This is a genomic window from Clostridium folliculivorans (genome assembly GCF_024341905.1).
In the GTDB taxonomy this organism is placed as follows: domain Bacteria; phylum Bacillota; class Clostridia; order Clostridiales; family Clostridiaceae; genus Clostridium_AR; species Clostridium_AR folliculivorans.
On record NZ_BQXY01000001.1, the window covers coordinates 906,743 to 964,413 of the forward strand.

At 30.0% G+C, this 57,671-nt stretch carries 59 protein-coding genes, 1 pseudogene and 1 riboswitch (1 of these 61 cut by a window edge); of the genes and pseudogenes, 54 read left to right on the forward strand and 6 right to left on the reverse strand.

What is annotated here, in order from left to right; all coding sequences use genetic code 11:
- From OCU55_RS03980 to scpB, 40 genes are all read left to right on the forward strand, one after another.
- Positions 1–111, forward strand: the 3' end of a protein-coding gene (locus OCU55_RS03980) for a prepilin-type N-terminal cleavage/methylation domain-containing protein (RefSeq protein ID WP_261851007.1). Its footprint begins 378 nt before the window's first position; only the last 111 of its 489 coding nucleotides appear in the window; its start codon lies off the left edge, out of view; it ends in the stop codon at positions 109–111.
- Entirely contained in the window at positions 95–568 is a 474-nt protein-coding gene (locus OCU55_RS03985) for a hypothetical protein (RefSeq protein ID WP_261851008.1), read from the forward strand. Before OCU55_RS03980 ends, OCU55_RS03985 begins: the two co-directional genes overlap by 17 nt.
- The gene (locus tag OCU55_RS03990) at positions 568–1,035 is read left to right on the forward strand and encodes a hypothetical protein (protein WP_261851009.1); all 468 of its coding nucleotides are present in this window, start codon (positions 568–570) and stop codon (positions 1,033–1,035) included. Before OCU55_RS03985 ends, OCU55_RS03990 begins: the two co-directional genes overlap by 1 nt.
- A complete protein-coding gene (locus tag OCU55_RS03995; protein ID WP_261851010.1) occupies positions 1,014–1,184 on the forward strand; it encodes a hypothetical protein in 171 nt (56 codons plus the stop codon). Before OCU55_RS03990 ends, OCU55_RS03995 begins: the two co-directional genes overlap by 22 nt.
- Entirely contained in the window at positions 1,181–1,789 is a 609-nt protein-coding gene (locus OCU55_RS04000) for a hypothetical protein (RefSeq protein WP_261851011.1), read from the forward strand. The genes OCU55_RS03995 and OCU55_RS04000 overlap by 4 nt, the downstream gene beginning before the upstream one ends.
- Positions 1,779–2,219: a hypothetical protein gene (locus OCU55_RS04005; RefSeq protein ID WP_261851012.1), complete on the forward strand. Its 441-nt coding sequence runs from the start codon at positions 1,779–1,781 to the stop codon at positions 2,217–2,219. The genes OCU55_RS04000 and OCU55_RS04005 overlap by 11 nt, the downstream gene beginning before the upstream one ends.
- Positions 2,216–2,629 carry a hypothetical protein gene (locus OCU55_RS04010; protein WP_261851013.1) on the forward strand — a complete coding sequence of 138 codons (414 nt, stop codon included), beginning with the start codon at positions 2,216–2,218 and terminating at the stop codon, positions 2,627–2,629. The genes OCU55_RS04005 and OCU55_RS04010 overlap by 4 nt, the downstream gene beginning before the upstream one ends.
- On the forward strand, positions 2,622–3,140 hold the full coding sequence (locus tag OCU55_RS04015) for a shikimate kinase (protein ID WP_261851014.1): 519 nt from the start codon (positions 2,622–2,624) through the stop codon (positions 3,138–3,140). Before OCU55_RS04010 ends, OCU55_RS04015 begins: the two co-directional genes overlap by 8 nt.
- 249 nt (positions 3,141–3,389) lie before the next feature.
- Positions 3,390–3,947 carry an elongation factor P gene (efp, locus tag OCU55_RS04020; RefSeq protein WP_183278123.1) on the forward strand — a complete coding sequence of 186 codons (558 nt, stop codon included), beginning with the start codon at positions 3,390–3,392 and terminating at the stop codon, positions 3,945–3,947.
- A gap of 154 nt (positions 3,948–4,101) precedes the next feature.
- Positions 4,102–4,467 (forward strand): CD1247 N-terminal domain-containing protein, encoded by a 366-nt coding sequence (locus tag OCU55_RS04025; protein ID WP_261851015.1) that lies wholly within the window; start codon positions 4,102–4,104, stop codon positions 4,465–4,467.
- Between the two features lie 311 nt (positions 4,468–4,778).
- Positions 4,779–5,693 carry a stage III sporulation protein AA gene (gene spoIIIAA, locus OCU55_RS04030; protein WP_261851016.1) on the forward strand — a complete coding sequence of 305 codons (915 nt, stop codon included), beginning with the start codon at positions 4,779–4,781 and terminating at the stop codon, positions 5,691–5,693.
- Positions 5,683–6,204 (forward strand): stage III sporulation protein SpoIIIAB, encoded by a 522-nt coding sequence (spoIIIAB, locus tag OCU55_RS04035; RefSeq protein WP_261851017.1) that lies wholly within the window; start codon positions 5,683–5,685, stop codon positions 6,202–6,204. The genes spoIIIAA and spoIIIAB overlap by 11 nt, the downstream gene beginning before the upstream one ends.
- A 14-nt stretch (positions 6,205–6,218) precedes the next feature.
- The gene (gene spoIIIAC, locus OCU55_RS04040) at positions 6,219–6,416 is read left to right on the forward strand and encodes a stage III sporulation protein AC (RefSeq protein WP_128212850.1); all 198 of its coding nucleotides are present in this window, start codon (positions 6,219–6,221) and stop codon (positions 6,414–6,416) included.
- A gap of 8 nt (positions 6,417–6,424) precedes the next feature.
- Positions 6,425–6,814 carry a stage III sporulation protein AD gene (gene spoIIIAD / locus OCU55_RS04045; RefSeq protein ID WP_261851018.1) on the forward strand — a complete coding sequence of 130 codons (390 nt, stop codon included), beginning with the start codon at positions 6,425–6,427 and terminating at the stop codon, positions 6,812–6,814.
- A 2-nt stretch (positions 6,815–6,816) separates the two neighbouring features.
- Positions 6,817–7,977 (forward strand): stage III sporulation protein AE, encoded by a 1,161-nt coding sequence (spoIIIAE, locus tag OCU55_RS04050; RefSeq protein ID WP_261851019.1) that lies wholly within the window; start codon positions 6,817–6,819, stop codon positions 7,975–7,977.
- Positions 7,978–7,982: 5 nt separating this feature from the next.
- Positions 7,983–8,537 (forward strand): stage III sporulation protein AF, encoded by a 555-nt coding sequence (gene spoIIIAF, locus OCU55_RS04055; protein WP_261851020.1) that lies wholly within the window; start codon positions 7,983–7,985, stop codon positions 8,535–8,537.
- A gap of 7 nt (positions 8,538–8,544) precedes the next feature.
- Positions 8,545–9,141, forward strand: coding sequence for a stage III sporulation protein AG (gene spoIIIAG, locus OCU55_RS04060; RefSeq protein WP_261851021.1), 597 nt, complete (start codon positions 8,545–8,547; stop codon positions 9,139–9,141).
- Between the two features lie 38 nt (positions 9,142–9,179).
- On the forward strand, positions 9,180–9,686 hold the full coding sequence (locus OCU55_RS04065) for a SpoIIIAH-like family protein (RefSeq protein WP_261851022.1): 507 nt from the start codon (positions 9,180–9,182) through the stop codon (positions 9,684–9,686).
- A gap of 85 nt (positions 9,687–9,771) precedes the next feature.
- A complete protein-coding gene (locus OCU55_RS04070; protein ID WP_261851023.1) occupies positions 9,772–10,164 on the forward strand; it encodes an Asp23/Gls24 family envelope stress response protein in 393 nt (130 codons plus the stop codon).
- Positions 10,165–10,697: 533 nt separating this feature from the next.
- Positions 10,698–11,102 carry a transcription antitermination factor NusB gene (gene nusB, locus OCU55_RS04075; RefSeq protein ID WP_261851024.1) on the forward strand — a complete coding sequence of 135 codons (405 nt, stop codon included), beginning with the start codon at positions 10,698–10,700 and terminating at the stop codon, positions 11,100–11,102.
- 26 nt (positions 11,103–11,128) lie between these two features.
- Entirely contained in the window at positions 11,129–12,001 is an 873-nt protein-coding gene (locus OCU55_RS04080) for a bifunctional 5,10-methylenetetrahydrofolate dehydrogenase/5,10-methenyltetrahydrofolate cyclohydrolase (protein WP_261851025.1), read from the forward strand.
- Positions 11,967–13,166: an exodeoxyribonuclease VII large subunit gene (xseA, locus tag OCU55_RS04085; RefSeq protein ID WP_261851026.1), complete on the forward strand. Its 1,200-nt coding sequence runs from the start codon at positions 11,967–11,969 to the stop codon at positions 13,164–13,166. The genes OCU55_RS04080 and xseA overlap by 35 nt, the downstream gene beginning before the upstream one ends.
- Before the next feature lie 8 nt (positions 13,167–13,174).
- A complete protein-coding gene (gene xseB, locus OCU55_RS04090; protein ID WP_261851027.1) occupies positions 13,175–13,396 on the forward strand; it encodes an exodeoxyribonuclease VII small subunit in 222 nt (73 codons plus the stop codon).
- 44 nt (positions 13,397–13,440) lie between these two features.
- On the forward strand, positions 13,441–14,313 hold the full coding sequence (locus tag OCU55_RS04095) for a polyprenyl synthetase family protein (protein ID WP_261851028.1): 873 nt from the start codon (positions 13,441–13,443) through the stop codon (positions 14,311–14,313).
- 22 nt (positions 14,314–14,335) lie between these two features.
- Positions 14,336–16,195, forward strand: a complete 1,860-nt coding sequence (gene dxs / locus OCU55_RS04100; RefSeq protein WP_261851029.1) for a 1-deoxy-D-xylulose-5-phosphate synthase — start codon at positions 14,336–14,338, stop codon at positions 16,193–16,195.
- 206 nt (positions 16,196–16,401) lie between these two features.
- Positions 16,402–17,211 carry a TlyA family RNA methyltransferase gene (locus tag OCU55_RS04105; RefSeq protein WP_261851030.1) on the forward strand — a complete coding sequence of 270 codons (810 nt, stop codon included), beginning with the start codon at positions 16,402–16,404 and terminating at the stop codon, positions 17,209–17,211.
- A gap of 13 nt (positions 17,212–17,224) precedes the next feature.
- Positions 17,225–18,061: an NAD(+)/NADH kinase gene (locus OCU55_RS04110; RefSeq protein WP_261851031.1), complete on the forward strand. Its 837-nt coding sequence runs from the start codon at positions 17,225–17,227 to the stop codon at positions 18,059–18,061.
- A 12-nt stretch (positions 18,062–18,073) separates the two neighbouring features.
- Positions 18,074–18,526: an arginine repressor gene (locus tag OCU55_RS04115; protein WP_261851032.1), complete on the forward strand. Its 453-nt coding sequence runs from the start codon at positions 18,074–18,076 to the stop codon at positions 18,524–18,526.
- 21 nt (positions 18,527–18,547) lie between these two features.
- Positions 18,548–20,245 (forward strand): DNA repair protein RecN, encoded by a 1,698-nt coding sequence (gene recN, locus OCU55_RS04120; protein ID WP_261851033.1) that lies wholly within the window; start codon positions 18,548–18,550, stop codon positions 20,243–20,245.
- Positions 20,246–20,471: 226 nt separating this feature from the next.
- Entirely contained in the window at positions 20,472–21,653 is a 1,182-nt protein-coding gene (gene spoIVB, locus OCU55_RS04125; RefSeq protein ID WP_427847035.1) for a SpoIVB peptidase, read from the forward strand.
- Between the two features lie 162 nt (positions 21,654–21,815).
- Positions 21,816–22,631 carry a sporulation transcription factor Spo0A gene (gene spo0A / locus OCU55_RS04130; RefSeq protein ID WP_183278102.1) on the forward strand — a complete coding sequence of 272 codons (816 nt, stop codon included), beginning with the start codon at positions 21,816–21,818 and terminating at the stop codon, positions 22,629–22,631.
- A gap of 121 nt (positions 22,632–22,752) precedes the next feature.
- Positions 22,753–22,989, forward strand: a complete 237-nt coding sequence (locus OCU55_RS24020; protein ID WP_427847024.1) for a site-specific integrase — start codon at positions 22,753–22,755, stop codon at positions 22,987–22,989.
- Positions 22,990–24,153: 1,164 nt separating this feature from the next.
- Positions 24,154–24,612, forward strand: coding sequence for a MerR family transcriptional regulator (locus OCU55_RS04135; RefSeq protein ID WP_261851035.1), 459 nt, complete (start codon positions 24,154–24,156; stop codon positions 24,610–24,612).
- Positions 24,613–25,547: 935 nt separating this feature from the next.
- Positions 25,548–25,648: riboswitch (SAM riboswitch) on the forward strand.
- A gap of 101 nt (positions 25,649–25,749) precedes the next feature.
- Positions 25,750–26,103 carry a hypothetical protein gene (locus OCU55_RS04140; RefSeq protein WP_261851036.1) on the forward strand — a complete coding sequence of 118 codons (354 nt, stop codon included), beginning with the start codon at positions 25,750–25,752 and terminating at the stop codon, positions 26,101–26,103.
- Between the two features lie 199 nt (positions 26,104–26,302).
- A complete protein-coding gene (locus OCU55_RS04145) occupies positions 26,303–26,827 on the forward strand; it encodes an NUDIX hydrolase (RefSeq protein WP_261851037.1) in 525 nt (174 codons plus the stop codon).
- A 116-nt stretch (positions 26,828–26,943) separates the two neighbouring features.
- Positions 26,944–27,573, forward strand: a complete 630-nt coding sequence (gene spoIIM, locus OCU55_RS04150) for a stage II sporulation protein M (protein ID WP_261851038.1) — start codon at positions 26,944–26,946, stop codon at positions 27,571–27,573.
- A gap of 11 nt (positions 27,574–27,584) precedes the next feature.
- Entirely contained in the window at positions 27,585–28,454 is an 870-nt protein-coding gene (locus tag OCU55_RS04155) for a tyrosine-type recombinase/integrase (RefSeq protein WP_261851039.1), read from the forward strand.
- A 138-nt stretch (positions 28,455–28,592) separates the two neighbouring features.
- Positions 28,593–29,756, forward strand: coding sequence for a D-alanyl-D-alanine carboxypeptidase family protein (locus OCU55_RS04160; RefSeq protein ID WP_261851040.1), 1,164 nt, complete (start codon positions 28,593–28,595; stop codon positions 29,754–29,756).
- A 652-nt stretch (positions 29,757–30,408) separates the two neighbouring features.
- Entirely contained in the window at positions 30,409–31,155 is a 747-nt protein-coding gene (locus OCU55_RS04165) for a segregation/condensation protein A (protein ID WP_261851041.1), read from the forward strand.
- Between the two features lie 46 nt (positions 31,156–31,201).
- Positions 31,202–31,759 carry an SMC-Scp complex subunit ScpB gene (scpB, locus tag OCU55_RS04170; protein ID WP_261851506.1) on the forward strand — a complete coding sequence of 186 codons (558 nt, stop codon included), beginning with the start codon at positions 31,202–31,204 and terminating at the stop codon, positions 31,757–31,759.
- Positions 31,760–31,961: 202 nt separating this feature from the next.
- Here the strand turns inward: scpB and ytfJ are convergent, their stop codons facing one another.
- Both ytfJ and OCU55_RS04180 read right to left on the reverse strand, forming a co-directional pair.
- Positions 31,962–32,375 (reverse strand): GerW family sporulation protein, encoded by a 414-nt coding sequence (ytfJ, locus tag OCU55_RS04175; RefSeq protein WP_261851042.1) that lies wholly within the window; start codon positions 32,373–32,375, stop codon positions 31,962–31,964.
- Positions 32,365–32,940: a DUF2953 domain-containing protein gene (locus tag OCU55_RS04180; protein WP_261851043.1), complete on the reverse strand. Its 576-nt coding sequence runs from the start codon at positions 32,938–32,940 to the stop codon at positions 32,365–32,367. The genes ytfJ and OCU55_RS04180 overlap by 11 nt, the downstream gene beginning before the upstream one ends.
- 284 nt (positions 32,941–33,224) lie before the next feature.
- On the opposite strand from OCU55_RS04180, the pseudogene OCU55_RS04185 reads away from it, so the two are divergent.
- Positions 33,225–34,058: pseudogene (locus OCU55_RS04185) on the forward strand (D-alanyl-D-alanine carboxypeptidase family protein); the annotation flags it as partial.
- Between the two features lie 613 nt (positions 34,059–34,671).
- Here OCU55_RS04185 and OCU55_RS04190 read toward each other — a convergent pair.
- The gene (locus tag OCU55_RS04190) at positions 34,672–36,267 is read right to left on the reverse strand and encodes a recombinase family protein (protein WP_261851045.1); all 1,596 of its coding nucleotides are present in this window, start codon (positions 36,265–36,267) and stop codon (positions 34,672–34,674) included.
- Positions 36,268–36,414: 147 nt separating this feature from the next.
- Between OCU55_RS04190 and OCU55_RS04195 the strand changes: the two genes are divergently transcribed.
- The gene (locus tag OCU55_RS04195; protein ID WP_261851046.1) at positions 36,415–36,570 is read left to right on the forward strand and encodes a hypothetical protein; all 156 of its coding nucleotides are present in this window, start codon (positions 36,415–36,417) and stop codon (positions 36,568–36,570) included.
- Positions 36,571–36,769: 199 nt separating this feature from the next.
- Positions 36,770–37,942, forward strand: coding sequence for a helix-turn-helix domain-containing protein (locus tag OCU55_RS04200; RefSeq protein ID WP_261851047.1), 1,173 nt, complete (start codon positions 36,770–36,772; stop codon positions 37,940–37,942).
- A gap of 442 nt (positions 37,943–38,384) precedes the next feature.
- Here OCU55_RS04200 and OCU55_RS04205 read toward each other — a convergent pair whose 3' ends face one another.
- Complete coding sequence (locus OCU55_RS04205; protein WP_261851048.1) at positions 38,385–39,293, reverse strand: IS1/IS1595 family N-terminal zinc-binding domain-containing protein; 909 nt, start codon at positions 39,291–39,293, stop codon at positions 38,385–38,387.
- Between the two features lie 502 nt (positions 39,294–39,795).
- Between OCU55_RS04205 and OCU55_RS04210 the strand changes: the two genes are divergently transcribed.
- From OCU55_RS04210 to OCU55_RS04230, 5 genes are all read left to right on the forward strand, one after another.
- On the forward strand, positions 39,796–40,686 hold the full coding sequence (locus tag OCU55_RS04210) for a DUF1028 domain-containing protein (protein WP_261851049.1): 891 nt from the start codon (positions 39,796–39,798) through the stop codon (positions 40,684–40,686).
- Positions 40,687–40,900: 214 nt separating this feature from the next.
- The gene (locus OCU55_RS04215) at positions 40,901–42,277 is read left to right on the forward strand and encodes a glycoside hydrolase family 1 protein (RefSeq protein ID WP_261851050.1); all 1,377 of its coding nucleotides are present in this window, start codon (positions 40,901–40,903) and stop codon (positions 42,275–42,277) included.
- Positions 42,278–42,398: 121 nt separating this feature from the next.
- On the forward strand, positions 42,399–42,836 hold the full coding sequence (locus tag OCU55_RS04220) for a YfjL-like protein (protein ID WP_261851051.1): 438 nt from the start codon (positions 42,399–42,401) through the stop codon (positions 42,834–42,836).
- Positions 42,837–42,941: 105 nt separating this feature from the next.
- Positions 42,942–43,391, forward strand: a complete 450-nt coding sequence (locus OCU55_RS04225) for a helix-turn-helix transcriptional regulator (protein ID WP_261851052.1) — start codon at positions 42,942–42,944, stop codon at positions 43,389–43,391.
- A 61-nt stretch (positions 43,392–43,452) separates the two neighbouring features.
- Complete coding sequence (locus OCU55_RS04230) at positions 43,453–43,797, forward strand: hypothetical protein (RefSeq protein ID WP_261851053.1); 345 nt, start codon at positions 43,453–43,455, stop codon at positions 43,795–43,797.
- Between the two features lie 306 nt (positions 43,798–44,103).
- Here OCU55_RS04230 and OCU55_RS04235 read toward each other — a convergent pair whose 3' ends face one another.
- Together OCU55_RS04235 and OCU55_RS04240 are read right to left on the reverse strand one after the other, a co-directional pair.
- Positions 44,104–45,309 (reverse strand): AGE family epimerase/isomerase, encoded by a 1,206-nt coding sequence (locus OCU55_RS04235; protein ID WP_261851054.1) that lies wholly within the window; start codon positions 45,307–45,309, stop codon positions 44,104–44,106.
- Between the two features lie 90 nt (positions 45,310–45,399).
- Complete coding sequence (locus tag OCU55_RS04240) at positions 45,400–47,118, reverse strand: methyl-accepting chemotaxis protein (RefSeq protein WP_261851055.1); 1,719 nt, start codon at positions 47,116–47,118, stop codon at positions 45,400–45,402.
- A gap of 318 nt (positions 47,119–47,436) precedes the next feature.
- Here OCU55_RS04240 and OCU55_RS04245 point away from each other — a divergent pair, with 318 nt between their 5' ends.
- From OCU55_RS04245 to OCU55_RS04270, 6 genes are all read left to right on the forward strand, one after another.
- Positions 47,437–47,730 (forward strand): hypothetical protein, encoded by a 294-nt coding sequence (locus OCU55_RS04245; protein ID WP_261851056.1) that lies wholly within the window; start codon positions 47,437–47,439, stop codon positions 47,728–47,730.
- A gap of 151 nt (positions 47,731–47,881) precedes the next feature.
- Positions 47,882–48,601 (forward strand): phosphatase, encoded by a 720-nt coding sequence (locus tag OCU55_RS04250; protein WP_261851057.1) that lies wholly within the window; start codon positions 47,882–47,884, stop codon positions 48,599–48,601.
- 186 nt (positions 48,602–48,787) lie between these two features.
- A complete protein-coding gene (locus OCU55_RS04255) occupies positions 48,788–49,960 on the forward strand; it encodes an AI-2E family transporter (RefSeq protein WP_427847025.1) in 1,173 nt (390 codons plus the stop codon).
- A gap of 1,150 nt (positions 49,961–51,110) precedes the next feature.
- Positions 51,111–53,279 carry an alpha-amylase family glycosyl hydrolase gene (locus OCU55_RS04260; protein ID WP_261851059.1) on the forward strand — a complete coding sequence of 723 codons (2,169 nt, stop codon included), beginning with the start codon at positions 51,111–51,113 and terminating at the stop codon, positions 53,277–53,279.
- Between the two features lie 225 nt (positions 53,280–53,504).
- Positions 53,505–54,422 carry a LacI family DNA-binding transcriptional regulator gene (locus OCU55_RS04265; RefSeq protein ID WP_261851060.1) on the forward strand — a complete coding sequence of 306 codons (918 nt, stop codon included), beginning with the start codon at positions 53,505–53,507 and terminating at the stop codon, positions 54,420–54,422.
- 717 nt (positions 54,423–55,139) lie between these two features.
- Positions 55,140–57,251, forward strand: a complete 2,112-nt coding sequence (locus OCU55_RS04270) for a sensor histidine kinase (RefSeq protein WP_261851061.1) — start codon at positions 55,140–55,142, stop codon at positions 57,249–57,251.
- Positions 57,252–57,671: the final 420 nt, after the last annotated feature.

Below are 57,671 nucleotides of genomic sequence, written 5' to 3' on the forward strand. Positions count from 1 at the left end.
AACAACAATGGCAAAATTTACACATCAGGAACTATTACAATAAAATGTCCCACAGGGGGGAACATAGCGATGAGCATATCGGTAGATAATTTATATGTTAAGGTTAAATAATAATGAAAAGAAGTTAAAAGTACTTAGGAGAAGTGGCAATATACTAATTGATGCTATAGTTGGAACTGCCATATTACTATCAATTTCTGTAGCAATTTTCTTTACATTAGAAGTTAATGAAAGAAATTATGGTTTAAATAAGCAGAAATCTAAAAATAATCAAGCATTAGATTATGTGATAAAGGAACTGAAATATAACTATACTTACGATCAATTAAAGGTAAAAGCTATAGATCCATTAGGAGTTTATAAATTTAATATAGAGGATTTAACCTTAGATAATCTGAAATCAAAAGAACTTTTTTTGTTATGTAGTCAATGTTCAAGTAATTATATTAGTTTAAAGTTTTCTGATGATTTATATGGAAATCATATAAATATTAATTTAGAACTTAGTAGTTCTCTCAATGGTATCAATTTAAACAAGACATATTCACTGAGAAAGGTTAAAAATTAATGAAGAGAAAAGGCTATCTATTGGCAGAACTTTTACTATATATATCTATAGCTATGATTATTCTAGCAATAACTTTTAATATTTTGATTATATCACTGAAGGATTTTAACAAAGGGAAAAAAGATGAAATATCTTATGATAATATGATTAATCTAGTTAACTATTTAGATAATCAGATTAATGAACCTGGATCCAAGAAATATACTGTAGAGAATAGTAAATTCACTATTTCACTAGATACCTCAGATCATGAGGATAGAATTTTTACAGTATCTTCAGGGGAATTGAAATTTTTAAGAGTGGGATATGTAGTTAATGGAGCAAATAAAATTACTGTATTAAAGGAAAGTAAGATATTATTGGGAGGTATAAAGATTCTGAGCTTTTACCAAAAAAATAATTTGATGTATTTAGATATCAAAGTTGGAGAAGAGGAGGTAAACAAATGTTTAGCACTAAAAAAATAAGAAAAGGATATGTGTCTTTGGAGATACTTATAATTCTATCCGTGGCATTGTCTATAAGTTCCATGTCTCTTTTAAGGACATCCAGAAGCTGCGACCTAACCAACTTAGAAGAACAGGCTACTTTAAATGAAATGAGTGAATTTAAATGAAAAGTAACTTTATAATTATTGATTCGTATAGAGAGACTTATAGCGAAAAATTTAATAAAAAAAGGCCTGCTAGTATTATGATTACAGAAAAAGAATTATTCATTAGAGAATTTGAGTTCTCAAGTAGGAAAGATTTAAAAAAATTCCTGGATGGAGAAATCAAGACTATGTTTGATACCTCAAAGTTTTTGTTTCATCATGAAATAGAAACTCATAAAAAGAAAAAAGTATTAACTATTTACGGGATAAATGCAAATGAAAAAATAGAAATACTTTGTTCAAGTTTCAAGATAAAAAATATTTATCCTATACAGTATTTGGTGGCTAATGCAGTGAAAAAGGCTATTAAAAACAGAAGTTTTATTATTATATATAATTTTGCTAAAACTACATATTTCATTGACGTAGAGGATGGTAGCATAAAACATAATAAATTGTATAAACAAGACTGTGATGTTATTAACTTAGAAGAAATTTTAAATTACAATCATGTCCCTATGCAAAAGAATATATATGTTGTAAGAAAAAGTAATGAAAGCTTTATTTATGATACTACTAAGTATAATGTAGAATATTTAGAAAGAGAGGCTATAAATGTACCATAAAATATACAAAGAATTTTGGCCGGAAAGAGTTATTGAACAAAAGAATAAAACGCTCCTCAGTCAGTTAAATAGGTTAATAGTATACATGATAGTATTCAATTTATGTTTAATCCCATTTTCATACAATAAGTATTTAGATTTAAAACAACAAATTGAAGAAAAGAAAAAAATTCAAATGGAATCTAAATCGGTTGTAGAGGAGGGTAAAGATAAAAAGCAGATAGATTTTTCAGCTATAGAAAAAATATCTAAACTTGTGTCAAACATGAATATAAAAGATTTTAGTTATGAAGATAATACTATAACTTTTATAGGTAATTACGATATGCTTGATTTTTATTTGAAGTATTTCGCCGAAAACAATCTTGAGTTAGTAAATGTGGATAGGCAAAATGAAAAAGATTCGAGATTTGCAGTGAGGATAATATGAGGAAAGTTATTAGTAGAATGCTAGTTATAGTTGCTTTCTTATGTTTGATTTCAATTCAAATATTTTACAATCTAGGGAGAAAACAGTACAATAATGATTTGAGTAATAAATTAGATTATAGAAGTATCCCAAATGTTCATTTGAATAAAAATAATAAAGTTAAAGAATCCCTCTATGATGTCATAAGTAAACTAAAAGAAAGAGAAGAAATAAGTATTAATAACATAACTAAAAAAGATGGATATAAAGAGATTAGTTTTAGTGTTAATACTGATATGACTAAATTGACAAATTTAGTTGATTTTTTTCAAGACAATGATATCATAATTATAAAGTATAGTATCCAACAAAAGGATAATGTACTTAAATGCAATATTTTGGGGCAATATAGGGGGAAAGTAAATGAATAATATTATTTTAGTAGGAATGCCTTGTTCAGGAAAGACTACTGTAGGAAAGGTTTTAGCTGAAAGAAAAAAGGCTGAATATATTGATACAGATCAGTATATAATAGCTAGCGCTTCTAAATCAATTGAAAAAATATTTAGTGAACATGGAGAAGAATATTTCAGACAAATGGAGAGAAGTGTAATATTAGATATAATAGCTAAGTTAGAAAATAGTGTAGTCTCTACTGGTGGCGGAATGCCAGTGAAATCAAATAATATGGAATTATTAAAGAAGTCTGGAACAGTAATTTATCTTAAAACCACCATAAAAAATTTAAGTGATAGACTTGATAGAAAAAATAGACCTTTATTTAAGGATCCGGATGCTATAAGTACCTTAGAAAGCTTACTGAATAGTAGATCTTCTATCTATGAAAAAGCTGATATTATCATAGAATGCAATGATGACACACCACATGAAATCTGCGAAAAAATCATAATGTCCATAAATAGTATAAATACCCATTTTTAATTAAAATAATTGCATTTAATCTCACCTTCTGATAAAATATCATTGTTGTGTGTGAGTGAGGGTTAATTTGTGATGTATTTTAGGCGAGAAATTAAACGGGAATTTGACTTTTTATAGAGAAATTATGCACTACGCTCAATAGCCCATAAAGAATTCTTTTTTGGATTCACAGCTTAATGTTGTTGGTATTAAATTACCTGAACGGGTTATAATATATAATGAATTAATAGATTTTGGAGGGATACCATAATGATATCAGCAGGAGATTTAAGAAAAGGTACAACTTTTGAATTAGATGGACAAGTGTTTACTGTTGTTGATTTCTTACATGTTAAACCAGGTAAGGGAGCAGCATTCGTTAGAACGAAATTAAGATATGTAATGTCAGTTGGAGTTATAGATAGAAACTTTAATCCAACTGAAAAACTTCAAGAAGCTGTTATTGAAAGAAAAGAAATGCAATACTTATATTCAGATGGAGAACTATACTACTTCATGGATCAAGAGACATTTGAACAAATTCCTCTTAACCACGAAAAAGTTGAAGATGCAATAAAGTTCTTAAAAGAGAACATGTTTGCAGTAATTAAGTTCTACAAGGGATCAGCTTTCTCTGTTGAAGCTCCAAACTTTGTTGAACTACAAGTAACTGAAACTGAACCAGGTGTTAAAGGAAATACTGCTACAAACGTTCAAAAACCTGCAACTGTTGAAACTGGTGCAGTAGTAAACGTGCCTATATTTGTAAATGAAGGCGACGTAATAAGAATCGATACAAGATCTGGGGAGTACATGGAAAGAGTATAGGCTGAATATATGCTAAGTTCAATATGAACTTAGCATATTCATTTTATTCTTTGCGTAAGCTCATTAAAGCGTGGGATGATTAACCAATTAATTTCAACACGATGCTTTAACAGCTACTAAAGTTTTTATCCTAACTTAAAGGATGTGTAGAAATATGAAGGAATTAAAAGAAAAAATATCAAAACTTAGTGAATTTCTTAGTGGAGATTCTGGTACGGAAGACAAAGATTTTAAAACTGCTGTAATAGAAATCTTAAGTGATATTAGCGACGAGGTAGAAACTCTTCAAGTCAACCAAGAAAGTTTAGCAGAAAATGTAGAATTTTTAAATAACGATATTTCTGATATACAGGATGATTTATTTGAAGATGTCTCTGTAGATGACTTGGAGTGCGGAGATGAAGAGTATGTTGAGATAATATGTAAGAATTGCGGAAAAGGTATATTCTTTGAGCAGTCTGCATTAGATAATAATACTATAATTCCTTGTCCTTACTGTGGTGCAGAAATCAATAAATAGACTACTTAGTTAGTAGAAAATAAAATTACTTTAGTTATCGTATAAAACTTAATATTTAACGATGCAACCTTAAAAAGAAGCCAGCAAATTATTTTAGCTAATAATTTGCTGGCTTCTTTTTGCTTTTTATGGATATATTTTCTCATTAGAATTTATTTTTTATTATGTTTAAGTGTATTATCGAAATTAATTTCAACACGCTATATTTTAAAATTCTCTCATCAACATAACTTTTTTAAAACAGGTGTAATATTTTTTTACTTAACTTAATAATATTATACAAATAACAAAAGTTGAGAGAGGGGGATTTTATGGATGATTTAAAAAATGTTCTACCGATAAATTTGATAAGGCTTATAGAAGATAGGCCAGATTCAAGTAAATTACAAGAGATAAGACTTAAGTGCAATAAACCAGTGATGTTAAACATAGACAATAGAGAAGTGATCCTAAATTACACTACTAGTCAAAATGAGATTAATAATATCTTTAATAAGATAAGCAATTTCTCTGTTTATGCCTTTGAGGAAGACATAAAGCAAGGTTTTATAACAATTAGAGGTGGTCATAGAATAGGGGTCACAGGTCATTGGGTAAATGATGACGGAGTAATAAAATCATTAAAGTCAGTTTTTTCTATAAATATAAGAATAGCCAGAGAAATAATAGGTTGTTCTAATAGTTTACTACCTCATGTAGCAAAAGGGGACAAGGTGTACAATACCATCTTAGTATCTCCGCCTAAATGTGGTAAGACAACTTTACTTAGAGACCTTGTAAGAAATATTTCAAATGGAAATTTAAAATATAATATAACTGGAAAAAAAGTATGTGTAATAGATGAGAGAAGTGAGATTGCAGCGTGTCATATGGGGATTCCACAGATGGATGTAGGAGTAAGAACAGATATCTATGATAACTGTTTGAAATATGTGGGACTTATGATGGCTATACGGTGCATGTCTCCGGAAGTTATCGTATGTGATGAAATTGGTACAGACAGGGATGTTGAAGCAATTGTTTCCGCATTTAATTGCGGTGTGAATATCATTTCCACTATACATGGAAACAATGAAGATGATCTTTATAGCAGACCAGTTTTTAAAAAGCTGATTGAAAATAAAGTTATCGAAAAAATAATAGTTTTAAGTAATAAAAATGGAGTTGGAACCATAGATAAAATAGTGGACATTAATTCAGATAGGCAGGTGATAAATGTTGGTTAAATATTTACTGCTGCTTATAATAATGGCTTTGTCATCAGCAACTGGGTATGTATATGGAGAAAAGTTTAAGAAGAGGGTGTTTTGCCTCCATGAACTTATAAATGGATATGTAAATCTAGAAAATGAAATGACCTATACCTTTACTCCATTACCAGAAGCCTTTATTAATACTGGAAAAAGACTTAAAGATCCCATAGCACAGTTGTTTAATTCGATAGGAACTAAACTTAAAGATAATGAGGCTGACAACGTGTTTTTGTCTACTAAGGATAGTTTAGAATTCTATAAGGAAAAGATTAATCTTAATGAAGTTGATATAGATATAATCCTAGATTTAGCAAAGTCTTTGGGGACTACTGGTATAGATGGGCAAAGGAAGATATTTTCCATAACCATAGACAGAATAAAGAGCAATACAGAAAAAGCAGAAAAAGAGTGCGATAAATATTCTAAGATGTATAAATCACTAGGTGTATGTGTTGGGTTTATGCTAATTATCTTCTTGATTTAGTAGGAGGCGAGTAAATGTTAGATCTTTCTCTCATTTTTAAAATTGCAGGTGCAGGTATAATTTTGCTTATCATTGATAAGGTATTGAAAGGCAGTGGAAAAGATGATGTTGCTACTATAGCTAATATTGCTGGAATTGTGATAATACTTACAATGGTTATAAATCTAATCAGTAAGTTATTCGATTCAGTAAAGACTATGTTTATGCTTTAGGTGTGGACATGCTTATTGTAAAGATTGTTGGATTTTGTTTTGTATCTTTATTCCTATATCTGCTGCTAAAAGAAAGGAAAAGTGAGATTTCAGTATTCATATCAATAGTCGCTGGAATATTGATATTTCTTGTACTGATTCCACAAATAACTCAAATAATTGATTTTGTAAACAATATGTCAAACAAAGCTAATATAGATACTGCTTATATCGGAATTGTACTAAAAATTGTTGGAATAGCCTATCTTACATCTTTCTGTAGTGAAATATGCAAAGATTCGGGAGCTAATAGTATAGCATCAAAGGTTGAGTTTTCAGGAAAAGTTATGATACTGGTATTATCAATCCCAGTACTTATGGCTGTGCTGGACTCTATATTAAGTATAATGCAGGTGTGATTATGAAAAAATGGTATACGTTACTAATAAGTTTTTTTCTGGTCATTATGACCAGTAAAGTGGTATATGCAAATGATAATATGGACAAGCAACAAATAGATAATAGTAATCAAATACAAAGGTTATATCAGTATATGGATAATATGAAAACAAATGAAGAAATCATGAATGGTATGAGTCCAAGTGAATATGTCAAAAGCTATTTGAAGGATGGAAAAGATCCTCTAAGCTTTGATAGGATCGTTGGAGCTTGTACAAGTGTATTCATTAAAGAAGTGCAGTCCACACTAAAATTAATGATATCAGTAATAGTTCTCGCTATACTTAGTACTCTTTTAAAAAATATACAAGGAGCTTTCTCCAGCGAAAACATAAGTAATATAGCATTTTATGCCTGTTACGCTGTGATGATACTTATACTTAGTAAAAGCTTCTTAATATCAGTAAATTTAGCGAAGGATACTATTAAAGAGCTGACAGACTTTGTTGCTGTGTTATTGCCGGCACTTGTGCTTTTGTTATCAACTGCAGGTGGAATAACTCAGGCAGCTACAATGGATCCTATAGTCCTAGGTGCGGTAAGTTTAACGCCTAGACTATATGTAGACATTATAATTCCATTAATCTTGATGATATTCGTCCTAGGGTTTGTAAACAACATATCAAATGAGCACAAAATTGATGGACTCGTGAAAGTAGGTAAGCAAGCAGTTTTATGGATGCAAGGAATAGTGCTTACGATTTTCATTGGTTTACTTACTGTAAGAGGAATAGCATCAAATACAATAGATGCAGTAACCTTAAAGACAGCAAAATTTGCTGTGGATAACTTTATACCAATAGTTGGAAAGGCACTATCCGATGCCATAGCTACTGTGGCTGGATATTCATTACTACTGAAAAATGCTGTAAGTTCTATTGGACTTATAATTATGATATTCGTAATGCTTTTTCCAATAATAAAGATGGTAGTTATGGTTTTTATCTATAAAATTTCTGCTGCTGTTATAGAGCCAGTAGCAGATAAAAGAATTGTAAGTTGTATAACAACAGCTGCAGATTCTTTAGTTTTAATTACCTCAAGCCTTATAAGCATAACAGTTATGTTCTTTGTTATGACTGCAATAATGTCAAGTGCAGGCAAGTTCATAGTGGGAGGTTAGAGCTTATGGATCTACTTAGAAGCTGGATAATCTCTTTATGTACAACCTTAATATTCATGACTGCAATAGAGTTGTTATTACCTGATAACAGTACAAAAAAATATGTGAAATTTGTTCTAGGTCTTATTTTAATAGCGGTTATTATAAATCCGTTTATAAGGCTATTTACCAAAAACACTATAGACATTAATACTTTTGTAGCAAAGTATGAGAACATTGCAACTTCAAATGCTGATAATAGTAATACAACTAGTGTTACAGAAGAAAGGTTTTTTTCTAATCTAGAAAAAAATTGTGTCCAATTGATAAAAACAAGTTTAAATGACTTAAACTGTGATGTAAAAATTTCAGGTAAGCTTGATGTAAAAGCGACAAGTTTTGATATAAATCATATAGAAGTTTATGTAAAAGATAAAAAGGTAAGTAGTTTAAATAATACAACAGTAAATAATACAAATAAACAGGAATTTAACTCTACTACAAGTAAACAAATCAAAAGCATACTAAGTAAGGAGCTAAATATAGATGAGAAAAAAATATATGTATATAAAGGTGAGTGATTAGAAAGTGGATTTTTCAAAGCTATTCCAAAAACTAAAAAACTCTTCAGAAGGTGCTAAGACCAAAAATTTAATTTTAATATGTTTAACATTTATTTTTATTTATATAGTGTTTACTTTTTTTACAAATAAACCAATGATACCTACATTTTCTTCAAATCAAAATAATACACAACAGAGTGATTCGACAGATAAACAAACAAGACAACAGTACGAGGATGAGCAAAAGAGTCAACTTAAAAATATCTTAAAACAAATAGAGGGGGTTGGGAATGTAGATGTAATGATAACCTTTGAAAGTGATGAAACCAAGGTTCCAGCAGTAGACACAAATTCTCAAAAAAATACTAATGAAACCACTGACAAGGAGGGAGGGAAACAAAGTAACAGTCAAGAGTCAGATTCAAGTAAGGTTGTTATAACTTCCAATAGTAGTGGAAATGAGCCTCTTATAGTGAAAACATATAAGCCAAAAGTGGTTGGAGTAGTTGTTGTAGCTGAAGGTTCAGAAAATAGTAAGATAAAATACGACATTTCAAAAGCGGTGTCGAATTTATATAATTTGCCAATGGATAAAGTTAATGTATATCCGATGAAAAAGTAGCATATAATTCTATGAAAACAGATGGGAGGTTTTTGTAAATGAACAGAAAACAAGCAGGTATAATTTTAACACTACTAGCACTTATAGTATGTGCTGGTATCTTAGCAGCGAGGGTTAATGGACAAGTCGATGATGGGACAGGCAGTAGCTTAAGCTCCTCATTACCATTCACAAACACTGACAAACAAACATCAAACACAAAGGATTATTTCTATGAATCAAGAAATGATAGAGAGCAACAAGACTCTCAAACAATGCAGAACTTAAAATCTATTATAGAGGATAAGAATACATCTGCAAATCAAAAAACTGATGCTCAAAAAGAGCTTACAGCTTTAACAATGGCTAGAGATTATGAAACTAGAATTGAATTAAGTGTAAAAGGTAAAGGATTTGATGATGCACTTTGCCTAATAGAAGGAAACAAAGCTAGAGTAATAGTTAAGTCAAAAAACAGCTTAAATGAAAAGCAAAGCATACAAATTCAAGAATCTGTAGCTAGTGTTTCAAAGATAAAAGATGTTGTAATAGAAGCAAAACAATAACAATTGTATTCACAATAATATTTTGATATAATGTACCTATGATTAACAGGTTTTGCTAATGTAAAGCTTAAGGAGGTAGTGAGCGTTGGAAGAATTAAATAGAGAAGAAACAAACGTTGGAGTTGTAAAGATTTCTGATGAAGTTGTTAGTGTTATAGCTGGTATAGCGGCAGCAGAAATTACTGGAGTAGTAGAAAGTAATCCGGGTGTTACTGGTGGGATAACTCAAATATTTACCGGTAAGAAGAATACTGGAAAAGGTGTAAAGGTATCAATTGAAAATGGAGAAGCACAGATAGAGTTAACTTTAGCAGTACTTTATGGAACAAGAATTCCTGACGTAGTTGTGCAGGTTCAAGATAATGTTAAGAAGACTGTTGAAGCTATGACGGGATTATCTGTTGCAGCAGTTAATATTTTTATACAAAACATAATTGTTCCTAAGATTGACGAAAAGTCAGAAGAAGTTCATGAGTAGTTTTAAACCCTCTGTTTACAGAGGGTATTTCCTTGTGTAGAATTATAAAGTTGAACAAACTGGGTGTATATGAAAACTTAACTCAGGCTCACTGTTTAAGCTTTTTGTTTTACGACTATAATAATAATGTTATACTTCTAAATGTATACTGATAAAATCCATGAATGTTTTTTAATATCTACTATTTTATGTGTTTTAGATCTATTATTACTAGAGGGGATTTGCTAATTTAATTAGTGTACCAATCTAGAATTTGTTATAATAAAAGCACTAGAAGGTATTTATAAAGTATGATGGACTTATTTTACTGTAAAGGAAAGTATGAGATTTTCAAGCTAGCTAAACCTAGAAAGTTCAATAGCTTTACAAGCTCTTTAAGAACGTACAGTAAAAAGATAAAACCTATTCGCCTGTAAGTTTCCGAGTATGCATTCGGAAAGGCAGATGCGTAAAAAAACTCACTGAAGAAATTCGCTTCAGCAAATTTCTTCATTATATAAAATTTTAATACCTTTTAAAGTCTAGGAGGACATATGAACAGAATAAAAACTAGAGAGATTGCAGTACAACTTACATACCAAATGATGATAAATAAGGAAGAGCCATCAGAAGCTATAGAGAGCTTTAAAGAAGCTTTTGAAGGTGACATAACTGAAATAGATGATACATATTTAAATCAAGTTATTAATGGCATAAATGAAAAAAAAGATCAATTAGATGCAATTATAGAAAAGTATCTAGTAAACTGGAAACTTGGGAGAGTATCAAAAGTTAATCTTTCGATTTTGAGAGTAGCGCTTTATGAAATGCTTCACTTTGAGGACATTCCAAATAAAGTAGCTATCAATGAGGCTCTAGAGATTGCTAAGAAATTTTCAGATGAGAAATCAGTTTCTTTCATAAATGGAGTATTAGATAAAGCATTAAAGGACATGTAGTTTTAGTAAGTTTGGGGGCTATGAATATGGGCGAGATAATTGATGGAAAGAAAGTTGCAGCAACGGTGAAGGAAAATATCAAAGAGTTTATAAGAAGTAGGGTTGAAGTGGGAAATAAAGTTCCAACAGTTGCCTCAATTCTTATTGGAGATGATGGTGGTTCAATTTACTATCAAAATAGTCAGTTTAAAATTGCAGCTGATTTGGGGATTGATTACAAGAAGATTAATTTGCCTTCTAGTTGTACTGAGGAGGAAGCAATTAATACTATAAAGCAATTAAATGAAGATAAAGGTATTAATGGCATAATTTTATTACTACCTTTACCAGCTAGTCTTGATGAAAAGAAGATTATAGCTGCTATAGATCCTTCAAAGGACATAGATTGTCTTACTGATGTATCCATAGGAAAGTTTTATAGTGGAAATGATGGGTTTATCCCATGTACACCAAGAAGTGTAATGACTCTTTTAGACTACTATAATATTCCCCTAGAAGGAAAAAAAGCTGTGGTAGTAGGTAGAAGCAATGTTGTAGGGAAGCCTGTTGCACAATTACTTCTTCAAAAGAACTCAACTGTGACAATATGCCATTCAAGAACAAATGATCTAAAGGATGTGTGTAGTGAAGCGGATATTTTAGTTGTAGCAATGGGAAAACCGCATTTTATAGATAAAAGTTACGTAAAGAAGGATGCAGTAGTTATAGATGTAGGGACTTCTTCATTAAATGGAAAAATCACTGGTGATGTTTTGTTTGATGACGTAGTAACAAAGGCAGCAATGATTACTCCAGTACCAGGAGGAGTAGGATCACTTACAACTACCCTTCTATTTTTAAATGTATGTGAGGCGATGGAAGATTATGATTCTAAAGACTCTTTCGGTAACAGAAGTTAATAATTATTTAAAAAAGATAACAGATAATGATTTTATTCTTAACAACCTAAAGGTCAAGGGAGAAGTGTCTAACTTTAAAGTTCATTCAAGTGGACATATTTATTTTTCCTTAAAGGATGAAAATAGCAAGGTGAACTGTGTTATTTTTAAGAGTGATGCTGTAAATGTATCATCAAATATTAAGGATGGGACAAAGGTTGAAATAAGAGGAAGACTTTCAATATACACGAGAGATGGTTCATATCAAGTTTATTGTAAAGAGATAAATGAATATGGAGTAGGGGATTTATATGCTCAATTCGAGCAATTAAAGAAACAGCTATTAAACGAAGGGCTTTTTGATGAAAAATACAAAAAGCCTATTCCATATTTACCAAGAACTGTAGGTGTTATAACATCTGAAACAGGAGCTGCTATAAGGGATATAATAAATGTATTACAAAGAAGAAGCCCTTATTTAGATATAGTTATATATCCGTCCTTAGTTCAAGGTAAAGATGCACCGGCCAGTCTTATTGAGGGAATAAAGTATTTTAATAAAAATAAGAGTGTTGATGTGATAATAATAAGCCGTGGAGGGGGTTCTATTGAAGAACTCTGGGCTTTCAATGATAAAAATTTAGCTTATGAAATATTTAAATCAAAAATCCCTGTAGTTTCTGGAGTAGGGCATGAAATAGACTTTACTATAACTGATTTTGTAAGTGATTTAAGGGCACCTACACCATCTGCAGCTGCAGAAGTTGTAGCTCCGAAGCTTGAAGAAATAAATCACAATTTAATTAGACATAAAGCATATTTGAATCAATTTATTAATAGTAGGATAATCAGCGAAAAAGAAAAAATAAACTATATTAATAGAATATTAGAAAATAATAGTCCAAAAAATTTGATAATTAATAAATATAGAGATGTGGACAGCAAAAAAGAAAAATTGACTGATCTTATAATGAAAAAAATTGAAAATAATAGATCAAATCTAATTAATATAAATAATATGTTAACATTGCTAAATCCAATAAATGTTTTAAACAAAGGTTATGCTATAATAGAGGATAACAATGGAAAATTAGTTCAAGATATAGATACTTTAAGTTCCTTGCAGGAAATTGAAGTAAAGATGAAAGATGGTAGTGGTAATTTTAAAATTGAACCTAAAAGGTGAGGTGTCTTATGGTAAAGAAAAGTGAATCTTATGATGAGATGTTTAATAAACTTGATGACATAGTAAAAGACCTTGAAAGTTCTGAATTAAATTTAGAGGAATCATTAAAGGTTTACGAAGAAGGCGTAAAATTGGTTAATAAACTTTATAAGACTCTTAATGACATGGAAGGAAAGATAAAGATTATTAACGCAAAAGAAGAAATTAAAGATTTTACAATTGAAGGATAGAGGATTAATACTTCAAATTAACGTTAAAATAGAAGGAGTAAGTAATGAGCATTGAAGATATTAAAAGACTGATAGATGAATATCTTAATAATTATTTCATCGCAAGTAATGGAGAAAATAAGTTAATATATGATGCAATGGCTTATAGCTTAAATATAGGTGGAAAAAGAATACGTCCTATAATAATGATGTTAACATATAACTTGTATAAGGAAAACTTTAAAGATATATTGCCTATGGCGGCAGCTTTAGAAATGATACATACATATTCGCTTATACATGATGACTTACCTTGCATGGATAATGATGACTTAAGACGTGGAAAACCTACCAGTCATAAGGTTTTTGGAGAAGCTATGGCAGTTTTAGCTGGTGACGGTCTTTTAAATGAGGCTTTTTCAATTATGATTAATTACTCCATTTCAAACAATAGGCTAGGAGCCTTAGAAGCAACAAAAGTGATAACGGATGCTGCTGGCGGAAACGGGATGATTGGTGGTCAGGTAGTAGACATAATTAACGAAGGTAGATCGATTTCAGAAAGTACCCTTAAATATATGCATGAAAAGAAAACTGGTGAACTGATTAAGGCAGCCATAGTATCTGGAGCAATTTTGGGTGAGGCAACTGAAGAAGATATTGATACTTTAAAGGAATACGGATATAAATTAGGTCTTGCTTTTCAAATAAAAGACGATATTCTAGATGTTTTAGGTAGCACAGAAAAGCTTGGGAAAAAAGTGAAAAGCGATGAAAATAATAATAAAACTAACTTTATTACTGTTTATGGTATAGAAAAATCAGAAGAGCTATGTAAAGAAATTACGGCAGAATGTTTAGCTCTTTTAGAAAAATTAAATAGAGATACAAGTAAACTTAAGGAGTTAACTCTAGAGCTTTTACATAGGGAATCATAATTATATAGAAGGAATGAAAAATATGTATAGATATTTAGATAAAATCAAATGTCCTAATGATGTTAAAAAGTTAAATTCTACTGAAATTTTAGCACTTTCAGGTGAAATAAGAGAGTTCTTGATTGATAATGTATCTAAGACTGGTGGGCATTTAGCATCAAATTTAGGTGTTGTAGAAGTAACTTTAAGTTTATTTAAGGTATTTAATCTAGAAAAAGATAAGATTGTTTGGGATGTAGGGCATCAAAGTTATGTACATAAAATTCTCACAGGAAGAAAAGATAAATTCGAAACATTAAGAAAATATGGTGGAATAAGTGGTTTTCCTAAGCGATGTGAAAGTAAGTATGATTCATTTGATACAGGACATAGCAGTACATCTATATCTGCAGCATTAGGCATGGCAAGAGCGAGAGATATATTGAAAAAAGATAATCATGTGATAGCTGTGATAGGTGATGGTGCTTTAACAGGAGGAATGGCCTTTGAAGCACTAAATGATGTAGGGTATAGTAAAACTAACTTAATAATAATTTTGAATGATAATCAGATGTCTATATCAGATAATGTTGGTGGACTTTCAACTTATTTAAGTAAGGTTAGATTGGATCCAGGTTATAATAGACTAAAGAATGAAATTAATAATACCTTAAACCAAACAACTGTAGGCAAAAATATAGCTACTTCAATAAGCAAGATAAAAGATAGTATAAAGCAGTTAGTTGTGCCAAGTATGCTTTTTGAAGATATGGGATTGAAGTATTTAGGGCCAATCGATGGACATAACATAGATGAAATAAGTGATATGCTTTATAAAGCAAAAAAATCAGATGGACCAGTAATTATACATACAATAACTCAAAAAGGAAAAGGTTATAATTTTGCTGAAGAGAATCCTAACAAATTCCACAGTATAGCGCCTTTCGATAGTTGTAGTGGGAAATTATGTCCATCAAACACAAGGACTTACTCAAATGCCTTTGGAGAAAGCTTAATTGATATTGCAAAAGAGATTGATGAAGTAGTAGCTGTAACTGCAGCTATGCCTGATGGAACTGGACTGAAGAAATTTGCAAAAGAATTTCCACACAGATTTTTCGATGTAGGAATAGCAGAACAGCATGCAACAACATTAGCAGCTGGCATGGCAAAGGAAGGTTTAAAACCAGTATTTGCAGTATACTCAACGTTTTTGCAAAGAGCTTATGACCAGGTGTTGCATGATGTGTGTGTACAAAACCTACCGGTGGTTTTTGCTATAGACAGAGCTGGTATAGTTGGAGAAGATGGGGAAACACATCAAGGAGTATTTGATATATCTTATCTCTCACATATACCTAATCTTAATATAGTGGCACCAAAGTGCCTTGAGGAAGTAAAACCTATACTAAGATGGGCTCTTACACAAAATGAACCTGTAGCCATTAGATATCCAAGAGGTGGAGATCTACCAGGGATAGAATTAAATGCCATTGAAAAAGTAGAAAAAGGTAAGTGGGATTTAATCAGAAAAGGTAAGGATGTAGTTATAATTGCTACTGGCAAGATGGTTCAACATTCAGAAGCAGCTATTAAACTTCTTGGAGAAGAATATAATGTTGGATTAATTAATGCTACATTTATAAAGCCGTTAGATAAAAATCTTTTAGATGATATAGCTAAAGACTACAAGTATATAATTACAATAGAAGATAATGTTATAAGTGGTGGCTTAGGTAGAGAAATATTGAGTTACTTTAATTCGATAGAATACAAAGGTAAGATTGTAAACTTAGGATATGAAGATAAATTTATACAACATGGAGATTTAAGTACTCTGTATAAATTAAATAAACTTGATATAACTTCAATAAGAAATGAAATAGTAAGTATATTAAAATAGAATAATATAAGTTTAATTATAAAGTGGTTCATCTAAAGATGTATCAGTTCGAACGGAAACCTATTTTTAAAACTCTCACGGGTTCTTGTGAGAGGATTTAAAAAATACCAATAATTTATTTAACTATTAATGGTATTTTACTTGATAAATACATTTCATTTGGAACTGGTATATCTATACATAATTGCAGATATAGAGGAGATAAGATGGGAGACAAAAAGGAAAGATTGGACATTCTTCTTGTGGAAAAAGGATTTTTTCAATCTAGAGAAAGAGCTAAGACCAGCATAATGGCTGGAAATGTTTTTATAGATGGAAGAAGAGTAGATAAGTGTGGCGAAAAGGTAAAGGTAGAAGCAGAGATTATAGTAAAAGGTAATGATATTCCATATGTGAGCAGAGGTGGCTTTAAGTTAGAGAAAGCTATAAAATCTTTTGATATTGAGCTAAAAGATACGGTATGCTTAGATATAGGAGCATCAACTGGTGGATTTACTGATTGCATGCTACAAAATGGAGCAAAAAAGGTTTATGCAATAGATGTTGGTTATGGTCAGTTTGCTTGGAAGCTTAGAACTGATGAGAGAGTTGTATGTATGGAAAGAACTAATGTAAGATATGTAACTGAAGATCAATTAGCTGAGAAAGCAGACTTCGCATCAATTGATGTATCATTTATATCACTTACAAAAGTAACCCCTGCAGTAGTAAATCTTCTTCAGGAACAAGGTGAGGTTGTAGCACTAATAAAGCCTCAATTTGAAGCAGGAAGAGAGAAAGTTGGTAAAAAAGGCGTAGTTAGAGATCCGGAAACTCATAAAGAAGTAATAAAGAAGATTGTGGGATTTATACTATCACTAAATTTATCAATTAAAGGTTTAGATTTTTCCCCAATCAAAGGACCTGAAGGGAATATAGAGTATTTAGTATATTTTACTAAAGCGCAATATGAAGCAGACTTTAATATAGATGAAAGAATTGAAAAGGTAGTTCAGGACTCTCATAATAACATATAGCATGGAGGGAACTATGAGAAATATAGGTATTTTTATTAATCCATCTAAAGATAAAGATGGTTCCATAATTAATACAATAATGAAGAAAACACAAGAGTATTTTCAGAATTCATGTGTTTTTAGAGTTCAAAATCATAAAGATATTGAAAATAATAAAGATATAGATTGTCTAATGGTTTTAGGCGGTGATGGAACTATTTTAGGAGCAACAAGAGATCTGGCGGTACCAACTGATGTACCTATATTTGGCATAAACATAGGTAATCTTGGTTTTCTTACAAGTGTTGATATTAAATGCGTTGACTATGCTTTAGAGTGTCTAAGAAATAAAAAGTTTAGATATGAGAAAAGAATGATGCTAAAATGTAATGTTCAATGTGTTAGCGGTACTTATGATAACATAGCATTAAATGATATTGTTATAGCTAAAGGTACTCTTTCCAGAATGGTAAAGTATAAGATTCTTGTTGATAACAGATTTTATTCATCATTTAAAGGTGATGGAGTCATAATATCAACTCCTACTGGATCTACAGCTTATTCATTTTCAGCAGGTGGTCCTCTAATAATGCCATCACTAGAAATTATAACTATAGTTCCTATATGTTCTCATACTCCTACAATGAAGCCTATTGTTATAAATGGTAGCAGTACAGTGGAAATACTAGCTGAAAGCTTTGCAGAGGAAATATTTTTGACTGTGGATGGTCAAAAATCCATTAAATTAAGCAATAATTGCGAGATAATGGTTGGAAAAAATGAAAAACCTTGTAATTTAATACTTTTAGATGAATATGACTATTTTAACGTACTTAGAAAAAAAATCTTAAGCCAAGATGGCGAATGGTAAGGTGAGGGTAACGTGAAATCAAAGAGACATACAAAGATTTTAGAAATAATTAATAACAGATCTGTTGAAACACAAGAGGAACTTGCAGATACATTAAAGAATGAAGGTTTTGATGTGACTCAAGCAACAGTCTCTAGAGATATAAAAACTTTAAAGTTAATAAAAGCACTTGGTTCAGATGGAAAATATAAGTATGCATCTATTAATAACAGCACAAATGATATGAGTGATAAAATGGCCAATATATTTTCTAATACTGTTCTGCATGTAGAAAATGTAGATAAGATGGTTGTGGTGAAAACTTTGTCTGGATCAGCATCTGCTGCTGCGGAAGCAATTGATACTTTACATTTTTCCGATATAGCAGGAACTATAGCTGGTGATAACACAATTTTTATATTAGTTAGAACTATAGATAAGGCTGAAGAATTGGTGTCTAAGATGAGAAGAATGTTAAATACTTAAATTTGAGTAAGGTGGGTTAAGATGTTATTACAACTTACTATTGAGAACTTTGCACTTATAGAAAAAATTTGTTTAAGTTTTGATAAAGGATTTAATATACTATCCGGAGAAACAGGAGCAGGTAAATCAATAATTATTGATGCTATAAATTATGTTCTTGGAGGAAAGTTTAATAAAGATATTATTAGAACTGGTGAAAATAAAACTTTTGTTGAAGCTATATTTGATATTGAAAGCAACAGAACAAAGAATGCACTTGAAGAATTAGAAATAGAAACTGATGACCTTATTATAATATCAAGAGAATCTTTTCAAAATGGAAAATCTGTTATTAAAGTAAATGGTAAAAGTTTAATTATTTCGTCACTTAAAAAACTTACTGAGACCTTGGTGGATATCCATGGTCAGCATGAAAATCAAAATCTTATGAATAAGTCAAGTCATATTAACTATTTAGATAGTTTTGGGGAAGAAAGTATTTCGGAAACTTTATCTGAGTATAGAAAACTTTTTAATGAAGTTTCATTGATAGAAGAAAAGATTAGGGAGCTTAGAGGTAATGAAGATAATGAAAAGCTTGCCAATTATATTAAATATCAGATTGATGATATAGATGAAGGAAAGCTTAAGCCAGAAGAAGAAACTGAACTTAATGAAAAGCTTGCTATATTGTCAAATGCTGAGAAAATAAGTAAAGTTCTTTCTCATACATATAATGACTTAAGAGGGGGAAGTGAAGAGGGATCAATTATTGATAGATTATCTCGTATCTGTTATGATCTTTCCACTATAACTAAATATTCAGAGAAGATAAAAAAGAACTATGAAGATTTAAATGAAATATTTTATAATTTACAAGAAATTTCCAGTGGATTTAGAGACATAAGTGATGAATATGTTTTTGATGATGATGAATTGGACAGGGTTAATAGAAGAATTTATGAAATAGGATTATATAAGAAGAAATATGGAGAAACTATAGAAGCTATTTTAGATTATAGAATGCAACTAGAAGCACAGTATAATCAGATAGTAAACTCCGAGCAAATAATCAGTTCATTAGTAGACGAAAAAAATAAGATTTACCAGAAGATGAGAACTTTAAGCGAGAAGTTGCATAAATTAAGAACTACAATAGGAAAAGATCTTGAAGAGAGAATAAGTTCAGAATTAAGATATGTAGGTTTAGAGAAAAGTAAATTCAAAATAGATATAACTTCTGTGGATGAGTTTAATATATATGGAATGGATAAGGTACTATTCCTGATTTCTACAAATCCAGGAGAACCTTTGAAATCTTTAGAAAAGGTGGTATCCGGAGGAGAACTTTCAAGAATAATGTTATCTTTAAAAACAGTATTTGTTAATAAGGATAAAATACCTACAGTAATATTTGATGAAATAGATACAGGAATAAGTGGCAGAATTGCTCAAGCTGTAGGAGAAAAAATGTACGAAGTTTCTGTTAAACATCAAGTTTTTTGTATAACTCATCTTCCACAGATAGCTTCAATGTCAGATAACCATTTCCTTATATCTAAGCATGTTGATGGAGAAAAAACCTATACTAAGGTTAAAGTAATGAATTCCGATGAGAAGGACTTAGAGGTAGCTAAAATGATTGGTGGAGTTGAAGTAACATCAGCTACTTTAGTAAATGCAAAAGAAATGGTAGAACTCGCAAATATTAAGAAAAACAAAATGAAATCTAATACATAATAAATGAAAATTTAGGAAAAATAGAACTATTAAATATAGTTCTATTTTTTTGTTTCATAGTAAATTAGCGGACTTTTATAAAAAAGTTGAAGTAAAAATTTTATTAAAAGAAGATAAAATTAGTATTATTTTATTTTTATTGTCTTTAATAACAAAGTTCATACAGCATATGCATCTATATTTGTGGGTAACTTAAAGGTAAAGAGAAGGAGGAGATAAAATGAATATGAAGCTTATAAGAAATTTGTTTTGCGTAATAAGTTTATTTATGTTCGTAAGCTTTTACACATTCTCTTCTAATGAATTTACAACCACTAGAAGTTACATGAATATAGTGCAGAAGGGATACAGTAACGTTCTTACATACTTTAATAGAGATACAAGTAGCAAAGAAGTTCAAGCAAAGCCAAAAGCACTAGCAATGGTACCAATGAAATCAGTTTTTTCTCAAAAGACTGAAAATTTAGAAGTATATCCTGGTGGTAGTTGTGTAGGTGTCAAAATACAAACCAAAGGAGTCCTAGTAGTTGGATTTTCAGATGTTGAAACAAATGAAGGAAAAGCTGAAAGCCCAAGTAGAAAAGCAGGGATAGAATTAGGTGATGTAGTTTTAAAAATAAATAATGAAGAAATAGAAAACTCTAAAGACTTAATAAGAAAGCTAAATAATATGACTACTTCTAATGTGACAGTTACTTTAAATCGTAATAATCAATTAGTAGATAAAACTATTAACGGTATAAAGGCTGCAACAGATGAAAAATACAAAATAGGTTTGTGGGTAAGAGATTCTACTGCAGGAGTAGGTACACTAACATTTTATGATGCTAAAACTCAAAAATTTGGCGCTTTAGGGCATCCAATAACAGATAATGACACTAATACTATATTAAGTATAAAAGATGGATCTTTAGTTAATACTTCAATAATTAGTGTGAGAAAAGGTCAAAAAGGAACTCCAGGAGAGTTGAAAGGCGTGTTTGTGGAAGAAGATAATCCTCTAGGATCAATAGTAAATAACACTGTTTGTGGTATATTTGGAACAGCAGATAAGACACTAGGAACTAGAAGCAGCAAACCATTAAAAGTTGGGTTTAGAGATGAAATAAAAGAAGGAAAAGCAAAAATAATAACTACTATTGATGAAAGTGGTCCACAAATGTACGACATCGAAATAGTAAAACTTTTATCTCAAGATAAACCTGGTCCAAAGAGTATGATTATAAAAGTCACAGATCCTAAATTATTAGAAAAAACAGGTGGTATTGTTCAAGGTATGAGTGGAAGTCCGATTATACAAAATAATAAAATAGTTGGAGCTGTAACACATGTTTTGATAAATAAACCTGATGTAGGATATGGTATTTATATAGAATGGATGCTAAAAGATGCTGGTATTATACAGTAACATAAAAGTAAATATTGTGATATAATGAAAAAAGATATCTTAATAAGATATCTTTTTTAAAATAAAAAATTTTTTAAGAAGGAAATAAAGAACTTTTGTCGAATTTATTTAATTGTAATTAATTGTTAATAATTGGAATGATTATGCGAAGGGGAGAATTTTATGCAAGAATCAAAAATATCAGTATTAATAGCAGACGATAATAAGGAATTCTGTAATATATTAAATGATTATCTTCTTAATCAGAGAGATATAATAGTAACTGGGATTGCTAAGGATGGGTTAGAAGCTCTTAAATTAATAGAGGAAAGAAAACCTGATCTAGTTGTATTGGATATAATTATGCCGCATTTAGATGGACTTGGAGTTTTAGAAAAACTTGCTTCCATGAACTTAGATCCATTTCCAAGAATAATTGTACTTTCTGCTGTAGGGCAAGATAAGATTACTCAAAGAGCTATAACTTTAGGTGCAGATTACTATGTTGTTAAGCCATTTGATATGGATGTATTTACAAAGAGAATAAGACAAATGTTTAATGATACAATATCAGGAGATTCTACTAGAAAAACTGTTCCTCTAATGGAAACACCAGAAGTTAAGGTGGAAACTAAGAAAGAACCATTAGATTTAGAATCTGAAATAACAAGCATCATTCATGAAATTGGAGTTCCTGCTCATATTAAGGGATACATGTACTTGAGAGAAGCTATAAGCATGGTAGTAAATGATATGGAACTATTATCTGCTGTAACAAAGGAGTTATATCCTTCTATAGCAAAGAGATATAATACTACTGCAAGTAGAGTTGAAAGAGCTATAAGACATGCTATCGAAGTAGCTTGGGGAAGAGGACAAGTGGATGCTATAAACAAACTATTTGGCTACACTGTTCACAATGATAAAGGCAAGCCAACAAATTCTGAATTTATCGCTATGGTCGCAGATAAATTAAGACTTAAAAATAAAGTGAGCTAATGGCATGGCTGTGACATTTTTGACAATAAAGTTTATCAAACATATACCAATAAACTATTTTTTACATCAACAAACTATATAGGTTTGTTCATAAACACTTCTTAATCAGATTGGTTAGGAGGTGTTTTTTGTTTTACGAAAACTAAAAAAAAGGTTTTTAACTGTAGAAGATGCAATAGAAGATTTTTTGATTTATTTCACAAACAAAAATATAAGTATTAATACTAGAAAATCTTATGAATCTACACTAAAGCTATTTTCTGAATTTTTAGAAGAAGAATGTAATATTACACATACTGAAGCTATCACTGAAAAAACATATGAGAATAGATATAGTTTACAAGAAAGTAGTATATAATGTTAATTGCAAATAATGATAGATTGAATATATAACTCATTTTGGTATATTATGGTTGAAGAGTGTTATTTCTAACATTATAATATATATGTATAAAAGAATAGAGAGGTATTTATGAGGAAGAATTTTATTTTAAAAGTTATTATTGAATTAGTGTGGTTTGTAATATGCTCTACTACAATACTTTCAACTATATTCAAAACAAATTTTCCGACTTTAATTAGATTTGTAATATTTATGTTAATTTGTTGGATAGGCAATATTATCATAAATTATATTTTTTATAAAAAAAATGCAGGAAATTAATCCTCCATTTTTAATTTTAAGTCCTAGTGAAGTAACCAATATAATAATCTTGATTTACGCCTTTCCAGCAATAATGAAAACATGTCATACCGTTTGAACTATTATGAGCATCATAATATACATTACTGTTATATTCCCAATTGTCACCTACTTATGGCAATGGAGTAGGTATATCTACTAAACTTGATATTCGTCCCCATATTTTAGTAATAGCAACCTGAGCTGCCCATGCAGATACACCAGTGATAGTCATCCATGCAGTACAAACAACTGCAGCTGCTATACCTTCATAGTGGCAATTTCTTCTCGAGCATGAGTATTTAAAAAGCCAATAACCGTCATCTAAAGTAGTGAAAGTTCTGTCTGTATTTTCTGTTTTTAAAGTGTTTTGATTAGTTAATGACTTGGAAATAATGTCAGAAACTTTATAAGTTTTAGCAGAGTTAGGTATTTTTCCACTTTAAATGTTATTTTGACTTAAAGGATTACTGTCTGATGAGATAAGCTCTCCAGTTGCTTTATTTAAGGTAATAAAATCAACACGACCAGTTGAGTATGTTGATTTTAGAATGGTAATATCTACTGTACAAACTAATTTATATTATTAAACTATATAATAAAAGGCTGGTATATATTAAGAAAGATTTAGAGTATGTTATATCTAAAATGAAATTGAAGTGAACATTGGTGAGAAGTTTAATTAAGTTTCTTATAATTTGTTAACTAAATACCTAGTGTATAATGAAAAGTTCATTTTATGCAACAAAATTAAAGGATAAAAGCTAATTAAATAGAATATACATAAATAGGATATTGAGTAAGTTGCTGTATATAATTAATGTTATAAAGGGGATTAATATGAGAAAAATATTTAACGATGAAGAATTTATAAAAAAAGCTTATAATGCTGTCATAAAAGGCAACGCTATGCCAATAGCAATCCTTATACTAGGGCTTTGTTTAGTTTTTAGCGCTAATTCTTTGGGAAAGGCTATGATAAAAGTAGCAGATTCATATGAGTTGAATGGTCAGGCTGGTGCAAATGGAATGTATGCTATAGCACAATCAAATTCTTATATGGGAAATGCAATAAACAATCAAAGTAACAATAACCTAACTAGCAATTCAACTAATAACAAAACTATGCTTGATTTTGTAGATACTTATAGATATTTAAATATATCAGAAGATGATTTAAATAAGATTGTTGCGAGTCCGGATACAAAAATCCCTTATATAAAGATTAGTGGAAAATATGTTTTTAATAAAAAGGCACTAGATAAGTGGTTAGAAACTGCAAGAGTTGAAGTTAAGTGATAAGTTATGTTTAAGAATATTTTTGAAATTAATTGGTTATACAGGAGATGCTATATGAGCAAGCTATTAGAATTAAATGATTTTTTCAGATGGAATGGCTCTAAAAAATCGCTAATCGTTCTTTATTAGTGATTTTTTTACGCATCTGCCTTTTCTTAAGCGTATGTGAAGAAATTCTGGCAGGCGATATATTTTTACTTTTTACTTTTTAATCAAATAACCTTTTTATTTTCTTAAATTTAAGATATCAAATGCTTACAAAAAGTATGGATTATTAAAAAGTAAAAATGTACTGTTCGAACGTAGTGAGTTTACATTTTTAGCCATGGAATATGAAGAAATCATATTAATTCTTTGCGTAAGCTCATTAAGGATGAACAACTCTACTCCTAAAAATATAAATTCAATTATAGAGTTGTTCATCTAAAGAGCGTCGGATGATTAACCAATTAATTTCAACATAGTGATTTAGCATAGCCCAATAATATAAAAATGCTAAAATGTAAATAAAGTGCTAACAATTTTAAAACAACAATAATTTTATTGACTTTAAAGTGCGAAAATATTATAATGTAATAAAAGTTAATAATATTTATCAAGAGTTATGGAAGAGGATTAGCTCGTTTGTACCATAACACCAACCTGTTTTATTCAAGGTGGTAATGCTAATAAGGATAAGTGGTTTTTTAATTGTAAACTACCTCTTATCGTATGATTAGAGGTTTATTTTATTTTTTAGATAATTGTAATCTAGATGAAACTATATATTAGTATGCTTTACTATAAGAAAAAACAAAAGCTATATAGAACTAAAGAGTAAAAAAATTATTACCTATAAGGTTACTCATATGTGTTTAGAACATGAGATTCACAAGAACGCGAATTAAAGTTAAATTAACGATTTTTATTTTTACGGATATAAAATTGAATAAGTTTGCTTATAAAGAGTAAGGGAGAGAATGGGCTCGATGAACTTACAGCAACCTACCACGGTGTGGTGCTAATACCTACCATATTTCATATGGGACTATAAGATTGATATAGAGATTATGGCTTCCTTATGATAGATATAAGGAAGTCTTTTTTATCGTCAATTATAAATTTATTAGCAATTTTTAGATAAAAGGAGAGATATTTGTGAAGGGTTTAAATGAAGTAAAGAAAAGTGGATTTAGCAAAAACTCTTTTTCTGATGCGGCAATAAGGAGTAGTGCAAATACAGAAGAATATGTAAGTTATGTTATTTCATTAATAAATAGCAACCTTTTTAAGGGAGAGGACACTGTAGACTATTTATTAGATGAAGAAAGTCTTTGCCTATATCATGGGCAGAACGAATTTTTAAATATATCACAGAAATATGTAGATAACTTTAGGCAAAGAGGAAATTTCGCTTTTGACAAGTTTATATTAGATATATTGTCAGCCAACGGCTTTGATATCAATAAACGTAATAATTACTATAACAAATTGAAGAGAGTATGTATGTAATTATAGTGTAAGTATGTAGAGCGGGGTAATCTATATTTACTTTTGTGAAAATTTGGTATATTATTTAACTTAAAATGAAAATTAACAAAAATCTTCTATTATATAAAAATAAAATTTGCGTGGTTATATTATAATATTATTAGTTGCTTTAAGTAAAAAGTGAAGATTTATTAAAGATATCAATGTTCGGAGGATGATTATGAGTTTTAAGTTAGATGAAAAAACTTTACAAGAAGATTTAAAATATACTGGAGATTTTATAAAGGTAGTAAGAAGTACGGTGGAGCTTCCAGATGGAAGAGTTGGGTACAGAGATATAGTTAGACACCCGGGGGCTGTGGCTATAGTAGCTATAAAAGATAATGGAATGATTTTAATAGTAGAACAATTTAGAAAACCAGTAGAAAAGATACTTCTAGAGATACCGGCAGGTAAGTTAGATGCTGGTGAAAATCCTATGGAAGCGGCAAAAAGAGAGTTAGAAGAGGAAACTGGTTACAGCTGTAGTAATATCCAGTACTTAGGCAAAATAGCAACAGCACCTGGATTTTGTGATGAGTATATAGGGATTTATAAAGCAACAGGACTCACCAAAGGTGAAACAGACTTTGATGATGATGAATTTATAAATCTAAAAGAATTTACATTAGAAGAATTAAAAGATATGGTACGACAAGGTAAAATTGAAGATGGAAAAACTATTGCAGCTCTTCAATTTATATAGATAAAATATTTGTTAAAAAAAGTTCATCTTATATTCACCAAATAGATAATTTCTTTAAGTATATCTTGAGAGATTTGAACATAATATTTATTAAGCAAAAAAAGGGGGATAAAAAGATGAACACATTTATTAATAAAATTAATGAAAACTTAAGACAAAATAAATTAATTTACTTAATAATTACTGCGGTATTTATTGTAGGAGTGGTTTTAGGAGTTTACTCAATACTTTATATGAGCCAAGCTAGTAAAAATGATGTTATGAGTTATTTTAATAGTTTTGTTTCTTCAGTAAGCGATAAGCAGATAAATTATAAAGATTTGATAATTGAATCAATGAAAAACAATTTGATATTTTTCATTGGAATATTATTGTTAGGTTTTATAATAGTAGGAGCGCCTTTTGTACTTATTATAGTACTTGTTAAGGGATTTTTAATTGGGTTTTCATTTTCTTTATTAGTAAATATACTTGGTAATCGTGGAGTTGGACTAGCCCTTATTGCACTGGTGCCTCAAAATATTGTTATAGTACCTTTTATAATAATATGCAGTTCTTTAGCAGTGCAGTTTTCTATGGCAAAGCTTAAAAGCAAGTTTACTAAATCAGTAGTTTCCAATGAGGCCATTTTAAGTTATGTTAACTTCTATTTATTTTCAGCTATATTTTTAGTTGCAGGAATATTCTTAGAAACATATATAGTTCCTAATTTAATGAAGATAATAATCAAGAAATTTTATGTATAGGATGTTTTAATATGAATGATTTTATTAGTTTATATAAAGAAAACTTAATAGCTAAGAATAAAAGTAATAATACAGTAGAAGCATATATAACAGATATTATTGGATATTATAATTTTTTAGAGGAAAATAATATAGATCCTTTAGAAAATGATTATTCAGTGAGCTACTATGTACAAGCTATTACTGATACAAAAAGTGTAAAGTCAATTGAAAGATGTGTTATAGCTTTAAGAAGTTACTACAGATTCTTAAGCGATAAGAATCTAGTTAAGGAAGTCCCTAAGTTTCCTAAGATTGATAGAAATGAAAGAAGGGACATAGGTCCAATTTTGACTATTGAAGAAGTAGAAAAAATAATAAACTGTATTGATATAAGCAATATAAAAGGAATAAGAGATAGAGCTGTTTTAGAAATATTGTACGGAACTGGAATTAAGGCTACAGAAGCAATTTCCTTAACTGTTGATGATGTTAATCTAGATCTTAACTTTATTACATGTAAGGATGGAAGAGGGCTAGAACGAATAATTCCCTTTGGAAGAGCCGCAAGAACTGCTATTATTGAGTATTTAGGTCAAAGAGAAAAGATAAGCAAGGATGAGAAAATATTATTTTTGAATTTAAATGGAAAGGGTTTAACAAGACAGGGAATTTGGAGAATCGTTAAAGAGTATAATGAAAAAGCAAGCATAAAGAAGATTATAAATCTCAATACTCTAAGGCATTCTTTTGCTATACACTTACTAGAAAATGGAGCAAATCCAAAAATAGTGCAGCAACTTATGGGAACACATGTAATGAACTATATGGATTTATACTTTGATTATGTTTCTAAGGACAAAGTAAATATTTCCTATAATAATTTTCATCCAAGAGCGTAAATTAAAGTTTTATAATATTTAAAAAGAAATTCTAGATTTTAGTTACCGTTGTTACGGTATATTTTATAGTCTAGAGTTTCTTTTTTTGTCATAAATTATTTTATTTTGGTAAAAATAATGTCGAAAGGAGGAGTATATATGAAAAAAATCAAATATCAATCAATATGTTTTGTATTATCATTAATTTTATTATTAAGCTTATTTTCATTTCCTGTATTAGCTGATGAACAAATAAAGGTAGAGGCAAAATCAGCAATATTAATGGAGGCTGTAAGTGGTAAAATACTTTTTGAGCAAAATTCTCATGAAAAATTTGCGCCAGCTTCAGTAACAAAAATAATGACTATGCTTTTAGCAATGGAGGCTGTAGATAGTGGCAAAATAAAATTTAGCGACAAGATTACGGCTAGTGAAAATGCTAAAAAGATGGGTGGAAGCACAATGCTTCTTGATACTGGTGAGATAAGAACTGTTGAGGAAATCCTTAAAGGTATTGCAATAGCCTCAGGAAACGATGCTGCCGTAGCCATGGCAGAATACCTTGCAGGTACTGAAGACAGTTTTGTAGGTCTTATGAATGAAAAAGCACAAGCTTTAGGTATGAAGGATACTACTTTTAAAAACTGTACTGGACTTCCTGCTGATGGACATTTATCAACTGCTTATGATATTTCATTAATGTCAAGGGAATTATTAAAACATCCACAGATACTAAAGTACACTGGTACATATATGGATAACATATCTGAAGGAAGAAAATCACCTATAGAACTTGTAAACCATAATAAGCTAGTAAGATTTTTTAAAGGCTGTGATGGACTTAAAACTGGTTTTACAAATGATGCTAAGTACTGCATATCAGCAACTGCTACAAGAGATGGTGTAAGAATGCTTTCAGTAATTATGGGAGCACCAACCTTCAAGATTAGAAACAGAGATGCAAGTATGTTATTAAATTTTGGCTTCTCAAAGTTTGAAAGCAAAAAGCTATTTGTAAAAGATCAAGATGTTGAAAAGATAAGCATGAGTAAAGATGGAGAAAAGTTCTTTATGGCAAAAGCTAAAACTGATGCTGTTGTAACCATCGAAAAAGGATCTGCTGATAAGATTACTAAAAAGTTATCATTGAAAACAGATCAAATTAAGTTTAAAAAAGGTGAAATAGTAGGAAAATGTGATTTCTTCTTAGGTGAAGAATTAGTAGGTTCAGTTGAATTGTATTCTGATAGGGATATAAAGAAGGCTAATTTCCTAGAAAATATAAAATACAATTTCCAAAACCTTTTCAAAGGTGGAGTATAAGAAGGAGTAAAATCCTTCTTTTTTTATTCTTTTGGAAATTATACCTCAATTATATCTGTAGATAATCATGCGAATAGACTCAAGACATAGTATAAAGTTAAAGAATAAAAAAAGAAGAATATGTGTCGCCTGCCAGAATTTCTTCACATACGTTCAGAGAAGGCAGATGCGCAAAAAATTTGACTAAAGAAGATCGCTTTAGTTAAATTTTTATTATTCTTTTGGAAATTATAGCTAAATTATATTTGTGTGTAATTAAGCGAACATACTTAAGACATAGTATAAGTTAAAGAATAAAAAAAGAAGAATATGTGTTGCCTGCCAGAATTTCCACTATATGCATTTCGAAAGACATATGTGAAAAAAAGCTAACCGAACAAAATCGCTTCAGCGGCTTTTTTATTGCTTTTTTTGATTTATTGCTTAATAATCTTTAACTTGATATTATATATATAGGAAGTTTTTAAAACAAGCTATACTTCTTAGTATTATGCTTGTATACTTTGGCTATGTTTAGGACTATTAATAAAATTAAGTAGATATATGTAAGCTTATTAAAGTATCGGATGACTACCGCTTAATTTCAACATGGTGACTTAACAGCGCCTATATTTTACATACCTTAATTAATTGAAAAAATAGGAGAGATTATATGCAGCTTCCAAGCATTAAGATAACGAATTTCGAAGGACCATTTGATCTTCTTTTGCATTTAATAAAGCAGAATAAGATGGAAATTCATGATATTAAGATATATGAACTTACAAATCAGTATATGGATTATTTAAATACAATGAAGGAGATGGATTTGGATATAACATCAGAATTCATAGTGGTAGCAGCTACGTTGCTTGAGATTAAGTCAAAGATGCTCCTTCCTAAACCAGTTAAGGAAGATGAAGAGGACAAGGATCCGAAGCTTGATTTAGTAGAGAAACTTATAATATATAAGAAAATAAAAAATGCAGCAGTATTTCTTAGCAAAAAAAGTTTATACACAGGCAAGATATTTACAAAGAAACCTGAGATAATAGAAGACTTAGGCAAAGATAATACTGAAGATTTACTTTTAAATATAACCATGCTTGATTTGTACAACATTTTTAATCAGCTCATAAATAATTATAAGAATAAGCAGAATACAACTGTAATAGAAAAGAGAATATATGCAGACAAGTATAAACTAGAAGATAAGATGAGTTATATCTCAGAGGCTATACTTAGTAGAAAACACATTGACTTTCAGAATCTGCTGTTTGAATGTGAGTCAAAGTTAGAAAAGGTAGTGACCTTTCTAGCGGTACTTGAGCTTATTAAGCAAAGGGTAATAAAAGTAATACAGGAAGATAGTTTTTCTAACATATACATAGAGGGGAATGAATTTAGTGGACAAGATTAATATAGATCAATTAGAGTTTGAAGAGGTTTCTACGAAAAGTCAGTATATGTCAGTAATAGAATCTCTCCTATTTGTAACAGGTGAACCACTAGGACCTAAAGATTTAGCGAGAATATTAGAATGTGATATAGACTTAGTAGAAGAGATAGTAGAATCCATGATGAGAGAATATGAAAACCAAGGAAGAGGAATAAAGATTATAAGCATTAATGGTATGTATCAATTAGTAACAAAGCCACAAAACAGTGACTATGTACAAAAGCTACTTAAAAAGAATTCAAGACAATCCTTATCACAAGCTTCTTTAGAAAGCTTAGCGATAATAGCATATAAGCAGCCGGTTACCCGTGTGGATATTGACGAAATTCGTGGAGTAAAAAGCGATAGTGCAGTACAAAGGCTTATGGAAAAGAACTTAATTAAGGAAATGGGCAGACTGGAGGTTCCTGGTAGACCAATCCAATATGGAACTACTGAAGAATTTTTAAGGCAATTTGGGCTAGAAGACTTAAAAGAACTTCCTTCACTAGACTTATTTGAAGAAATAGAAGAAATAGAAGAAGTTGAAGATACACAAGATTCGAATCAATTTGATGAACAATAATTAATATAGAGACTTTGAATATACATACTTTTAAATAATGTTTATAAAGCATATATAGGTAATAGTACATAAATAGTAAATTGAATTATAATAGTAAAAGTTAAAGAGAGTAAGAAATAAAAGCTTATAAACTCTATGATTTTTAACAAAAGAATAAGTAAATATAGACTTTCGTTATATACGAAAGTCTATATTTTTAGTTCTATTGATTTGTTTCAGGTTTGTTGCAATTTTCTTCCTTGCTATTTTTAGGCTTTGAGAAGAAATCTTTTATAACCTCTAAGACTTGAGGAACATTATCCACAATTCTATCATAGGTATTTGTTTGATTTACAGGAAGAAGTCTTACTGAGTTTTCTCTAAGAACTAAAAATGCAACTGGTCTGACAGTAACCCCTGCACCAGAGCCTCCGCCAAATGGATACTTTTCAGGCACTTCTTTACCAAACTCACTTCCGCCAGAAGCAAATCCGAAAGATACTCTAGAAATAGGAATTATATAACTTCCATCTTTTGTTTCTACAGCATCCCCTATTACAGTGTTAACGTCTATCATATCTCGTAGACTTTCCATGGTTGTTTTCATTAAGTTTTCAATTGGATGATTACATTCCATAACTTTCCCCTTTAGGGTCCACCTCCTTATATTTTAAGGACAATAATATTAATAAAATTATATATATAATTTTTACTAAATTTAAAAAAATTATACTTTTTATTTTAATTTTAACGGAAATACCTTCAGACTGGAAATTAGGAGTTAGCTTCGTATCATTTTCTATAATCTTAAAAGGGATGTTAATTATCATATAAATTGTTGTAATAACTTGATATATGATTCCGTATATTTTAGCTGTACTAGCAGCATCTCCTGTAGAATAATTCATTTCGTAGCATAATCTCATCTTAGGTTTTATTGGGTTATGATTTAATCTATAAGTTATATTTTTCAAGACATCTATATTGAATTGAATCTTTTTCTTCTTAGGTTTTTTCTTTTCTTTTTTAGGTTTGCACTTTTCCTTTTCTTTTTTCTTTCTTAACATTTTTTGTAGAGAAAATACTTTAAATCTATATAAATAAACTTCTAAGTCCAAATCTTCAAATATTATTTTAAGCTTTATAGGAAAAGGTACAATTAATAATAAAAGTATTAATATAAAAATATATAATGCAAGCATTAGCCTTCCTCCAAAAATAAAGGATATATTAATCCTTCTACTTATAGTATTTCCATTTTTTTTACGTATAACCATGTATATCTAGGTTATTTCAATTTTATTTTGGGGAATTTATATATATAGCTTTGCTACCTTGATAAATTGTTAGATTGAAATCTTCATTAATGAATTTATAAGTTTAATATGGCATCTTATAAAACCATAAAATAAATTCAAAATATATGTGAGTATAAGATAATAAGTATTATGTAGTTAAAATATAAAAAAGGACTGATGTTATGAATATTAAAAAGGGAATTAGTTGTTTTTTAAGCTTTCTTCTTATTAGTTTATTAATAGGTAACAATATAACAGTCTATGGTAAAGATTTAACTCCTAGTGCTAGATATGTATTGGCAATGGATAGAAATTCAAAACAAGTATTATATAATAAGAATGGCTATATGCCTGTTCCTATGGCTAGCACAACGAAAATAATGACGGCTCTTATAACTTTACAAAATAAGAATCTAAATGAAAAAGTAGTTATTAGTAAAAATGCAGCATCAATAAGAGGCTCAACTGTGGGGTTTAGAAGCGGAGAAGAGATAAGTATACATGAGCTTGTATTTGGACTTATGACTAGATCTGGCAATGATGCAGCTATTGCTTTAGCAGAAGCTCAAGCAGGAAGTGTAGAGAATTTTGCAAAGGTTATGAGTTCTTTTGCTACAAGCTTAGGGCTTATGGATGCACATTTTGAGTCGCCTCATGGATTGGACAGCCAGAATCATTATTCGTCAGCATATGATATGGCTTTATTAACTTCTGTTGCAATGCAAAACGAAAAGTTTAGAGAAATAGCAGCAGTGAAGGAGTTAAGAAAAGAAAAGTATGGATTCACAAGAGATTATACAAATATAAATAAAATATTACATAGAATACCTGAAGCTAATGGAGTTAAAACCGGTTATACAGGTCAGGCTGGAAAATGTCTAGTATCCTCCGTAAATTTAAATGGAAGAGATATAATAATAGTTGTATTTAATTGCCCAGATAGATGGGAGGCTACTGCAAAAGTCTATGATTATATAAAAGAAAACTATGATTTTCATTCAGTAGCTGTAAGTGAAGCTATCGGTAAAGAAGCGGTAGAGAAAAATGGATATAATCCAGAAAGTAAAATAGATTTTGTATTGCCTAAAGGAAAAAGCTACAAGATTGATTATACTGATTTTTGTAATAAAAAAGGTGAAATTGGTGGTAAAGTAACAGTTGTTGATAGTGATGGAAATGAAGTTATAAAGAAATATGTTAATAAAAAGTAGAGCCTTCACAGGCTCTATTTTTTATTAGGAAGAACACATTGAGTATATTGTAAATTAAGTTTTTATAAGTATGAAGATATATGGATGTACCACTTTAATACGAAATATAGTTTTAAAAATAGATTTCGTATTAAAGTGGTACATCTATAAAAACAAAAGTTTTATAATAAAGTGATACATTTTTAAATTATATTAAAGTAAAAATAAAATTTTGAAATTGAATATCTATAGTAACCAAATGAGTTATGATGAAATAATTTAGTAGTATAGGATTTAAAATATCATAATCATATAGGCTAAATAAATCTTAAATAATTATTGTGGAGGAGTAGATGGACAGAGAGTTAATAGATTGTATTGATGCTGGAACGGAATATTGTCCTTCAGTTATAGAAAAGCATCATTTTATAGTAAAGAAAATAAATCATGATTTTATAAACTTAATTTTAAGTTCTATAGTATCTCCGTTCCAAGATATGGTGTCAATTATGGTGTTTAGTAAATTTCTTTTATGGATAACATCTTTTATCACTTCATATTCATCTCCAGGAGAACAAAGAGTTTCTTGAAAGAGGCTAACTTTAGGAAAACTTGATTTAGTTATTTTAGTTGTATAGTTATTATTAAATTTAAATTTTAAATCTTTCAATTCAGTATCTAGTTTTTCCACTTCTTTAATTATATACTTGGATATCTCTTCTTTTTCAGAAAGTGCTAGTTGTTTAACTAAGTTACTTATTATATGTTCTTTTTCATTTATTGATGTTTTCAAAGCATTAATATGATTTTCTTCATCTGTTCCTTTCTCATAAAGTTGCATCAAAGAAGAAAGTGAGCTGATTAATAAATCTTTATCATATGCTTTAATTTGCTTAATTAGAAGATTGTCTAATATATCAACTCTTATATTCTTATTATCACACCTAGAGCCATTACTGTTATCTTTAGCAGAACATACATAGTAATCAAGTCTTTTATTTTGGTTTTTAGATTTATGACCTTGCTTTACCTTCATACTAGATCCGCACTTTGCACAAACCAATAATCCAGTTAAAAGAGCAGTGTTATCACCTGTACCAAGTCTTTTGCTTCTCTTTTCTCTATTTTTATCTAAGATTCCCTGCACTTTTATCCAATCCTCAGCATTTATTATGCCTTGGTGTCTAGAAACGGCAACTATCCATTCTGTAATATCTCTGTCAGTTGTGATGTTTTTGGTTTTATTATAAGTAAGGTATCCGTTTCCATTTGCATCACCAAATACATTCATGCCTGATTGCTTTAAGAAGTTGTTTGTTGTTTCAGAAGACTTTACGTATAATGGACTTGTGAGAATTCTTCTGAGTTGCATAGTTGACCATTGTCCTCCGTTTTTTCCCTTTATATTTGATGAATTTAAATATCTTGAAACCTTTGACAAGGAACGTAGTTCTAAGTATTTAGAAAAGATTAAATTAATTATGTTGAGTTCTGACTTAAGTGGACAGAGTTGCATCAATGAACGTTCTTTAAACTCACTATCAATATAAGTAACTCTTTCCGCAGCAAAACCAAATGGCTCCTGTCCTCCAAGCCACCTACCTGATTTTGCAAGCTGAAGCATATTATCGCGAACTCTTTCAGCGATAGTTTCTCTTTCCAGTTGAGCGAACACACTAGCGATATAAATCATTGCACGACCCATAGGAGTAGTAGTATCAAATTGCTCCCTAATACTTATAAAATTAATATTATATTTTTGAAGCATATCTAGAGTAGTTGAAAAATCAGCTACATTTCTGCTTATACGATCAAGTCTATAACATATAAGTACATTAAATAAATTTTTCTTTGCATCCTTTAAAAGCTGCTGAAATCTAGGTCTATTAGTGTTCCCGCCTGAGAACCCCTCATCCTCATAGATAATATAATCCTTGATACCAAGATTAGAACCATATTGTTTACATAATTCTATTTGGTTTTCAATTGAGTCACCTTTACCGGTAAATATAGATTTTCTACTATAGATAGCTGCTTTCATAATTACCTCCTAGGCTTTATGATACTATTTTAATAAAGTGGAATTAAGAATATGACACATAATTTATATAGTGACGAATATATGTTTAACACTTAATTATATTTATTCATATTATGTAAGTAATAATGTTTAAAGAGGGTTCATTATATGAATAAAGAAATTACTATAATCATAGAAGGGAAGCTAACAAAAGAAATGAAAATAGAATATGCGAAAACATTGGCTATTAGTTTACTTAATGAGTATGGGAAGAGTGGCTGCAAAGAATTACTAGATCTTAATAAAAATATAGATGAACAATAAAATATTAATTTATCTTTTTAGCAATAAAGTGCATATTATTGTTGGAAATTACAAAAAAAGGTGTATAATAATTAATAGCTTTATTATAAAAGCTGGCCTTAAGTATCTAATTATAAAAATATGATTTGCTAAAGTTTAATTGGATTTATAGTTAATTTTAAGTATTGTTTGAAAAATATATCTATTAAGGAGTGATTCAATGAATTTCTATAAACCTAGTGAAAAGATAAAATTTATGAGAAAGAATTTACATATGAGTCAAGCTGACTTAGAGCATATTAATATGACCAGAGCTTTTATAAGTATGATGGAAAGTGGAAGAAGAAATGTTACTAAAACAAGCTCTAAGCTTTTATATGAAAAGTTTAGTGAAAAAGCTAAAGATTTAGGAATTGAACTAAACATAGATGAAGATTATTTTTCAACACTACCACAGGAAGATGCTAAAGTGTTCTGTGAAAAAGAGCTTAAAAAAGATATATCACATGAAGAGATAGAACACGTAATTACTATAGCAATAAGTTTTAATTTAGATGATATTTTAGCAGAAGCATATAAAAAGAATGGGGACAAGTATTATAGAGAAGGTAATTATAACAATGCATTTATAAGTTTTACTAATGCACTTGGTAAATTAAAAGAACTTAAAAACTTTAAGGAACAATTATTTATTTATAATTGTTTAGGAGCATGTAAAAGTGAAATAAGTGAGCATAAGGATGCAGCATTTTATTTTCATGAATGCATTAATTACTCAGCGCAACATCAAGATTACTCTAATTTCATAAAAGCAAGTTTTAATTTAGCAAGGTCATACAGTTATTTGAAAAGATATGAGGAATGTTTAAAACTAATAAATGAAAATATCTTGGAAAGTAATTTACACGTGGATGAGCAATACAAAATAAATTCAATGATTATAAGAGCTAATGCATTATACTCCTTGAATAAACAAGAAGAAGCTTTATCAGAATACTACTCAATAATTGATGAAGTGGGAGATAAAAATGAACTAGTATTATCAATAGTATACACTAATTTAGGGGAACATTTTTATAGAGTTGGGCAATTAGATAAGAGTTTGAAATATACAAATGAGGCACAAAGGCTTAAAAATAGAGTGAATAAAAGAAGCCTTTCTGTAGTTCTAAATACAAAGGGCAAAATATTATTTAAGCAAGGTTTACTTGATGAGAGCGCACTTATTCTTGAGTTAGCGGTGAGTAAGGCAAAAGAGTACTGTAACTATGATTCACTATTAGAAAATCTCAAAGATTTAATAAAAGTATATGAGAAAATGAATGACATAGATAAGATGAAAGAGCTTTCTATGGAGTTAATAAACTTCCATGAAAATAAGAATATTATCTAGCATGAAAGAAGAAATCTTATATCAGAAAACCATATGAAAACAGAGTATGGCTTAAAAATATAAACATTATAATTCAACCAGCTGCAAATGCATTAGAAATTTAGAAAGAGTTATGACTAGGGTCTATATGCATGATATTAATATAAATACACTTAAGATATGTATTAAAAAAATGTTGGTAATTATCTAAAATATCATATGGAAAAAAAAGTAAATTAAGGCGGAAGTTATTTTTTGTAAGTAGTTACAATTTAAAATATATATTGAAACTGAGTTATCTAGATATATTATAGACTAACTACAATAAGAAAGTATTTTTCTTATGACATAACTCATATATTGGCCAATTATTAAAATAAAGTATAGTAAAATGTTAAGTTACTGAAAGGAATTTTATTAAAAATCTAATGGTTGTCCTTTGATGATTTAGTAAAGAACTAAATTAATATAAGTGATTTTTTATAATTCTAATTTTGCTAGTTTTTATGAATTTATCTCCGTTTAGAAGATTATGAAACATTAGATTAACACTGTTAATTGGTAAAGTTAATTTGAATAATACAAAAAAACTAAGATATCTTTGGAGATATTTTGTAGCTACACCATGAAAAACTTCAAACCATTTTTTTATATTTGATCTGAAGTATCTTAGGTTATTATATGATTCTACTTTTAAAACTCTTTTTTTATTATGTTTTCTTGCTACTTGAGACAGATGTCTGTCACCATAATGAACAATATAAGAATTTTCTTCTATCTTCGAGTACAATTTTATGTTAAAGGTTGTAAGATTCCAACAAGAATTGAACAAAGGTTTGATAAATAATGAATCGTCATCTCCCTTTGCCCCAATAATCCATACATTTTTTCTCAAATTAACGGGACAATCCCTGTTTAAATTAAAGCTTTTTATATTTCTGGAACCTTTAAAGTTTTCGCGAACAATAGTTTTCCCAACATGAACAACCCCACTTAACTTGTCAGGGGTAATATCTAGATTTATGGAATGAAGTATTTTATGTCTCCAATAAAATGCTGTAACTAAGCTAATATTTAGCTTTTTAGCACAAAATCTTAATGATTTCTTTTCTAATAATAATTCAATGAATTCCATCCAGGTTCTAGTATCTTTTTTTGAATAGCTCCACAAAGAATTGGTCGTCTTAGAAAAAGTTATTCCACAAACTTTGCATTTATATCGTTGAATTCCTTTATAAAATCCGTATTTAATATATTCTCTACATTTGCATGATGGACAATGACTCACAATTCTATTATCATATAAATCTTTCTTTAGAGTTTGATTAATATGAGAATCTAACCTTTCGAATTTTATATCTTGGTTTATCAAAAGAAACGCCTCCAATTTAAATGATCATATTAGATGCAATGCTTTTTATATCATCTTAATCCTTGCCTTTTTATCAAATTTCTAATCATCACCAACATTTTTTTAATACATAATCATATATTGTTTAATTAGTGTCATCAGTTCAGTTGTTCAATACATGTTATTAAAATCACAACAAATAATCTAATAAAATCTATTCACTATTGTTATTAATCTGAAGCTAATGTATATTATTTTTAATTAGTCATTTTAGGTATAATTAGCAATAAGCATAAAAGTAGCCAATTTAATCTGAGAGATATTTTGGCATAAATCGCAGTTTTATAGATGTACCACTTCGAACCGAAATCTATTTTTAAAACTCTCACGGGTTCTGGTGAGAGAATTTAAAAATAATATATTTTATTACGAAGTGGTACATCCATAGAAATTAGATTGTGAAATGCAAAGTATAAACTTCAGCTTTAAGTTGAAAATCTATATAGATATAGGGGGATAAAAAATGATTCCAAATAAAGATCATCTTGTAGCGACTTTTTCAATTGTTGGGTATGATCCTGTGGAAAAAGAATGGGGAGTTGCAGTACAATCAAAATTTTTAGGGGTAGGAGCTTTAGTGCCTTGGGCGAAGGCTGGTGTGGGAGCTATAGCAACTCAATCCTGGTGTAATACTAGTTTTGGACCAGAGGGACTTAAACTGTTAGAAGAAGGATTAAGTGCAGAGAAGGTTTTAGAAAAGCTACTGGAAAACGATGAGCAGAAAGAATATCGTCAAGTTGGTATTGTGGATGCTGAAGGAAAGGGAGCTACATTTACAGGTAAGGAATGCTTTAACTGGGCTGGTGGAATCGCAGGAGAAAATTTTGCGTGTCAAGGCAATATATTAGTGAATCCTGAAACTGTAGAAGCTCTTGCAGATACTTTTAAAAATACAAAAGGAGACTTGGCTGAACGACTTGTTGCTGCTTTAGACAGCGCTCAATCAGCTGGTGGGGACAGTAGAGGAAAGCAATCTGCTGCCTTATTAGTAGTAAAAGAAAAAGGTGGCTATGGTGGCTTCAATGATAGATATATAGATCTTAGAGTGGATGATCATGTAGAACCAATCAAAGAATTAAAGAGACTTCTTGATTTATATAGGCTTTATTTTTATAAGACTAAGCCAGGAAATTTAGTTAAAATTGAAGGTAAATTAATCAGTGAAATTAAAGAAGAACTTAAGAAGACAGGATATTTTGAAGGTGAAGTAGATGAAAAGTTTGATGAGCAATTTAAAGCTGGCCTTAAGAGATTTTACCTTACAGAAAACTTTGATGAGCGTTATCGTGAAGATGATAATATAGATATAGAAGTGCTAGCATTTTTAAGAGAATTAGCTAAGAAAAGTGAATAATTAGATGAAATAAAACAGCATGGATACCTTAGAGTATTAATGCTGTTTTTTGCTTTAATATTGATAATTTGCGGTTCAAATAAGATAAATAATAGAGTGTGAATGATAAATAATTTTCAAAATTTATTGTATAGACAAGAGGTCTAAGTAATAAAAATGAGATGTAAAATAAGATTAAAGGTTACAACATTATTATAAAAAGGAGAATACAATTATGGGAGAAAATAATAAGGGTATAATTCCAGAAGGTTTTTTATGGGGAAGTGCAGTAACTTCTTTCCAGAGCGAAGGAGCTTATAATGAAGGCGGAAAAGGGGTCTCTATAGTTGATAAAAGAGAAATTCCAGAAGGTTTTTCTGATTGGACGGTAGCTGTAGATTTTTATCATAGATATAAAGAAGATATAAAGTTATTTAAAGAATTAGGTATTAACTCATATAGAACAAGTATCTCTTGGGCAAGAGTTATGCCAAATGGTGAAGGTGAAGTTAATGAGGAAGGGTTAAAATTCTATGACGATTTGTTTGATGAATTATTGGCAAATGGAATAGAGCCAGTAATAACACTTTATCATTTTGATGTGCCTAATGCTTTAGCAGAAAAATATAATGGTTTTGCCTCTAGAAAAGTAGTAGATCTATTTGCAGATTACGCAAAGCTTGTATTTGAGAGATATAAAGATAAGGTTAAGTATTGGATAACTTTTAATGAGCAAAATTTAGTTCTTATTATGAATGAATACTGGGGAGTAACTACACCAGAAGGTGCTAACAGAGAAGCATTAGCATTTCAAGTATGCCACAATGTATTCATAGCTCATGCTAAAGCTACAAAGTTATTGCATGAAATTATTCCTGATGCAAAGATGGGTGGGATGGTAGCTTATACTACAACATATCCAATCACTTGCAAGCCAGAAGATGCATTAGCAAATCAAAAGGTAAAGGAACTATTCAATGATTTGTATTTTGATGTATTTGCTCATGGAGAATATCCAACATATATAACAAGTCTATGGAATAAGAGAAACATAAAACCAGTGTTTGAAGTTGGCGATGAAGAATTACTAAAAGAAAACACAGTAGATTACCTGACTTTTAGCTATTATAGAAGTGATGTAGTAAAGGCAGTTTCAGATGAAGAAGGAAGTGCTGCTATATTTAAAGGAATTACAAGAAATCCTCATCTAGATGCTAATGAATGGGGATGGGCAATAGATCCGATAGGATTTAGAATAGCATTAAAAGAGGTTTATGCTAGATATAGAATGCCTATTTTTGTAACTGAAAATGGAATTGGTGTTAGAGAAGAATTAAATGAAAATAACACTGTAGAAGATGATTACAGAATTGACTATTTGAGAGATCATATAAAAGAGATGAAACTTGCCATGGAAGAAGGGGTAGAGGTAATAGGCTACTTAACTTGGGGATGTACAGATATTTTAAGTTCCCATGGTGAAATGAAGAAGAGATATGGATTTATCTTCGTAAATCGTGATGAAACTGATTTGAGAGATCTAAAGAGATATAAAAAGAAAAGCTTTGACTGGTTTAAGAAAGTTATTGAATCAAATGGAGAAATATTGTAATTAATACAATAAATATATTGAACAAAACTCACTTTTGGTGTAAAATTACACTAAAGGTGAGTTTTGTGTTTTTATGTTTTATATATTTTATGTAATAATGGTTTGAAAGGATGAGGCAAGATTGGGTTGTTTAAAAAGGTCCAGTATAATATTTTTAATTTTAACTATACTTCTATTTTTTATGAATATTGTAGATGGATTCTACGGGAATCCTGTAAGTAAATATTTGGCCAATAGACAAATGACAAGTTATATAAATAGTTGTCTACATATAAAAAAGTTTGAAATTAAAGCAATAAATAAAAATATTAAATATGGAGGATATTATGTTGCTGATGTATATGATGAAGATAATAACAACAAATTCAACATAGCAGCAACAGAAAAAAATGTTATTTCTAATACTCTTACTGATATAGAACCTCCAACAAATGTGGATAAAACTAATTATTCTTCAATAATTTTATGGGAAACACTAAAAGTAAGTTTTATATTATTTGCACTATGTTCTATCATATATTTTTACGGTAGTTTGTTTAAAAAAAGCAAAGAATCGTGATGTTACGCTTAATTTAACTGTTATTCAAGTATATCTTTATTGTTTAGATATATTTCGAAAGTAAAAAACAACATCTAAGATATTAATGACTGAAAGGTGAGCGAAATGACAAGAGAAGAGTTCATAAAAAAAGTTGATGAAAAGATAAAACTTATAAGAACTGAAAAGGGATATACCCAAGATAAGATGGCTGAAATACTGGGAATATCTAAAAAGACACTAGTACAAGTTGAAAAAGAAAGAGCAAGCTTAGGTTGGTCAGTAGCCATAGCAGTATGTGTTATTTTTAAAGAAAGTGAAATACTTGAATTAACTTTTGGTGGAGATATTGATGAAATTATTCTATCTTTGTCTTTTGCAAATGAAGAGAGAAGATATGCTCCAACCCTTGGAGGAAAGGTGTGGTGGAACAATATAAAAAGTGAAAAAGGATTTACCATACAACAGAATATAATATCAAACCATTATAGAATTTTAGATAGCAATAACAGAAGGATTTGTTATTCTTTTGAGAGAGAGTATATAGATATGAGATTTAAAGAACTTACGGAGTAAAGGCATAAGTATGCACTGATACATGAATGTATAAATTTGTAGATAAATTAAGGAGGAGATCATGAAAATTAAAAATTCAATAATTATTTTATTTCCATCAATCATAATGACGTTAATAAATGTATTTTCTTTTTCAACGGATAGGATAAGTGGATACGACAAAGAAGGCATGATAATTCTGACGCTTATTATTATAAATCCGTTACTTTTTTTTATACAAGGGATAATGGCAGGTAAAGAAAAGATCAATATGTTTTTAGCTTTGGGTACGTCTACGGCAATATTTGTCTTATGGTGTTTAATCTATTTAAATCCTTCTGCGCTACCATATTGTGTTGTTTATATAATCATAGGTGGATTAACATACTTATTTGGAAGATGGTTTTATAGAGGCAAAAAAGCATAAGAGTATGAATTATGACAACTTAATGTTGTTTATGGTTTGTAAATAATAATTAAGACTACAGATAGAATATCTCGATTTAAAAGTATGCTGCAAGTATATATAAATTATTAAATACGCTGTTAACAAAAGTAACTGCTAGTTGGATTAACCATCACTAGCAGTTACTTTTTACTGTATAGAAACCAGTATTAATAAAGGTTTTCGATAAGTATTGCAAAAAAGAGATTTTCCTTATTGAAGGAAATCCTATTAAATAAAAATTTATAAGTCATAACTTTTATAATGATAAAAACAAAGCTATATTGATTAATAGGACATTAGAGTTTTAATAACCTCATAACAATTTGAAACAGGATGATAGTCCACTTTAGGTATAGGAGCTTTCAAATTATTATATTTTGTGTTAGTTCTATTTAGTCTTTTGTGCCAGCCACCATGTTCACTATCAATAAAAAACGTCTCACAGTAAGTAGATATATAAGTATACACATTCCAGTAATAAGCTTCCTTGCTATCGGAAGCTAAAAGAGCGGAAGCACCAAGGGTCTCCGCCATTACCCAAAAGTATTTGTCTGTGTCAATTGGAGCACCCTTTTGAGATATGGAGTAGAATATGCCGCCGTACTCATTGTCTACTGCTTTTGACATTGTAGTATTATAAAGATATTCAGCTTTTAGTGCCATCCAATCTTGAGGGAAGTTTCTCTTAAGCATTAAAAGTAACTTACTCCACTGAATAGAAAAACCAGGTATAAAAGCTGCTGTGCTAATATCTTCTTCGGACTCTTTATCATAGTTCCAATCGATTTGCCAATTCTCGTCGTAATGATCCCAAATCATGCCGCCAGATTTGGAGGCAAGTTTTACTGTAACAGATTTTGATAATTCGTAACATTTTTTAAGAAATTTTTTATCAGAAGTTGCTTCATAAGCGGCTATCATAGCCTCACACATATGCATATTTGCTTGTTGACTGCGGTATGGAGATGTAATTGTAAAATCTCTATTTATCTCATTTACATATAGCTCATGATGAGGTTCCCAAAAATGGTTTTCAAGAAGTTCATAAACATACTCAATTATATATTTAGCAGACTGTATCCCAGCTTCATATGCCTTAGAAGCGGCAAGTAAAACAAAAGCATGACCAGTAGTAGATTTAGTGGAATCTGACACCTGGTTATTTTTTAGTGTCCAGTAATATCCACCGTTACTTTTATCTAGATGGAATTCTTGTAAGAATTTCAATCCATGCTCTACTGCTTTGATGCACCATGAAGCTTCACTATCAAGTAAGGCACCAATGCTAAACATATAAATAAATTTTGCAGTTCCTAAAATATGTTTTGTTTCAAAGTCACCAACGGTTCCGTCATCAAGAAAGTAACTAAAATAGCCCCCATTTTCATAGTCCATGCACTTTGGATAATAAAAATCAAGTATTTGAAAGATATGATTTTTTAGCCACTCAGGGTTTTGAAAATCTGAGCTACATACAGACTTATTGACCATTTCTTCACCACCTTAACATTAAAATATATTCCCTTTAAAATCTATATATTCGTTAACTTTAAAGGGAATAAGTATTAAAATAGGTGATGATTATTTTAGTGTGAATTGTTGTATAAGCTTTCCTAATTTTAATGCACTATCAGCATTACTATCTGAAGAAGCTAGTATTGAATCATTTTTACCGCTAACCTCAACTATACTTGAAGCTATATTAGTTGAGGATTTGGCTACTTCAGTCACAGATATTGCAACATCATCCATGCTCTTTGTGATTTGGTCTACTGTGTCTGAAATATTTTTTGAGACTTCTGCAAAGTTTCCGATTAACTCCTTAAAGGTATCTCCATCTTTTTTGTACTCGTCACTGATTGTAATTAATTTTTCATAATCTTTTAAAACATCTTTTTCGATAAACATCAATACATCTTGAGATGAACCTGCTAGCTTACCAACTGAGTTAAGTACTGCATTAATCTTTGTTTGTATTTCAGAAACTGCAACAGAAGATTGCTCCGCAAGTCTTCTTACTTCATCTGCAACCACTGCAAAGCCTTTACCAGCCTCACCGGCTCTTGCAGATTCTATTGCAGCATTTAAAGCTAATAGATTAGTTTGACTAGCTATGGCATCGATACTATTTGCTACTTCTGATATTTCATTTACCACAGCTACTTCAGCAAGTGCTTTCTCAAGATTAATCTTTGTTGAATTATATATTCTTTCTGCATTTTCTCTAGAGCTAACAGATTCTTTATTTATAGCAGTAGCTTTTTGTTGAATATTTAATGCTATATCTAAACCTTGTTGAGCTTTTTGTGCAGTAGTATTTATTTCATCTCTTACATTTGAAGTCATTGATGATACTTCTTGAACTGCAGCAGAGGATTCCTCCATACCTGCTGAAATCTCTTCTGTAGCCGCTGATATTTGTTCTATTTGTGAGCTTACTTCAGTAAATAGATTATTTGTTACTTCACTACTTTGAAGTATACTTTCGCTTTCCTCTTTTATGGAAAGCATACTTATATTTAGTTTATGCACAGCATCATTTAATGCAATAACAGTGTTTCCGATTTCATCTTTGGCTGCAACTTCCATCTGTAGATTGAAATCACCTTCAGCAAGCTTTGTTGAACCATTCATAACTTCTTTAACTTGTGTTACAATACTCTTTCTGATAATATAAGTTAAAAGTATCCCTAGTACTATACTTATAACAAGTATTATAATCATCTGACTAGAAGCAGTAGCTGTTGTTGATTGGCCTTTTTCAGCTTCAATCTGCATTGAAGTGTTTTGTAAATTAAGAATATCATCTATGCTTTTAAGCAAAGTAGCTTGTGGTGTATCAATATCTTTTAGTATTAATTCTAATTGTGCATTGGTAAGAGAAGTTTGTGTAGCTGTAGCCATAGCTTTATCGAAGGCTGAGAAGGCTGCTGCTGAATTTGTTTGGATTACTTGATAGACTTGTTTACTTTCAGCTGTACTGATAAGTGAACCTAACTCATTTTTACTATCTTCAAATATCTTTTTGTTATCATTAACTATCTTTTGCTGTTCTGTTATATAGTTAGAATCACTACTTATTGATATGTTTCTAAAACTAATTGCTATCTTGTTAATGCTACCTCTCATTTTGTAAGCCAGTTCAATTTTTTTGTTTTCAATGTTTACCAATCTAGAAACGCTTTGATTTATGGCATTCAATCTAAATATTGCTAGTGCAGAGGAAAGCATCACTAGCAATATCATTAGAGAGAAACCAATTATTAGTTTGTTTGAAAGCTTAACCTTATTGAATCTCATAACAACACTCCTTAAATATTTTATCATTAGTTTATATTAGTTTTTCGACAAAATTTGCACTGAACTTTAATGGGATTTAGAGGTGATTTTAACTTAACTAAGTAAGGATATTTTTCAATGTTATACAAAATAAGTTGAGATATTTAGTACTGAACAGTAGTTTTTTTATAATTATGTATCTGCTAGGTTATGTTTTAACAGTACCTTTTTTAAAAGTAGCGAAATAAGTTTTATATCCAGCATAGAAAGAGCTTTAAGAACATATTAATTACAGAATTTATTACTTAAAATTGTTTTAAAGAAAGGAGTGAAATTTATATGAAAAAGAAATTAATAATAACTATTATACTTATTAGCACTGCTACCATTTTAGTAAGTTGTATCCCAGGGGATGGGACTAATTCACCCTCAAACCAGGCAGGATTTTTTTCTGGAATTTGGCATGGATGGATTGCACCAATTTCACTTATAGGAGAATTCTTTAATAATAAACTTAGGGTGTATGAGGTTAATAACACGGGATTTTGGTATGACTTGGGGTTCTATGCTGCTATAATAAGTGGTTTTGGAGGTCTATCTTTAGTTAGAAAAAAAGATTCAGATAAGAAGTAACGTTAAACGTAGTTTGTGTTAAATGATAAGGATATAAGAGAATCCTTGGTTAATAATGATTTTGCTGCTGACTTTGTAAATAACCCAATGTTATAATGAGAATAAAAATATGCTATAATGATACGAAAGACTTAGGACAAGGGGTTTTTATATGAATATAGAATTAGACGTTCACACACATACAATTGCAAGTGGCCATGCGTACAGTACCATTAGAGAAATGGCTAGAGCTGCTTCTGAGAAAGGCTTAAAACTTTTGGGGATTACAGAACATGCACCTGGGATACCGGGAACTTGTGAGCAGATTTATTTTGGAAATCTTAGAGTAGTTCCAAGAGAAATGTATGGGGTAGAGCTAATGCTAGGCTCAGAAATAAATATTTTAGATTATAATGGAAGTTTGAGTTTAGAAGAGAGATATATTGACAAATTAGATGTTAGAATTGCAGGCATTCATAAGTTCTGCTATGAATATGGCACTATAGAACAGAATACCAGTGCAGTGCTAGGAGCAATTAAGCATCCTAAAATAGATATTATAAGTCACCCAGATGACGGTGATTGTCCACTTAACTATGAAGTCATAGTGCAAGCTGCAAAACAGTATAACACCTTATTAGAGCTTAATAATAATTCAATAAATCCAGAAAATCAAAGAAAAAATGCTAGGGAAAATAACATTTATATGCTTAATCTTTGCAAAAAGTACGAAGTACCTATAATACTAGGAAGTGATGCTCATTTTGATGAACATGTAGGTAAGATGAACCTTGTACTTGAAGTGCTTAATGAAGTGAGTTTTCCTGAGAAGTTAGTGATAAATAAATCGGTTGAAGAGTTCAAAAAAATGATTCGTAAGAATAGACCGTAGATATTAATAGACTGTATTATATAGATAAACCAGTTCCAAATAGAATCTTTATTTTGATAAATTCTAATATGAAGTAGTTTATTTATAGCTATTTATATAATAACAAATATAATTTTGATTGTGTTGCATATTTAAGTGTTAGGTAATGGTACAAGTTTAATATAAACATTAGATTAGAAAGGTAAAGTGCCAATGAAATTAGATAAAAAGCTATTACAATATTCTTTGTATGCTGTTGGAACTGTTATGATTATATATATCGGAATATCAATTTTAAATAACATAGTAAATATATATAATCTAGTATCGACCGGATTAAGAACAGCTTATGGGCTAGTTAAGCCACTTTTAATAGCCTTGGTAATTGCATATTTATTAAAGCCAGGGGTTGACGCTATAGAAAAATTTCTAGAAAAAAGACAGATCATTAAGAAGCCATCAGCTAGAAGAACTGTAGGAATAGTTGTAGTTTATGCTCTTATGATAGGATTATTTTTATCAATTATTATAGGAATATATATAATGGTCGGTGGAAAGCTTTCAAATAACACAACTATAGCCAATATGACATCATATTTAAATGAATACTTGAATAATACAAAGTTATCTGTAAACTACATTAGTGAGAAATTGCAAAGTTTGAATATATCAATCCCAACAGATTTAAATGAAAAGATTGCACAGGTAGTAAGTTATGTACAAACCTATGTAACTGCCAGTATAGGTGGTTTAGCAAACTTTGTGGTATCAATGGGAGGCAATATAGCAACCTTCTTTATTGCACTAATATTAAGTATTTATTTGGTTAAGGATTCTGAGTATTTTTCGGATATATGGAACAAAATATTCAATCTTTTGTTTGGAAAAAGTAAAGCAGGACACAAGCTAAGAGAAATATTTGCTATATTAGATAACACATTTAATAATTACATAAGAGGACAGCTATTAGAAGCTTCTATGGTAGGTATTTTGTCTGCAATAGTCCTTTATTTCATAGGAATAGATTATGCATTTGTCATTGGTATAATAGCTGGTATATGCAATATGATTCCATATGTAGGACCTTTAGTAGGTACTGTACTAGCAGTTGTTATGGCGTTACTTAGTGGAGAACCTATTACCGCTTTATGGGCAATAGTAGGAATGCTTGCAGTTCAGCAAGTGGATAACAATTTTCTTGCACCTAAAATAGTAGGCGATAGTGTAGGGCTTCACCCTGTATTTACAATGCTAGCAATTTTAATAGGTGGAAATGTTGGAGGGCTTATAGGTATGCTTATAGCTGTTCCAGTAGCCGCTTCATTAAAGATAATATTCTCAAAATGGTATAATGATCATATGGAGAAATCAAAAGTTTAAATGGTGTAAGGGCTTAATACAATATTGAAATATCATGAAAAATTACGGGTGAATATTATTCACCCGTAATTATGTTTTATAAGAAAAATATATTCATATAAAGATGAACTACTTCAATCCGAAATCTATTTTCAAAACTCCTCTGGGTTCTGAGAGGAGAATTTGAAAATATAAGTTTAATTATGAAGTGGTTCATCTATAGATAAACTACTTCATATTAGAACTTATCCCAGGAGTTTAATGACTGAAGTAGTTTATCAGTTCAGCGGAATAGATAATCCAGTTCTATCTAATAAAACTAAGTGATGCCTCTGTTAACGATTGATGGCAACAGGATTATCAGATATAGATTTCATTTGGAACTAGTTTATCTATATTATTCCATTCCGATGTAGGCAATACCAAATATTGATTACTAATGCAATACATGTGACTAATATGATTCCAATTGCAATAGGTAATGTTATTTTTTGAGAACGTTTGCTTATTATATAAAATATAATCGCATCATTCAATATAACAACTAATACACTTCTAATAATAAGCTCTTTCAAAATGTTCATAGTATCAACTCCGTTTTATAAAATATCATAATACTCATGTACGACATTATAGTTAATCTATACTCTAATTATATCACTAATCTTAAGAGCTTTTATATAATTATACAAATATCAGCCTTCTTTAAAATCTATTATTTTGTATAGGCAGGTGTAGCATTTCGTTGAACCATCAACTTTATTGCTTTTACTTCATTCATAATTTTACTTGTATAGGAATTCTCAAGTGTTTATCATAGACCTTTATGTGATTCAGTAAAAAACAAAACTTATTCGCCAAAAAGTTTTCTTATATGCATTTGGAAGGGGGATGTGTAAAAAACTCAGGAAGGTCCCTTCGGCAACCCCTATATGAGGATAATTGTAAAATAAGTATATTTTAAGTAACAAAAAATATATATAAAAAATATATTGGTAACACTTGACATTAACCAAATCCATTGTGTATAGTAAATTACATAAGATATATCTTTATTACTTAACCGATTAAGTTAAAAAACTTAGTGAAGGAGGGGGAGAAAAAGAGGGAAAAATTTTTTCTTTATCGTGAAAACGGTTGCGCAGAAAATTTATATTTTTGGAGGGGAAAAATGAGAAAAGCTACTAGATTATTAAGAAACAAGTTTATACCTTTCTTACTTTCATTAGCATTAATATTACCTATTTATGTTACTCAAAATACTAATCCATTAATAGTTAAGGCAGCAAGTGCATACACAGGAGATGCATCAGTATCAAATAAGGTTGATTTTTCAACAGATGTTATATATCAGATTGTTACTGATCGTTTTTCTGATGGTAATACTGCGAACAATCCTACAGGAGCTCTATACGATTCAACCAAAACTCAGCTAAAAAAATACTTTGGTGGTGACTGGCAAGGTGTTATCAACAAGATAAATGATGGATATTTATCAAACATGGGTATCACAGCTATTTGGGTATCACAACCAGTTGAAAATATATATTCAGTATTCACTGATGGAAGTACTTCTTACCATGGTTACTGGGCAAGAGACTTTAAGAATACTAATCCTTACTTTGGAAACTTCACAGATTTTCAAAATATGGTCAATGCAGCACATGCAAAAAATATAAAAGTTGTAATAGACTTTGCACCAAATCATACTTCTCCAGCAGACCAAACAAATACAAGCTATGCAGAAAACGGAAAGCTATATGATAATGGTACTCTAATTGGTTCATATTCAAATGACCCAACTGGAATGTTCCATCATAATGGAGGAACTGATTTTTCAAGCTATGAAGATGGTATTTACAAGAATTTATACGATTTAGCAGACTTAGAACATCAAAACAATACTGTAGATTCTTATATGAAGTCAGCTATAAAGAAGTGGCTTGATTTAGGAATAGATGGTATCAGAATGGATGCTGTAAAGCATATGGCTATGGGATGGCAAAAGAACTTCATGGATACTGTTTATGGATACAAACCTGTATTTACTTTTGGTGAATGGTTCTTAGGAACTAACGAAGTAGATCCAAACAATCACTATTTTGCAAACAATAGTGGGATGAGCTTATTAGACTTTAGATTCTCACAAAAAGTAAGACAAGTATTTAGAGATGGTACAGATACTATGTATGGGCTTGATTCAATGGTGTCAGGCACTCAAACAGCATATGAAGATGTAAATGATCAAGTTACTTTTATAGATAATCACGATATGGACAGATTTACAAAGGCTGGTGCTAGTACTAGAACAACAGATTTAGCACTTGTATATACTTTAACTTCAAGAGGTGTACCTGCTATATATTATGGAACTGAACAATATATGACTGGTAATGGTGACCCTAACAACAGAGCTATGATGACTGGTTTCAACAATGCAACTAATGCATATCAAATAGTGCAAAAGTTAGCACCGTTAAGAAAGACAAACCCAGCGATAGCTTATGGAAATACAACACAAAAGTGGATCAACAACGATGTATATGTATATGAAAGAAAGTTTGGTAATAGTGTAGCAGTAATAGCTGTTAACAAGAACCTAACTACAAGTGCAAATATAAGTGGCCTTGTAACATCACTTCCAGCTGGAACATACAGTGATGTACTTGGAGGATTAACTTCAGGTAATGGAATAACAGTAGGAACTGGTGGGGCAGTAAATACCTTTACTTTAGCTGCTGGAGGAGCTGCTGTATGGCAATACACTGCAACTTCTAATGCACCTACTATAGGACATGTTGGTCAGCCAATGGCAAGACCAGGCGAAACTGTAGTAATAGATGGTAGAGGTTTTGGCTCAACTACAGGAACTGTAACTTTTGGAACAACAGCAGCAACAGTAGTATCATGGAGTGATAGCGAAGTTAAAGCTGTAGTACCAAACGTAGCAGCTGGTAAAGTAAATGTTTCATTAAAGACATCCGGTGGAACTGCTAGTAATACCTATGCAAACTATGACGTTTTAACAGGGCCTCAGGTTTTGGTAAGATTTGTTGTAAACAATGCAAGTACTGCACTTGGAGAAAATGTGTACCTAACAGGTAATGTAGCAGAGCTTGGAAACTGGGATGCAAATAAAGCAATAGGCTCAATGTTTAACCAAGTAGTATACAAATATCCTTCTTGGTACTATGATGTAAGTGTTCCAGCAGGAACTACAATACAGTTCAAGTATTTGAAGAAAAATGGTTCAACTGTAACTTGGGAAGGCGGATCAAATCATACTTATACTGTTCCTTCTAATGCTACAGGGATAGTAACAGTTAACTGGCAGCCATAATATTTGATATTTTAAGGGAGCTAATGCAAAGGACATTTGTCTTTTGTTATTAGCTCCTTTTTGTTAAAATTTAATATATAAAATATCTATTAGAGATTACAAAGTTCATGAATATTCAAATTTAAGCTTTGATAAAATGATTAATTGTAATTAAAGCAAATTAATTATAATTCCTAAGATGGATTTAAAAAATATGAACACTACTATTACAAAGGATGTGAATCAATGAAGCAAGTTACTATGAGAGATGTAGCTAAGGCGGCAGGTGTATCTGTTGCAACAGTTTCTTACGTTATAAATAATAATGAAAAAGAATCTATACCAGAGGACACAAGAATAAAAGTAATAAACGCAATAGAACAGTTAGGATATGTTCCAAATCTCACTGCCAGATCATTAACTAGAAACAAATCAGGGCTCATAGGCGTTTTTATAATGAGTAGTGACTTAGAACATGCACCATGGAGACTAGAAAGTCAATCTCAGTTCATAAGTGAGCTAGTTAAAACGTTGTATGATTTCAATTACCATGTGATTATAGAGTATCTAGGAGACTCAAAAAAAGACTTAAATATAATCCGTGAAAGAGCCCTAGATGCAGTTTTTTTAGTAGATATAAATGCAGAAGAAGTCTATGATACTGCAAGCATGTTTAAGGTACCCATAATAATTGTAGATAACTTTATTGAAGATACTATATTTCATAAAGTTTTAATAAACTATAAATCGGCAATCGATGAAGGGATAAAACTATTACAATGTAAGGAACCGTATATAGTTGTGGATTCAGAAAATAGTAAATCAATTATCGAAAGATTGTATAAGGATGATAAGGATTTTAAAGAAAATATATACGTAGTAAGACACATAGACAGCTTTTATAAGTTTTTAAAGGATAACCAGCAGAGAAAGTTTATTTTATTTAATGAGTTTTTAGCAGTATTAGCTAAGGAACATATAGAAACCAAAAATGCTGTTGCCATTTGTGCATCAGGAAATGATTATCTACTAGAGGCTTACAAAAACAAAATATATTTTGATAATAGAAGAAAAGCCAAAATATCAGTGGATATAATACTAGATTATATAAATAAAAAGTATCATGAGAATAAGTTTACTTTTATAGATCCAGAGAAGAGATAAAATCATTTTAATGTTAAAGTTTTATTAGATTTACCACATAAAGAATTTATGCTACTAGCAAGGGGGCTAGTAGCATAAAAGAAGAGTAGCGCGTAATTTAAGCAAACCGGTATGTATTTGCAGGGGAAAATGTGTGTTAAATAAATAAAATAGGGTGTATTAATGTTAATATTTGTATTTATGTATTTATTATATTAATTTATGTACAATCTAGCTAGGGTGATTTTTTTAGATTAAGGGGTAAAATTTTGGGTTGTATATAAATATGTATCCGAAAGATTTTATATAGTTACATGATGACATATCACTTAATTTCAACAGCTGAATTAGCAGCGCCTAGGATAAATATCATAATTAAAAGTTTTTAATATAAAGATACAGGTCAACATCCAAAATCTATCATAAAGTAAGTTTTTGTTTATAAATTTTTAAAAAATATATAAAAAATGAAAGCTTTACATAGAAAATATTGTTATAATATGATTAATTGGGTAATTATGAATTAAGTAAGTTTGTTAAAATTATTTTTTTTGTTAAATTATCTCTATATAAACTTTAATTATTATGAGTTAATTGAAGGGGAGGCCAATTGAATACTTCTATACAATACCAGAATAGATAAATTAATAGAAAAATTGACAAGTAAATATAATAATCCTTTGTCGAATATAGATATAGATATAGATTTAAAGAACATAGGATCTTAGGAATAAATATATGAGTGTAGGTGATAAGATGATCAAGACAGCGAAGTATATTGATAACAGTACCACGGATTTTAGTATTAAGAATGAGGTAATAAAAAGTTTACTATTAATAATCTTAAGTATTTGCATTTCACAAAAACTCATAGAAGCGGACTACATGTTTTACCACAGTATAGTTATGTTTATAGGTATAATAATATGTTTTGCCATCTACTTTTTTGCCAGTAATACCTATAAGTTAAGCAACAATAATTTTTTTATGCTTTTAGGTATGGGATTCTTGACAGTTGGTACCATTGATATACTTCATACGGTGGCTTATTTCAATGTAGGAATATTTGGCCTGAATTCAGCCAATTTATCTTCTTCCCTTTGGATTTCAGCTAGGTACATTAGTAGTATAACTATTTTGATATCAAGTATATTTATAAATAAAGGTATTAAAAAAATTAATATCAATGTATTCAGGTTCATATACATAATTGCTTTAGCAACAATTATATTAAGCATATATGTTTTTAAAATCTTTCCAGTAAGCTATATAGAAGGTATAGGAAATACATTATTCAATCAAGTCAGCAGAGTAATAATAATTATAGTTCTTTTTATCAGCGGCATAATACTATATAAGGCTTTTAATAGAGAGAATAAAGAACTGATTTTTTTTATGGAATTATATATTATTTTTGCAATAATAAATAAAATAATTCTTATTTTATTTGATTACACTCTCGGTATTGAAAATACCAGTGCTTTTGTTTTTAGGACAATCTCTTTTTATATGTTATACAAAGGTGTGGTTCAGTGCGGTCTTAAACAACCTTTTAATAAAGTCGCTGGAGCATTAATGGAGACTAAAGATAGACTTGAGCAGGAAAGTGATCTTAGGATTATGTTTGAAGAGGCTATGGTAAATAATGAAGAGTGTTATAGAATTCTGATTGAGAAATCAAGTGATGCTATAGTTATCCACTCAGATTATAAGCATGTATTTGCAAATGAAACCGCAGCAAAAATGCTTGGTTTTTCTAAAGCAAAAGATCTCTTGAAGGTTGATTTTTCTAAATTTATTGAAGAAGAAAACTTTTATGAAAGCATGGAGATATATAATGAAATACTTGCAAAGAAAACAAATGGTGAAACATATGATACAACTCTTATAACTATAGATGGAAGACAAATTTCTGTTAAAATTCAAGGGACTTATATTATATACAGAGGAAAGCCTTCTGTCCTTGTAGTTTTTAAAGATTTAAGTACTGAAAAGGAAGTAGAGAAGTTATCAGCTGATATAGAGGAAAAAGGAAAAATGCTTGAAGATACAATATTTCTTAATAAGCGTATAACAGAGCATTTTGCAAATGTTTCTCATGAGCTTAGAACTCCTTTAAATGTAATACTCGGAGCAATTCAAATATTAGCATTATATGATTCTCGTGATTCGATGGTAAATTCTATAGATAAAATACAAGCATATTACAAAACCATGAAGCAGAATTGCTACAGACTTCTGAGGCTAGTCAACAATTTAATTGATCTATCAAAGATTGACTCAGGTTTTTTCGAGCTCAAAAGGAGAAATGGAAATATAGTAGATGTTATAGAAGGTATCACAATGTCAATAGTAAGTTACTGTGAGACTAAAAATATAACTCTTATTTTTGATACTGAAGTAGAAGAAAAGTATATGGCTTTTGATCACGATAAAATAGAAAGAATTATGCTTAACTTGCTTTCAAATGCCATTAAGTTCACAAACGAAGGCGGCACAATTTTTGTATACATTGAAGATGTTGGAAAAGAGATAAGTATAATTGTGAAAGATAGTGGAGTTGGAATAGATGAGAAGCAGCAGGAACTTATATTTGAAAGATATAGACAAGCTGATAATATTATGTTAAATGTGGCTCAAGGGACTGGAATAGGATTGTCTTTAGTGAAAGCTCTGGTTGAACTTCATAAAGGATTAATACATGTGAAAAGTAAACTAGGGGAAGGCACTGAGTTTTATATTACCTTGCCTGTAGAAATACTAGATACTTCACAAGAAGAACATAAAGAGACGGAAGTTAGATCTAATGTAGAGAGAATAAGTATCGAGTTTTCTGATATATATTCTTAGAGTTTAAATGGTTGTTGTTGTTAAAGTGCTATAGTAAAATTAAAAAAGTGATCTTGGATATATATGCATTTAAGGCTTCTCCTTAGAAATTAGGAGAAGCCTTAAGTTTTTTATCTGTTTAGAGGAATAGATACCCCAGTTCTAATCTGCAAAATTTAGTTGCTGATTCTATTAACTCTGAATGAAAACTAAATTAATCATCTAGATCTTATTTGGAACTGGTCTATAGGCTTCCATTACGAAAGCCTAAATTATGAATGTTCGAAAATAGATTTCGGATTGAAGTGGTTCATCTTTATATGAAAACACATGGTAAAAATTGTAGAATAATAAACGTGGCTATGGTAATATATGTAATATACTATGGTGAACTTAAAGGGGAATTATATTGAAAAAGGCTTCAAAGGGCTGGTATGTCAC

What these genes read in the sequence shown, in the direction of transcription:
- OCU55_RS04230 (WP_261851053.1), top strand. Translation starts at nt 43,453, where the DNA reads ATGAAAATTAAAAATTCAATAATTATTTTATTTCCATCAATCATAATG.
- OCU55_RS04215 (WP_261851050.1), top strand. Translation starts at nt 40,901, where the DNA reads ATGGGAGAAAATAATAAGGGTATAATTCCAGAAGGTTTTTTATGGGGA.
- OCU55_RS04270 (WP_261851061.1), top strand. Translation starts at nt 55,140, where the DNA reads ATGAGTGTAGGTGATAAGATGATCAAGACAGCGAAGTATATTGATAAC.
- OCU55_RS04010 (WP_261851013.1), top strand. Translation starts at nt 2,216, where the DNA reads ATGAGGAAAGTTATTAGTAGAATGCTAGTTATAGTTGCTTTCTTATGT.
- OCU55_RS04025 (WP_261851015.1), top strand. Translation starts at nt 4,102, where the DNA reads ATGAAGGAATTAAAAGAAAAAATATCAAAACTTAGTGAATTTCTTAGT.
- OCU55_RS04000 (WP_261851011.1), top strand. Translation starts at nt 1,181, where the DNA reads ATGAAAAGTAACTTTATAATTATTGATTCGTATAGAGAGACTTATAGC.
- OCU55_RS03990 (WP_261851009.1), top strand. Translation starts at nt 568, where the DNA reads ATGAAGAGAAAAGGCTATCTATTGGCAGAACTTTTACTATATATATCT.
- spo0A (WP_183278102.1), top strand. Translation starts at nt 21,816, where the DNA reads ATGCAAGAATCAAAAATATCAGTATTAATAGCAGACGATAATAAGGAA.
- efp (WP_183278123.1), top strand. Translation starts at nt 3,390, where the DNA reads ATGATATCAGCAGGAGATTTAAGAAAAGGTACAACTTTTGAATTAGAT.
- OCU55_RS04080 (WP_261851025.1), top strand. Translation starts at nt 11,129, where the DNA reads ATGGGCGAGATAATTGATGGAAAGAAAGTTGCAGCAACGGTGAAGGAA.
- OCU55_RS04265 (WP_261851060.1), top strand. Translation starts at nt 53,505, where the DNA reads ATGAAGCAAGTTACTATGAGAGATGTAGCTAAGGCGGCAGGTGTATCT.
- OCU55_RS04155 (WP_261851039.1), top strand. Translation starts at nt 27,585, where the DNA reads ATGAATGATTTTATTAGTTTATATAAAGAAAACTTAATAGCTAAGAAT.
- OCU55_RS04145 (WP_261851037.1), top strand. Translation starts at nt 26,303, where the DNA reads ATGAGTTTTAAGTTAGATGAAAAAACTTTACAAGAAGATTTAAAATAT.
- OCU55_RS04180 (WP_261851043.1), bottom strand. Translation starts at nt 32,940, where the DNA reads ATGCTTGCATTATATATTTTTATATTAATACTTTTATTATTAATTGTA.
- spoIIIAD (WP_261851018.1), top strand. Translation starts at nt 6,425, where the DNA reads ATGCTTATTGTAAAGATTGTTGGATTTTGTTTTGTATCTTTATTCCTA.
- recN (WP_261851033.1), top strand. Translation starts at nt 18,548, where the DNA reads ATGTTATTACAACTTACTATTGAGAACTTTGCACTTATAGAAAAAATT.
- OCU55_RS04235 (WP_261851054.1), bottom strand. Translation starts at nt 45,309, where the DNA reads ATGGTCAATAAGTCTGTATGTAGCTCAGATTTTCAAAACCCTGAGTGG.
- OCU55_RS04095 (WP_261851028.1), top strand. Translation starts at nt 13,441, where the DNA reads ATGAGCATTGAAGATATTAAAAGACTGATAGATGAATATCTTAATAAT.
- spoIIIAA (WP_261851016.1), top strand. Translation starts at nt 4,779, where the DNA reads ATGGATGATTTAAAAAATGTTCTACCGATAAATTTGATAAGGCTTATA.
- OCU55_RS04225 (WP_261851052.1), top strand. Translation starts at nt 42,942, where the DNA reads ATGACAAGAGAAGAGTTCATAAAAAAAGTTGATGAAAAGATAAAACTT.
- OCU55_RS04200 (WP_261851047.1), top strand. Translation starts at nt 36,770, where the DNA reads ATGAATTTCTATAAACCTAGTGAAAAGATAAAATTTATGAGAAAGAAT.
- OCU55_RS04160 (WP_261851040.1), top strand. Translation starts at nt 28,593, where the DNA reads ATGAAAAAAATCAAATATCAATCAATATGTTTTGTATTATCATTAATT.
- OCU55_RS04190 (WP_261851045.1), bottom strand. Translation starts at nt 36,267, where the DNA reads ATGAAAGCAGCTATCTATAGTAGAAAATCTATATTTACCGGTAAAGGT.
- spoIIIAC (WP_128212850.1), top strand. Translation starts at nt 6,219, where the DNA reads ATGTTAGATCTTTCTCTCATTTTTAAAATTGCAGGTGCAGGTATAATT.
- nusB (WP_261851024.1), top strand. Translation starts at nt 10,698, where the DNA reads ATGAACAGAATAAAAACTAGAGAGATTGCAGTACAACTTACATACCAA.
- ytfJ (WP_261851042.1), bottom strand. Translation starts at nt 32,375, where the DNA reads ATGGAATGTAATCATCCAATTGAAAACTTAATGAAAACAACCATGGAA.
- OCU55_RS04165 (WP_261851041.1), top strand. Translation starts at nt 30,409, where the DNA reads ATGCAGCTTCCAAGCATTAAGATAACGAATTTCGAAGGACCATTTGAT.
- OCU55_RS04245 (WP_261851056.1), top strand. Translation starts at nt 47,437, where the DNA reads ATGAAAAAGAAATTAATAATAACTATTATACTTATTAGCACTGCTACC.
- spoIIIAB (WP_261851017.1), top strand. Translation starts at nt 5,683, where the DNA reads ATGTTGGTTAAATATTTACTGCTGCTTATAATAATGGCTTTGTCATCA.
- OCU55_RS04005 (WP_261851012.1), top strand. Translation starts at nt 1,779, where the DNA reads ATGTACCATAAAATATACAAAGAATTTTGGCCGGAAAGAGTTATTGAA.
- OCU55_RS04110 (WP_261851031.1), top strand. Translation starts at nt 17,225, where the DNA reads ATGAGAAATATAGGTATTTTTATTAATCCATCTAAAGATAAAGATGGT.
- OCU55_RS04240 (WP_261851055.1), bottom strand. Translation starts at nt 47,118, where the DNA reads ATGAGATTCAATAAGGTTAAGCTTTCAAACAAACTAATAATTGGTTTC.
- dxs (WP_261851029.1), top strand. Translation starts at nt 14,336, where the DNA reads ATGTATAGATATTTAGATAAAATCAAATGTCCTAATGATGTTAAAAAG.
- OCU55_RS04250 (WP_261851057.1), top strand. Translation starts at nt 47,882, where the DNA reads ATGAATATAGAATTAGACGTTCACACACATACAATTGCAAGTGGCCAT.
- OCU55_RS03995 (WP_261851010.1), top strand. Translation starts at nt 1,014, where the DNA reads ATGTTTAGCACTAAAAAAATAAGAAAAGGATATGTGTCTTTGGAGATA.
- OCU55_RS03985 (WP_261851008.1), top strand. Translation starts at nt 95, where the DNA reads ATGTTAAGGTTAAATAATAATGAAAAGAAGTTAAAAGTACTTAGGAGA.
- scpB (WP_261851506.1), top strand. Translation starts at nt 31,202, where the DNA reads ATGTCAGTAATAGAATCTCTCCTATTTGTAACAGGTGAACCACTAGGA.
- OCU55_RS04210 (WP_261851049.1), top strand. Translation starts at nt 39,796, where the DNA reads ATGATTCCAAATAAAGATCATCTTGTAGCGACTTTTTCAATTGTTGGG.
- OCU55_RS04065 (WP_261851022.1), top strand. Translation starts at nt 9,180, where the DNA reads ATGAACAGAAAACAAGCAGGTATAATTTTAACACTACTAGCACTTATA.
- spoIIIAF (WP_261851020.1), top strand. Translation starts at nt 7,983, where the DNA reads ATGGATCTACTTAGAAGCTGGATAATCTCTTTATGTACAACCTTAATA.
- spoIIM (WP_261851038.1), top strand. Translation starts at nt 26,944, where the DNA reads ATGAACACATTTATTAATAAAATTAATGAAAACTTAAGACAAAATAAA.
- OCU55_RS04015 (WP_261851014.1), top strand. Translation starts at nt 2,622, where the DNA reads ATGAATAATATTATTTTAGTAGGAATGCCTTGTTCAGGAAAGACTACT.
- OCU55_RS04195 (WP_261851046.1), top strand. Translation starts at nt 36,415, where the DNA reads ATGAATAAAGAAATTACTATAATCATAGAAGGGAAGCTAACAAAAGAA.
- OCU55_RS04105 (WP_261851030.1), top strand. Translation starts at nt 16,402, where the DNA reads ATGGGAGACAAAAAGGAAAGATTGGACATTCTTCTTGTGGAAAAAGGA.
- OCU55_RS04135 (WP_261851035.1), top strand. Translation starts at nt 24,154, where the DNA reads ATGAGAAAAATATTTAACGATGAAGAATTTATAAAAAAAGCTTATAAT.
- spoIVB (WP_427847035.1), top strand. Translation starts at nt 20,472, where the DNA reads ATGAAGCTTATAAGAAATTTGTTTTGCGTAATAAGTTTATTTATGTTC.
- OCU55_RS04260 (WP_261851059.1), top strand. Translation starts at nt 51,111, where the DNA reads ATGAGAAAAGCTACTAGATTATTAAGAAACAAGTTTATACCTTTCTTA.
- xseB (WP_261851027.1), top strand. Translation starts at nt 13,175, where the DNA reads ATGGTAAAGAAAAGTGAATCTTATGATGAGATGTTTAATAAACTTGAT.
- xseA (WP_261851026.1), top strand. Translation starts at nt 11,967, where the DNA reads ATGATTCTAAAGACTCTTTCGGTAACAGAAGTTAATAATTATTTAAAA.
- spoIIIAE (WP_261851019.1), top strand. Translation starts at nt 6,817, where the DNA reads ATGAAAAAATGGTATACGTTACTAATAAGTTTTTTTCTGGTCATTATG.